Below are 57,369 nucleotides of genomic sequence, written 5' to 3' on the forward strand. Positions count from 1 at the left end.
TTCGGCTTGCGCGTCAGCTTCTCGAACATCAGGTGGTTCCCACCGCTCTCCAGCACCAGTTCGCCGTGGGCGGGCACCTCGGCGTCGGTCATCTCCCGCATCGACGAGCCGACGGTCTCGTGCAGGGTGACCTCGCCGAGGTCGCTGGTGACCGAGGTCAGCTCGGCCGCGGTGTCGCCGTCATTGGTGATGGTCAGGAACCCGGCCGCCATGGAGTCGGAGACCGGCTGGGGCATGTAGGCGCCGCTGACGGAGAGATCCGGGCCGCCCCCGTCCCCGGAGCCGGAGCCGCAGCCGGTGAGGGCGAGCGCCCCGGCCGCGAGGAGGGCGGCGACCGCCGCCGGCCGTCCGGCGGGAGCCGCGAGCCGCCGGGCGGGAGTGGCGAGCCGCCGGGCGGGATTGGCGAGCCGCCTCACGGCTTCTCCCCCTTGACCAGCTTGGGCAGGTCCTTGATGTAGTCGTCGACGGTGGCGTCCTCGCCGTAGAGGACATAGCCCGCGTCGGTCTTCGGGGAGAAGGCGATGACCTGGGTGCCGTGCATGGAGACGACCTTGCCCTTCTCCTTCTTCGGCGGCTCGATGGAGATGCCGAGGGTCCGGGCGCCGGCCTGGACGGTGGCGAAGTCGCCGGTCAGGCCGACGACCTGCGGGTCGATGCCCTTGAGCCACTTGCCGAGCGCTTCCGGGGTGTCCCGCTCGGGGTCGGTGGTGACGAAGACGACGCGCAGCTCGTCCTGCTGCGCCTTCGGCAGCCGCTTCTTGGCGACGGCGATGTTGTTCATCGTCAGCGGGCACACGTCGGGGCAGTTGGTGTAGCCGAAGTAGATCAGCGTCGGCTTGCCCGCGGTCTCCTCGCGGAGGTCGTACTTCTCGCCGTGGGTGTCCGTCAGCACCAGGTCCGGCTTCTCGAACGGCTGGTCGAGGACAGTGGCGGCCTTGTCGGAGCCGGGCTCCTCGGAGACCACGGAGACCGGCGAGCCGGAGGCGTCGTCCTCGCCGCCGCAGGCGGACAGGGTCAGGGTGGCGGCGGCGGCCAGGGCGACCGCCGCGAGCGTCTTCTTGCGCGCAGAGAGCATGGAGAGATGTCCCAGATGTGAGTTGCCCGGTGGGCGCCGGGGCCGGCCGCGGCCCGGCGCCCACGGGGAGAGCGGAATGAGCCTCAGGCGTCGGTACGCCGGCGGCCGGCCAGGACGCCGTACGCCACCCCGGCCGCGCCGACGACGATGCCGACGACGCCGAGGACGCGGGCGGTGGTGTCGGTGCCGTCCCCGGAGTCACCGGAGTCCTCGGAGCCGGTGGACTGCGCGGCCGCCTGGGCGTCGTCGGACGCCTCCTCGGCCTTTTCCTCGCCGGAGCCGGAGGACGCCCCGGCCGCACCGTGGCTGTGGCCGTCCTCGCCGTCCGACAGGGTCAGCACGGGCGCCGGGCTCTCCGGCTCCTCCTGACCCTCCTGCGGCACCTCGATCCAGCGCACGACCTCCTTGTTGGAGTACGTCTGGATCGCCTTGAAGACCAGCTCGTCGGCGTCCTCGGGCAGCTGCCCGATGGAGACGGGGAACTTCTGCAGGAAGCCGGGCTCGATGCCGTCGTCCTTCGCCGTCCAGGTGATCTTGGAGACGGCCTCGGTGATCTTCTCGCCGTGCGACTCGATCGGCTTGTCCAGCTTGGACTTGGTGACCTTGACGTCCCAGCCGTCGACCGGCACCGGCAGCGCCGAGGTCAGCGGGTGGTCGCTCGGGAAGCTGATCTCCAGCTTGGTGGTCGAGGCGTTGTCCCGCTCGTTCGGGACGCGGAAGTCCACGATCGCGTAGCCGCCCTTGGCGGCCGTCCCCTCCGGCTGCACGGTGACGTGCGCGAAGGCGGGCACGGACAGGGCGAGGACGGCCGAGGCGGCGAGGGCGCCGGCGGCGGCGATACGGGAAGCCTTCATGGCGATGAGCACTCCACTTCGAGTGAAAGACCGGTGATGGACCGCTGACGGTCCACTGCTGAGAAGAGGTACGTACGCGCGCGGAGCGGCACCCACGGCCGAGGACGACCGGCACCGCCGAAGACGGCCGGCACCGCCGGACGACGGCTCGTACCGTCGCCGAAACGGCCGCGCCGTGGAAGACGGCTGCGCACGCGCGCGTGCCGCGCGACGGCGGCCTCTCTCCACACGGTCCGTCCGGGCGGATCGAGGGTCGCGTCAGGCGGCGAGAACGAACCCCTCAACCGGCGGGCCGCGCCGGATCACCGTGTGCTGGAGTGCGAGCGTGCGGGGCCCGGGCACTTCCGGCCCCGCGGCGCACGGGACGCGCGGACCGGCGTGCGGAGCGACCGGGAGCCCGGCGTACAGAGCGCGCGCCAGCGCGAGCGCCCCGCGCAGAAAACCTGTGAGCGCCCCCTCGGCGACGGCCTCCGCCGACAGCCTGAGGATGCGCAGCAGCGCCAGATCCCCGCGCCGCAGCAGCCACCCGGCGGCGAGACCCGCCAGCAGATGGCAGAGCAGCATCGGCAGGGACGGCAGCAGCGACGCCCAGGACCCCGGCACGGTGGACAGGGCGTCCCCCGGCTGGTGCGCGAGATGCGTGCCCGGTTCGATGCGGGCGTCCGCGAGGATGCGCCGGGCCTGGGCAGGGCTGAGGGCCGCGGCGGTGGTGCCGCACACCAGCCGCGCGGCCTGCTGGACCAGCGAGGCGTCGGCCGCCGTCGCGGCGTTCGCGGTGCTCGCCGTGGAGTGCTGCCCCAGCCCGAACAGCATGTGCAGGAGCGTCTGCCCGCCCGTGAGCAGGGCCGCGATCCCCGGCAGCGAGCGCTCGCGTCCGGCGAGCGGCGCGACGACGAGGACGGCCCCGAGGAAGCCCACGCCCAGCGTCCACAGCGGCACCGCGGCGCAGGAAGCGAGCGCGTGACCGGCCGCGGCCAGCACGACGCAGACCGCGGCGAAGACCGCGGCCCGCAGAACCCGGAGATCTCCTCCGGAGCGCGCCGAGCGCTGGTGGGGGGCAGACATGGCGGGCTCATCATCCCACTGGCCTTACGGCCGCCCTACGCCAGGTCCGCGAAATCACCGACTGACGCATTCGGCCCCACATACACCGATTGGCGCTCCCAGCACATCCCCCGTATGGGCGGCATCACGTTGACCGAGTGCTTACACGCGGGTGCGCGCGGTAATACGTAACGGTATGTCGAGCCGCGGCCACGCGTACGGCGCCCAGGAGGCTGGAGCATGAGCATCTGGTGGTCACTCCATCTGCGGCGCGATGCCGCGAGCGTGCCGCTCGCCCGGCGTCTGCTGCTCGGCACGATGGAGACGGCGGGCGTCGACCCCGATGTCTCCTACGACCTCTCCGTCGCCCTCACCGAGGCCTGCGCCAACGCCGTCGAGCACGGCGGCGGCCGTTCCTCCGGGGCGTTCCGGGTCACCGCCTATCTCGACGGCGAGAAATGCCGGATCGAGGTCACCGACTCGGGCCCGGGCTTCGCCCACGCCCCCTCCCGTACGGCCCGTGTCGCCGCCGACGACGCCGAGCACGGCCGCGGCCTGTGCCTCATCCGGGAACTCGCCGACCACGTCCACTTCGCCAACAGGCCGGGCCGCGGCGGCGCCGTGGTCAGCTTCGACAAGATCCTCAAGTGGCGCGACAACGCGCCCTTGATGACGGCGTCCTAGGGAGACACCCCCTACCAGGGGGTGTCTCGCCGATCATGCCGGGCACCCGATGGCACCCGGCCCTCGCCCCGTCCGGCCTCAGCCGTTCAGCGAGGCCATCCACTCCTCGACCTCGTCGGACCGCCGCGGCAGCGCGGCGCTCAGGTTCCGGTTGCCGTCCTCGGTGACGAGGATGTCGTCCTCGATCCGCACCCCGATGCCCCGGTACTCCTCCGGCACGGTCAGGTCGTCGGCCTGGAAGTACAGCCCCGGCTCGACGGTCAGGCACATGCCCGGCTCCAGGGTGCCGTCGACGTACGTCTCGGTCCGCGCGGCGGCGCAGTCGTGGACGTCCATGCCGAGCATGTGCCCGGTGCCGTGCAGCGTCCAGCGCCGCTGGAGCCCCAGCTCCAGCACCCGCTCGACCGGCCCCTCGACGAGCCCCCACTCGACCAGCTTCTCGGCCAGCACGCGCTGGGCGGCGTCGTGGAAGTCCCGGTACTTCGCGCCCGGCTTCACCGCCGCGATCCCGGCCTCCTGGGCCTCGTACACGGCGTCGTAGATCTTCTTCTGGATCTCCGTGAAGCGGCCGTTCACCGGCAGCGTGCGCGTGACGTCGGCGGTGTAGTACGTGTGGGTCTCCACACCGGCGTCGAGCAGCAGCAGGTCACCGGAGCGCACGGGCCCGTCGTTGCGCACCCAGTGCAGGGTGCAGGCGTGCGGACCGGCGGCGGCGATGGTGCCGTAGCCGACGTCGTTGCCCTCCACGCGCGCGCGGAGGAAGAACGTGCCCTCGATGTACCGCTCGCTGGTGGCCTGCGCCTTGTCGAGGACCTTCACCACGTCCTCGAAGCCGCGCACGGTCGAGTCGACCGCCTTCTGGAGCTCGCCGATCTCGAAGTCGTCCTTGACCAGGCGCATCTCGGAGAGGAAGACCCGCAGCTCCTCGTCGCGCTCGGCGGTGACCTTGTCGGTCAGCGCGGCCTCGACACCGGCGTCGTAGCCGCGTACGACGCGCACCGGGCCGGTGGCCTCGCGCAGCTTGCCGGTCAGTTCGCGCACGTCGGAGGCGGGGATGCCGTACAGCTTCTCGGCCTCGGTGAGGGAGTGGCGGCGGCCGACCCACAGCTCGCCCTGGCCGTCCAGCCAGAACTCGCCGTTCTCGCGGTTGGAGCGGGGCAGCAGGTAGATCGTGGCCTCGTGGCCGTCGGCGGTCGGCTCCAGGACCAGGACGCCGTCCTCGGTCTGGTTGCCGGTGAGGTAGGCGTACTCGACCGACGCGCGGAAGGGGTACTCCGTGTCGTTCGAGCGGGTCTTCAGGTTGCCGGCGGGGATCACCAGGCGCTCGCCGGGGAAGCGGGCGGACAGCGCGGCGCGGCGGGCGGCGGTGCGGTCGGCCTGGGGGATCGGCTCCAGGTCACGCAGCTCGGTGTCGGCCCAGCCGGACCTCATGTTCTCGGCCAGCTCGTCGGACACGCCCGGGTACAGTCCGTTCTTCCGCTGCTTGATCGGCTCTTCGGTCTCTTCCGGGGTCTCCGGGGTGAGCTCGTCCGCCACGGTCATCCTCCTAGGTACGGCACTGGACCTCCCCCATCGTACGGTCGTACAGGGGGAGGCCCAGGGGGCGAAGGAGCCGTCGGCGCCCGCTCACTCGAAGCGCGCCGCGAGCAGGACGACGTCCTCCTCGTGGTCGGCCTCGTCCAGCCCGTCCGGCAGCATCGTGCGCAGCACGTGATCGACGATCGCCTCGGGGTCGCGCCGCTTGGTGCGGGGCAGGCCGGCGGCGGCCGCGTGCAGCCGGGCGAAGGCGCGGTCGACGGGGTCGCCGGTGCGGTGCAGCAGCCCGTCCGTGTACAGCAGAACCGTCTCTCCCGGTGCGGCGTGCAGCTCCACGCTGGGCGCCTCCCAGCAGGCGAGCATGCCGAGCGGGGCGGAGACGGAGGTCTCCACGAACTCGGTGCGGCGCTCGCCGATCAGCAGCGGCGGGGTGTGCCCGGCCCCGGCCAGCGTGATCTTCCGCAGCGCGGGCTCGCAGAACGCGAACAGCGCGGTCGCCGAGCGGGCCGGTTCGGTCAGCCGGAGCAGCAGCTCCAGGTCGGACAGGACGGCGACCGGGTCCTCGCCCTCCATCACGGCGTACGCCCTCAGCGACGCGCGCAGCCGGCCCATCGCGGCGATCGCGCTCGGCCCCGAACCGGTGACGGACCCGACGGCGAGCCCGAGGGCCGCGTCCGGCAGCGGCAGCGCGTCGTACCAGTCGCCGCCTCCGCGCGGACCGCTGCGGTGCCGCGCGGCGAGCTGCACCCCGGAGACCCGGGGCAGCCGCGAGGGGAGCAGTTCCTCGGCGATCGTCGTCATGGACGCGCGCGTGCGCTCGACCTCGATCAGCCGGGCGAGGTGCTCGGTGGCGTAGCGGACGTACAGACCGACGAGGTGGCGCCGGCGCTCCAGGGGCTCGGCGGGCTCGTCGTACAGCCAGACGGCGGCGCCGAGGCGGCCGGTGGTCTCGGTGGACAGGGGGACGGCGTAGCTGGCGGCGTAGCCGAGGCGGGCGGCCACCTCGCGGTGGCGGGGATCGAGCCCCTCCTCGGCGAACAGGTCGGGGTGGACGCTCTCCGTGACGCCGCCGGGCCGGCCGGGGGGCACGTCCAGCAGGTCGGCGTACGGCAGGGCACCGTGCGGGACGGTCTCCAGATGGCCGAGATCCGACGCGCCGAGGCCCAGGCCGACGGTGCTGCGGGGGTCATGGCCGTCGGCGGGTTCCAGGACGACGAGTCCGCGCCGGGCGCCCACGAGGACGGCTCCCGCACGCAGCACTTCCTGGAGCGCGTCCGCGAGGGAGCCGGTGCGGGCCAGGCGTTCGGTGAGTTCGTGGAGGGTGGTGAGATCCGAGACCCAGCCGGCGAGCCGGTCCTGGAGGAGGGCTCCCGGTCCGGTGGCGGCGGCGGGGACGCCCGTGGCCAGCGACGCGGACGCGACAGTGTGTGCGGGGGCGGGAACCGTTGAATCGATTCCGGCCACTTTCGGAGGGTGCGGGGCGTTCATGGCGTCCGGCTTTCCGACCGGTGCGTATTGCTCAAAAGCATCGCAAACCCCCATGTCAATCTGCGCCGCTGGCAATGTCTCCACATGTACACGCAGTCGCGAGGAGATGTCCAGCATTGTCCTGGTGGGATTCCTGGTGTCTGTGGGATTTGTGGGATCTGGAGCCAGATCCCTTGCGGAAAGGCAAAGTTGGCTTAAAACTGCCCCGTGTAAGCGCATATTGCGGTCGACTGGGCTTGCTCGACGGAGCGTCACAGCGGTCGTGATGGGTACGTACTCGGTGAAGGCCAGGGGTGGTTGGGAACCGCCCGGAACCTGGCGACGGACCCGGGCGTCCTATCCACCGACGACCGTGCCCCATCCTCCCGTGGCGGCGGCGGAGAGAAATACGCGAGACGGCGAAACGCCACACTTCGCCACCCCACGCCACGCCCATGCTTGTGAAAGACGCACCGGGCGGAGGCAGCCAACGCTCGGCCCTGAGGGGTTCCCCGCGCTTCGACGCAGGGGTGTGATGCGCCAGCAGGTACGCACAGTGAAGTGATCGACACATGATGTGATGTGGACCACGGTGTTGCCAGGCGTGCAACGGAAAGGAACGAGCGCTCATGCGCGAGATCCTCGGAAGGCGACGCAGGCTCCTGTCCAGGCGGAACGACGGGAGCCGTGAGGTGATCGACGCGGCCCTGACCTTCGCGACGGAATGGCAGTGGCCCGTACTCCCGGGCGTGGCGGCCGACCCGCAGGGGCGCGACCGCTGCGGTTGCCCGGACCCGGAGTGCTCGGTGCCCGGCGCCCACCCCTTCGACCCCGGCCTGCTCGCGGCCACCACCGACGCGCGCATGGTGCGCTGGTGGTGGAGCAACCGGCCGACGGCCCCGATCATCCTGGCCACCGGGGGCAAGGCCCCGTGCGCGGTGAGCCTGCCGGCGCCCGCCGCCGCCCGCGCCCTGGCCGCACTCGACCGGCAGGGCATGCGCCTCGGCCCCGTCGTCGCCTCGCAGACCCGCTGGGCCGTGCTCGTCCGCCCGTACTCCATGGAGCAGCTGGGCGAACTGCTGTACGCCAAGGACTTCGTCCCCGGCTCGCTGCGCTTCCACGGCGAGGGCGGCTATCTCGCGCTGCCCCCCTCCGAGACCGGCCAGGGGCGCATCCGCTGGGAACGCGCCCCGCTGCCCGGCTCGGCCGCGCCCTGGGTGCCGGACGTGGAGGCCGTCGTGGACGCCGTCGTCGACGCCCTCACTCGTACGGGTGTGAGCGCGCCCGAGTTCTAGGGTGTCGGGCGCGCGCGGAACCGGGCGCGCGGCCGGCGTCGTTATCGTCCCGACCATGCTGCGTCACTCTGCGGGCCACGGGTCCGGACCCCGAACGCCCGGACGCGACGGGTCCCGAACGCCCGGACGCCATGGATCGCGGAATTCCGGGCGTCGTGGGCCGCGGTTTCCCGGACGCCATGGATCGCGGTTTCCCGGGCGCCGCAGGTCCCGTGCGATGCGCCGCGGCGGGCCGCGGGCCCGCCGGATCCGGCTGCTCGCGCTGGCGGGTGCGGTGGTGTGCGCCCTTGGGGTGCCGCTGGCGGTCGCGTCCGCTGGGTCGGTGGGTTCCCGGGAGGCGGCGAGGGCCGGGGGCTCCTCGGTGATCGGTTCGCCTGATGACGCCGGGGACCGGGAGCGTGCCGCCGGCCGGGAGGGCACCGGTGATCGCGAGGGTGCCGGCGCGGAGGAATCCGCCGGCCGGGGCGACGAGAGCACCGGGGACGACGAGGCGCCCCCCGTCGGAGGTGATGCGGTGCTCGACGACCTGCGCTCCCCCTCCCCGCTCGGGCTCGGTCCGGCCACCGCCGCCCGCTGCGGCCCCGAACTCACCGCGCCCGAGGGCGTCGAGGCGCAGACCTGTGTGCTGACGCGGGACGAGGAGACCTGGGCGCGCACCTACTACCGCAATGCCACCGGCCACGCCCTGGACGCCGTACTGACCCTGATGGGCCCCGCCGACCGAACCGTGCAGATCCGCTGTGCGGTGGATGCCGGGGACGAGCCGGCGAGCTGTGAGACGCCGCGTGAGGCCGCGCGGGGCGAGGCGGCGCAGTACACGGCGGTCGCGGAGTTCGCGGAGCGGGGTGGCCGGGGGCCGCTGCTGCTGCGGGTCGGCAGCAACTCGGCACCGGTCACGGGCAGTTGACGTACGGCGGCGCGCCGTACCCGCGGATCGCGGATGAAAAGACCCGGTTGCTGGCGACGGGGGATGCACCAGCAACCGGGCTACTGGAACGGTAACAAGAGATCGGCAGTTCGCAAATTCGATCTCGCGTTTCCCTCGGCTATTCGGACACCGACTCGCCTTGCTCCAGCGGGAGTTGTGACCGGAGTCACCGGTGGGTACGGGCCCGGGTCCGGCTGACCGACCGGTCAGCCGGACCCGGGTGCCCGCGGTGTGCGTCAGCTGAGCGTGACCTGGCGGTTGGTCAGTCCGCCGCGCGCCCGGCGCTCCTCGGCGGTCAGCGGTTCCTCCGTGGCGAGGGCGGCGGCCAGGCGCTCGGCGAACTCGGCCGCCGGCTTCTCGATGTCCTCGGCGGAGATCCCGCTCGGCAGGTCCCAGACCGGGACCGTGAGCCCGTGAGCGCGGAAGGAACCCACCAGACGGGTGCCCTCGCCGAGGTTGGAGCGGCCCGCGGCGTGCAGTCGCGCGAGGGCGTCCAGAAGCCGCTCCTCCGGGTGCGGCATGACCCAGCGGAGGTGGTTCTTCTCCGGGGTCTCGCACCAGTACGCGGCGTCGACGCCGGTCAGCTTGACGGTCGGGATGGCCGCGGCGTTGGCGCGCTCCAGTGAGGCGGACACGTCCGGGGTGGCGTTCTGCGGGTCCGGGACCCAGAACTCGAAGCCGCTGTGCACCACCGGCTCGAAGGCGCCCTCGGGGTCGATCAGGTCCTGAAGGCGCGGGCCGTCGGCCGGCGCGCGGCGGCCCTGCACGGGGGTGCCGGGCTTGGCCTGAAGCGCGCGCTGGAGGGTGTCGGCGAGATCGCGGCTGATGTCGCCGGACGCCGTGTCGTTCTGCAGGCCCAGCAGCACCGAGCCGTCCTCGCGGCGCAGCGCGGGCCAGGCCATCGGCAGGACCGTGGCCAGGGTGACCGAGGGGACGCCCTCGGGCAGGCCGCCCTTCAGCGTCAGCTCGGCGGTGGCGGCGGGCACCAGCTCGCGCAGGGCCACCCAGTCGCACTCGCCGGGCAGTCCCTCGAACGGGCGGTGCACCAGCTCGGTCACGGCCTGGGCGGCGGCCCGGCCGTGACACGCCTTGTAGCGGCGGCCGCTGCCGCAGGGACAGGGCTCGCGGGCGCCGACGACCGGGATCTCACCGTCGGTGATCTGCGGCCGCTTGGCCTTCGTCTGGGGTCGCTTCTTCGCCATGGTGGGTGTCTCCCGGTGACGGCTCGTCTCGTCGTACGCGGGGAGCCTAGCCGTTTGCGCCATGGCCGACGGGACCCTGTGGACGAGTCGGTCCGCCGGTCGAAGCCGATCGGTCGAACCGGTCGGGCGGACCGCTCGTCCGAACTCTCCTCCGGACTGCTCGCTCGGACTGCTCGCGCGGCGTGCTCGCGCAGCGTGCTCGGTCGAACCGCTCGGTCAGTCCAGGTCGTCGAAGGCGTCCGCGAAGTCCAGCTCCGGCATGGCGGCCACCGCGGGAGCGGTGACGCGCGTAGCGAAATCGTCGCGGCGCCGCCCGGCATCCGGATCATGAACGTCCGCGTGGACCACGACCCATACGGTGACCTCGCCGTGGACCTCGTCCCGGACCCCCCAGTCGTCGGCCAGGGCGGTGATGATGTTCAGCCCGCGGCCCCCGTGGGCGGTGACCGACGGGGTGGCCGGGGCCGGGCGGGTCGGGCCGCCGCCGTCCGTCACCTCGACGACCAGCCGGCCGCTCGGGTCCACGCGCCAGGCGGCCCGTACGTCCCCGTCCCCGGCGAGCGCGTTGCCCAGCGGGCGGCCATGTTTGCACGCATTGCTCAGAAGTTCGGAAAGGATCAGTACGGCATCGTCGATGACTGATTCGGCCACACCGCTTCTGCGCAACTGATCACGCATCCGGTGCCGTGCTTCCCCCACGCCCGCAGGGCCATGGGGTACGGCCATGCTCGACGACGTGGGCACCTCCTGTGCCACCACCAACGCCACCCCCGAGACCTCCTTCGCCCCACGCCACGGTGTGGATGCCCCATTGGCCTGTACCGGAAACCGGCCGATTCCCGACCGGTGACGCACTCGCAACGATCGAATACATACCGAACGCGCCGGAGCACTCCCTGTGACGATCACCGGGGGTGGTCCTTCGCGAGATCGACAAGCACGAGCATTTCGGTCAACCGCGCGCCCCGCGCCTCCCTCAGCGACCGAGCCGTCGCAGCACCGCGCCGGGACGGTTGGTGATGATCGCGTCCACTCCCAGCTCGACGCAGAGGTCGATGTCGTCCGGCTCGTTCACGGTCCACACGTGCACCTGGTGCCCGGCCCGCCGCAGCCGTTCGACGTACGACGGATGGTTGCGGACGATCCGGATCGAGGGGCCGGCGATCCGGATCCCCTCGGGCAGCCGGCCGTCGCGCAGCCGGGGCGAGACGAACTGCATCAGATAGACGGTCGGGAGGGTCGGGGAGGCGGTCTGGACGCGGCGCAGCGAGCGCGCCGAGAAGCTCATGATCCGTACCGGGGATTCCTCCGGGGTGTCCGGGGAGTCCAGGCCGAACCGCTTCAGGAGCATCAGCAGCCGCTCCTCGACCTGGCCCGCCCACCGCGTGGGGTGCTTGGTCTCGATGGCCAGCTCCACGCGGCGCCCGGCGTCGGCGACCAGTTCCAGCAGCCGCTCCAGGGTCAGTACGGAGGTCTCGGCAGGGTCCTCGGGGCGGTGCTCCCAGTCCGGGTCCTCATCCCGCGCGCGGCCCGCGGGCGTCTTCTTCCAGGAGCCGAAATCCAGCGCGGCGAGGTCGGCGAGCTCCAGCGCGGAGACGGCTCCGCGGCCGTTCGACGTACGGTTGACCCGGCGGTCGTGCACACAGACCAGATGGCCGTCCGCGGTCAGCCGTACATCGCATTCGAGGGCGTCGGCCCCGTCCTCGATCGCTTTCCGGTACGCGGCCAGGGTGTGCTCGGGGGCCTCCTCGGAGGCCCCGCGGTGAGCGACGACTTGAATCCGGTGCTGTCGTGCAGGGGTCACCGCGTCATGGTGCCACCGGGACGGGGTAGCCGTCGGTCCGATGGGGCTTCCAGGGCGCCTGAGATGCGGCGCTTGCGGTGGAAAGATCCTATATAAAGAGTGACCGTGGACGCACAGGCACGGCTTATGGTGCCCTGACGGGCCGTGGGAAAAGCTGACGGCATACAAAACGGCATACGAGAACACCGGCACAGCTGCGTGACCGAGGATCGAGGAGAAGAGCTGTGAGCACCGAGAACGAGGGCACTGCGGTACCCCCGGCCCCGTCCGCACCTCCCGTGCCGGTGGACACCCCCGCAGCCTCCCCCCAGGCGGACACGACTACGCCCCCCGGCCCGCACGCGGCACCCGAACAGCCCCCGGCGCACGCCCCCGCCCCGCACGCGGCACCCGAACAGCCCCCGGCGCACGCCCCCGCCCCGTCCGCCCCGGAGGGCGGCGCCTCGCCCGCGGGCGGCTCCGCGTACGGCGCGCCCGCCGGTTCCGGATCGGCCCCCGACAGCAGCTGGCCGCCCCCGCAGCCGCCGAGCGGCCCCGCGCAGAACCCGGCGGCCCCGGTCTACGGCGCCGACGGTCCCGGCGGTGCCGGACCGGGCGCCCCCTGGGGAGCCGCGTACCAGCAGCCGTCGGCGCCCGGGCCCAAGCGGGGCCGCGGCGGCCTGGTCGCCGCCGTCCTCGTGGCCGCGCTGGTCGCGGGCGGCCTGGGCGGCGGCCTCGGCTACACGCTGGCGCGGAACGACGACAGCTCCAGCTCCACGACCGTCTCCGCCTCCGACAGCGGCGGCGACTTCAAGCGCGACCCGGGCACCATCGCGGCCGTGGCCGCCAAGGCGCTGCCCAGCACGGTCACCATCGAGGCGGAGAGCAGCAGCGGCGAGGGCGGCACCGGCACCGGGTTCGTCTTCGACACCGAGGGCCACATCGTCACCAACAACCACGTCGTCGCGGACGCGGTGGACGGCGGCAGGCTGACCGCGACCTTCCCGAGCGGCAAGAAGTACGACGCCGAGGTCGTCGGCAACGCGCAGGGCTACGACGTGGCGGTGATCAAGCTCAAGAACGCCCCCTCGGGTCTCAAGCCGCTCACCCTGGGCGACTCCGACAAGGTGGCCGTCGGCGACTCCACGATCGCCATCGGCGCCCCCTTCGGCCTGTCCAACACGGTGACCACCGGCATCATCAGCGCCAAGAACCGCCCGGTCGCCTCCAGCGACGGCACCGGAAGCCAGGCGTCCTACATGAGCGCCCTCCAGACGGACGCATCGATCAACCCCGGCAACTCCGGGGGCCCGCTGCTGGACGCCAAGGGCAACGTCATCGGCATCAACTCCGCGATCCAGTCCGCCGGCAACGGCCTGGGCGGCACCAGTCAGTCCGGCTCGATCGGCCTCGGCTTCGCCATCCCGATCAACCAGGCGAAGTACGTCGCGCAGGAGCTGATCCGCACCGGCAAGCCGGTCTACGCCAAGATCGGCGCCTCCGTCTCGCTGGAGGACACCACCGACGGCGCCAAGATCACCGACACCGGCGCCGGCGGCTCCGACCCGGTCGAGGCGGGCGGCCCCGCGGACGAGGCGGGCCTGAAGCCCGGCGACGTGATCACCAAGCTCGACGACACGGTGATCGACAGCGGCCCCACCCTGATCGGCGAGATCTGGACCCACAAGCCCGGCGACAGGGTCACGATCACCTACGAACGCGACGGCAAGACCCGCACCGTGGAGCTGACGCTGGGCTCGCGCGTGGGCGACAGCTGACACACCGAGCCCTCCCGCGCCGGGACCGCTCGCCCGCTTCGCGCGGGCGGCGGCGGTGCGGCGCACCACACCCCGATGAGCCGATGCCCCGGAGCGAGAGTCCGGCGCATCGGCTCGTCCCGTCTCCGACCGCCGCGATCCGCCGCGACCGCCGCATCCGACTCTCCGACTCATCCGACTCTCCGACTCATCCGCCGTATCCGCCGCGATCCGCCCTCGCACCGGGTGCGCGAATCGGATTCCCCATCCCAAGCCCGGCCCGAGCCCGATCCAGGCCCGTCCCACCGCCCCGTGAGCAGTTGCAACCGCGATAGCCTCTGACGCGCGCACTCCAAGAACAACCGGCACGACCCTTTGACTGACGGCAACGGGGGGAGCGGACCCATGGCATGGGACGAGTGGGAGCAGCTGAAACAGCAGACTGCCGAACGTCACTCGACGCACATGCAACTGAACCAGGCGCCCGCGGCAGGAGGGGGCCCCGGCGGCGCCCCCGATCTGGTCGTGCAGCAGGACGACCTCGGAGCCGTGGGGCACGCGGCGTTCGTCCTGCACAGCGATCTGGAGAAGAAGGTCGACATCGCTGGCGCCGGCATGAACTCAGACAACGCCGGCTCCACGCACCAGGCGGCGTCGGAGCTGTCCAGGTCGAACTTCACCATGGGCGGTGAACTCATGACGACCCTGACGGTCTGGGAGAGCCAGGTGAAAGCGGTCCGTCAGGCCTGCGCCCACATCTCCAACCACCTGGACTACAGCAAGAAGCTGCACGCCAACGACGACGCCAAGATCGCCGCTGTGATCAAGAGCCGCGACGGCTCCGCGCTGCCCGCTTCCGAGCTCGACAAGTACTTCAAGTAGCACGGGGAGGCTCGGGAATGTCCCTCACCTACCACGACCTCATGCAGGTCGACCTCGGCAAGCTGGGTACGGCCGTCTCCGACTGGAAGAAGGCCGTCGACAACCTGAAGCAGCTGGAGACCGACGCACGCGACAACCTCCAGAAGAAGGCCGACCAGGCGCGCTGGGAAGGCGTGAACGCGGGCGTCACCCGCCAGTTCGTGAGCAAGACCGCCAAGGAACTCGCGGACCTCCACGTGGAGGCCAACGGCATCTACAAGGTCCTCGACGACGCGCACCGCGAACTCGAGGCACTGCAGAAGAGCGTGCGCACCCTCACCGCGGAGGCCAAGGAGAAGGGCTACACGGTCCGGGACAACGGCGACGGAACGGTCAGCGTCGACGCCCACGTCATGCCGGGCACCAGCGCGAAGGACGACAAGAACCTCGAGGAACGGCAGCGGTACGCCGACTCGATCACCACCAAGGTCTCCCACGCCAACGACATCGACGTATCCACCAAGCTGGCCCTGTCGCGCACCCACGGAAACGACCCGTACAACGCCGGCCACGCGAAGTACGACTCGCTCAACGACGCCCAGGTCGAACGCGCCCTGGAACTCGCCAAGAAGCGCGAGAACATGAGCGACCAGGAACTCGCCGAGCTCAACCGGCTGCTGCGCCACAACGGGCGCGAGGTGGACGGCGAGTTCGCCACCGAGTTCTTCCAGGGGCTGGGCGGGCCCCGGCAGACGCTCGAGTTCTACGGCGCCATGTCGATCGACGGCACCAGCGAGGACGCGAGCAAGACGCGGCTGGCCGGAGTGCAGGACCTCCAGAAGTACATGGGCCACGCCCTGGCCAACGCGACCGACCCGTACACCCCGCAGAGCATCAAGGGCGACCGGCAGCATCTGCCGACGTGGTGGGGCGCGGAGTTCCGCAAGCTGGGCACCCAGGAGATCGAGTGGGAGCGCGGCATGTTCAGCCGACCCTACGGCTACCAGGTGCTGGGTGGCCTGCTCCGCTACGGCAACTACGACCCTGCGTTCCTGACGCCCATCGCGGAGCACGTCACGCAGCTGCACCAGGACAATCCGCACCGCTTCATGGCGAACAAGCCAGAGGGCAGCGACGACGGTTACGGATTCAACCCCTCCGGGAAGCTTGGCACTGGCAACGACCCGCTGAACAGCGTGCTGGAGGCCCTTGGACACAGTCCTGAGGCAGCCGAGCAATTCTTCACGCAGCCGCCCACGGCGTACAACGAGGACGGCACGATCAAGTCCGGGGAGAAGACGGACTTCAAGTCCTACCTCGACCTCTTCACGAACAAGGACTTCGAGTGGACGATCGACACGAACGCCGCCAATGTCCTGGCGGATGAGGAGGCGACGAAGAAGGCTCTCAACTTCGGGCCTGACGCCCTCGGCCACGCGCTGGAGGCGGCGACGACAGGTCGTCCGTACGACAGCGACACTGCCGACCCGTCGATTAAGCACAGCGAAGCGCAGGCCAAGCTGGTCCACGACATCGTGGAGAAGTTCGCGGCGCATCCGGACTTGCTGACGCACAACATGAACGGAGAGCTGGAGGAGGAAGAGACCGGGCCGCTTTATGCGCTGCGGGACAGCCTGGGGCATATCTCGGCGGATTACATGGGGGACTTCCAGCGGATGGTGTACCAGGAGCCAGGTGACAGCAGACTTTTCCCAGTCAATGGCGCAGCTGCCAACCTGGATCCCGGAAATGCTCAGAAGTTCCTCGGTCTGGTCGGGCAGGATCCGGACGCGTACAGCGCCATCACTGCCGCGCAGCAGGCATACACCGCGAACGTGGTTCACGCTTTTCTGGAAGCGGAGGGGAAGGGACTCAGCCCAGAAGACAGCGCCCGCGTCGGCCATCTGGTTGCGCCGGGTGCTGCCATTGCCGGAGTTATGAGCAACGCGCGGGCTGACGCGATCTACGACTACCATACTGCCGATGACAAGGCTTTCAACGATGCGGCGGCCGACAACGCTAAGTGGGTGAACCGGATTGTAGGCCTGGGGACGGGAGCCATTCCCGCACCCTTCTCCGTCGTGGGAGAACCCATCAACTGGGTTGCGGAGGATGTATCCGAAAGCATCGTGGAGAGCGTGAAGCAGGACACCACCACTGAAGCTGAACACGCTGCCGGTGCGGATTACTCGAAGGGGCGGACCGCTGTGGTGGATGCATCAGCGGCAGCCGTTGCCAGCTACTTCGACCGCCATGGGGGCATCGACCCGAAAACGAGAGAGAGCATCGATCTAGGGGTTCGCACTCAAGCGGGTGTGAGCCATAGCGAGGGTGCTCAGTGGAACTCCTCGGGAGACGGAACGTGAGACACCTCCAACGCTCGGCCCGCCTGCTCACCGCAGCTTTTCTCGCGGCGGCTCTTGCCGCGTGCGGCTCGTCGGATGATGAGGGGCTCTCGTATCCCGTCCCGGACAATATGTGTGGCATTCCCGTCGACAAAGACGTGTTGGAATCTCTGCTCGACGACGGTGACAAGCTGGAGCAGGACACTGGTGGCGATACACTTGCGGAAGGCCAGTTCTGCCACATGTATGTGGACGGGAACGACTCCGTGGTGAGTGACGCCGACTGGCGTGAGAGTGGATACGAGCTGCGCGACCTCTTCGAGTTCTACGATGTGAAGGGTCTGCGCTACTTCAAGGGCGATAGATACGCATCCTGGAACTTTGGGGTGGCAACCGTCATTCCGTGCCCTGGAGTCAGCGAGGAAGGTGACGTGCTGTCCGTCGAGGTCAACGACATTAGATGGAACCGTAAGTCGCAAGCCCAGCTGGAGAAGCTCGTCCCGGCCTACTTCGACGCCTACAAGAAGAAGCTCGGCTGTCAGGCCTGACACCCGCGCCAAACGGGACCTGGTGCGGCCCTCGCCCCCGCGAGACCCACGGGGCCGGTACGCTGTAACCCGCTCCGTCCCTGGTGGACGGGGCGGAGGTGGGTTGCCCGAGCGGCCTAAGGGAACGGTCTTGAAAACCGTCGTGGCGCGAGTCACCGTGGGTTCAAATCCCACACCCACCGCCAGATGTCCGAAGGGGCGCTCCGTACCGGGGCGCCTCTTCGGCGTGGGCGGGGGTCCATCACCCACGCCCCCGCGTCAACCGCGCCGCCGAAGCGATCGTCGCCCGGGCCTCCCGTTCGGTGAGGCCGGTGGTGCAGGCCGCGTCGACCAGGGGGGCGACCAGGTCGGGGCCGATGCCGTTCTCGTAGGCGCGGCAGGCGGCCCAGAAGAGGCGGGTGTTGCGCTGGCCGCGGTGTGCGGAGAGGACGAAGTGGATCAGGCCCTGGCCGTGGTCGCCGGAGGAGGGGGAGGGCCGTGTGGGGGTGTGCGGGGGTGGCAGGAGGAGGCGTAGCAGGGCCGGGGGGCACGTCGCCGGAGGCAGGTGCGCGGTGCCGGGGGCCGTGCCGTACGCGCCGTGCTCGGTGCGGGAGCCGGGGCCGACGAGGTAGCCGCCGGCGCCCCGGACGTCGATGCCGGGGGCGAGGCGGCCGGCGGAGTTCGGGACGACGACGTCCGGGGGGCCGGTCAGCCAGAGGTGACGGCCGCCGCTCGGGGTGGTGACGACGACCGTGGGCGGGATCGTGAACAGGTGCCGCAGGGCGAGTTCCCGCAGGGCCGCGGAGGCGTCCGTGCCGGACTTGGTGTCCAGGTCGATGCCGATCAGGTGGTGCGGGGGCAGTCCGCAGGCGATGCCGTAGCCGGTGGCCCAGGGCGCGGCGGCGAAGAGCGCGCGGACCCGGTCGGGGTCGGTCGAGGCGTCGTACACGCCGTGTCCGAAGCGGCCGCATTCGCCGTGGCAGGGCAGCGGCACGGGGTCGAGGCGGTGGGGGGAGCGCAGGGCCGGGAGTTTCGTCCGGGAGAGGGGGATGACGGCCAGTCCGCGCTCGGCGGCGGACAGGGCGTGGGCGAGGGCCAGGGTCGTGGCCTGCCGGTCGATGGTGGCCATGGATTTATGTTCGTACGTGCGTTCGAAAAAGGGAAGGGGTGGCAGGCGCGGCACGCCCGGGGTGGGCGGATCGGCCGGGAAGCCGCCGGAACGGTTCACCTCTTACGGCGCTTGGGGTGCAGTCGCCCCCACCTGGCCGGACCCGCCCCGCTGATCAAGGAAAGGTGGCGAAAGGGGTTTATCGACATGTCCTCACGCTTGAGGGCGAATCACGGCTTCCGGGGTGGTTCGCCGGGGATTCGGTGGGCACCTCTGATCACGCGACGTCGTACACAGCACCGAGGCGATCGGCCAACTGCCTTGGTGGAAGCCGTACTTACGCACACCACGGCCTCCGGGCCGGTGCGACATTTGCTTCTGAGAGGAACCAACATGGCGAGTATCCGTACCGCCCGCGTCATCGCCGCCGTCTCCGCTGTCCCGCTCGCGGCCGCCCTCTACAGCGGGGTGGCGACGGCCGACAACGGCGCGTTCGCGGACAACGGATCGAGCGCGGCGGTCACCAACGCCATCCAGGGCAGCCTCGGCAGCGGCGTCGGGGGCGACAACAACGGCAACTCCGCCACCACAGAGCAGCAGGCGATCGGCTCGGGTGCCTCGAACCAGAGCAACACCGCCCAGGTGGACGGCTCCGCCTTCACCGCCGTCAACCAGGGCAACGACAACGTCGCCGTCGCCTTCACCCCGCTGTGGTGGTGAACTGACGGGCCGGTGTTCCGGCACCGGCCCGGGAAACTCCGTATGGGGTGCTCTGCGGGGTGAGCAAGGTCCGTCTGCGCGGCGGTGCTTCGGCACCGCCGCTCAGTCGTTTCCGGGGCCGGGCGAGCCATGGTCTCGGCCGCCCTTTCCTCGTCCTCCGCAGTCGGCGGCGGTCCCGCGCCTCGTCCTCCTCCCAGACGACCCCCAGGGGTAAACCCCCAGGCGTTCTCACCCCCTCGTCCCCCTCCAGGAGGTCCACCCGGCGCCGCCTCTACAACCTGAGGGGGAGTCGTCTTCGGGACCTGCGGGCGATGAGGACCACAGGCTCGCGAACCTAGCGTTGAGCCATGACCACACCCGTCTGCACCAGCGCTTCGGACGCGGCCTCGCCGGCCGCGCGGCCACTGCCGTACGCCGCCGCGTATCCGTCGTTCTCGTCGTACGTGCGGGCTCGTCAGCCGGTCCTGCTGCGCACCGCCCGGTCGCTGACCGCGAACCCGAGCGACGCGGAGGACCTGCTGCAGACCGCGCTGACCAAGACGTACGTCGCCTGGGACCGCATCGAGGACCACCGCGCCCTCGACGGCTATGTGCGCCGCGCCCTGCTGAACACCCGCACCTCGCAGTGGCGCAAGCGCAAGGTCGACGAGTTCAGCTGCGAGGAGCTGCCCGAGCCGGAGCCGGTGCCCGGCGGGAACGACCCGGCGGAGCGGCAGGCGCTGCACGACGCGATGTGGCGGGCGATCATGCGGCTGCCCGCCCGGCAGCGCGCCATGGTCGTCCTGCGGTACTACGAGGACCTGAGCGAGGCGCAGACCGCCGAGGTGCTGGGCGTCTCGGTCGGCACGGTGAAGTCGGCGGTCTCCCGCGCGCTCGGCAAGCTCCGGGAGGACCCGGAGCTGGAGCCGATACGCCGGCCCTGCCGGTAAGCCGCCCCGTAAGGGCACCGCCTGTAGCGGCCCTGCTCGTAAGGGCCCCGCCGTAGCAGCGCCCCCGCGTTTACCGCAAGGTGACGTGATCGATCGCCCTCCCCTAGTGACATACCGAGCGGTATGCGGCCAGAATCAGCGCATCCCCTACCGCCGCGTAGGCAATGACGCCCTCGGGAGGACGCCGTGCTGAGCACCATGCAGGACGTACCGCTGCTGATCTCCAGGATCCTGACCCACGGGTCCACGATCCACGGATCGTCGCAGGTGACGACCTGGACCGGCGAAGCCGAGCCGCACCGCCGCTCGTACGCCGAGATCGGCGCCCGCGCCGCCCAGCTGGCCCACGCCCTGCGCGACGACCTGGGCATCGCCGACGACGACCGCGTGGCCACCCTGATGTGGAACAACGCCGAGCACGTCGAGGCGTACTTCGCGATCCCCTCCATGGGCGCGGTCCTGCACACCCTCAACCTCCGGCTGCCCCCGGAGCAGCTGGCCTGGATCGTCGACCACGCCGCCGACCGCGTGATCATCGCCAACGGCTCCCTGCTGCCGCTGCTCGCGCCGCTGCTGCCGCACCTGAAGACCGTCGAGCACGTCGTGGTCTCCGGGCCGGGCGACCGCTCCCTGCTCGCCGACGCGTCCGTGCGCGTCCACGAGTACGAGGAGCTGATCGCGGGCAAGCCGACCGCCTACGACTGGCCCGAGCTGGACGAGCGCCAGGCCGCCTCCATGTGCTACACTTCCGGCACCACGGGTGACCCCAAGGGCGTGGTCTACAGCCACCGCTCCGTCTATCTGCACTCCATGCAGGTCAACATGGCCCAGTCGATGGGCCTGACCGACCAGGACACCTCGCTCGTCGTGGTGCCCCAGTTCCACGTGAACGCCTGGGGTCTGCCGCACGCCACCTTCATGACCGGCGTCAACCTGCTGATGCCGGACCGCTTCCTCCAGCCCGCGCCGCTCGCCGAGATGATCGAGCGGGAGAAGCCGACGCACGCCGCCGCCGTCCCCACCATCTGGCAGGGCCTGCTCGCCGAGCTGACCGCCAAGCCGCGCGACGTCTCCTCGCTCGGCCAGGTCACCATCGGCGGCTCCGCCTGTCCGCCCTCCCTCATGGAGGCCTTCGACAAGCTCGGCATGCGGGTCTGCCACGCCTGGGGCATGACCGAGACCTCCCCGCTGGGCACGGTCGCCCGCCCGCCGGCCCACGCGGTCGGCACCGAGGAGGAGTTCGGCTACCGGCTCACCCAGGGCCGTTTCCCCGCGGGCGTCGAGGCCCGCCTCACCGGCCCCGGCGGCGAGCGCCTGCCCTGGGACGGCGAGTCCGCGGGCGAGCTGGAGGTCCGCGGCCCGTGGATCGCCGGCGCCTACTACAACGGCCCGGACGCCGAACCCCTGCGCCCCGCGGACAAGTTCAGTGAGGACGGCTGGCTGAAGACCGGTGACGTCGGCACCATCTCCCCCGACGGCTTCCTCACCCTCACCGACCGCGCCAAGGACGTCATCAAGTCCGGCGGCGAGTGGATCTCCTCGGTGGAGCTGGAGAACGCCCTGATGTCCCACCCGGACGTCGCCGAGGCCGCGGTCGTCGCCGTGCCCGACGACAAGTGGGGCGAGCGCCCCCTGGCCACGGTCGTCCTCAAGGAGGGCGCCACCGCGGACTTCGAGACCCTGCGCGCCTTCCTCGCCGACGAGGGCAAGATCGCCAAGTGGCAGCTGCCGGAGCGCTGGACGGTCATCCCGGCCGTGCCGAAGACCTCCGTCGGCAAGTTCGACAAGAAGGTCCTGCGCAAGCAGTACGCGGAGGGCGAGCTGGACGTCACCCGGCTCTGATCACCCGACGGCGCGCCGACCGCCGTACGGCGACGGCGCGCCGGCCTGTCGTACGGCAACGCCACGTCGGCCTGTCGTACGGCAACGGCGCGCCGACCGTCCTACGGCGACGGCGCGCCGACCGTCCTACGGCGACGGCGCGCCGACCGTCCTACGGCGACGGCGCGCGGACCGTCGTACGGCACCCTCATCGCCGTACGACGGTCGTCCCCCACCCCAGCAGCAGCCACACCCCCGCCACCGCGCACACCCCGCCCCAGCCGAAGTGGGTGTAGGCGGGGCCCGCGAGGGCGGAGGCGGCGGCGCCGCCCGCGAAACCGGCGACCACGTACGCGGTGTTGGCGGTGGCCGGCGCGGAGGTGGTGGTCAGGGCCAGGGTCTGGTTGGCGACGTGGGAGGCGACGAGCGCCGCGTGGATCAGGATCGCGGCGACGAACAGCGCCACCAGGACGTGTCCCCCGGCCCAGAACAGCGGCACGGACACGGCGGCCAGCAGATACGCGGCGCGGACCACCCGGCCGGCGCCGAAACGGTCCACCAGCCCGCCCGCCAGCGGCGCGACGACGCTCGCGGTGAGCCCGAAGAGGCCGAACAGCCCAGCGGTGGCGGTGGACAGGCCGTACTCCGGACCGGTCAGCAGCAGCGCCAGCGACGTCCACAGCGCGCTCCACGCGCCGAACATCCCCGCCTGCCGTGCGCAGGCCCGCCGCAGGTCGGGCGAGCGGCGGACCAGTCCGGGCAGCGCGGCGATGCCGCCGAACAGCGGCCCGGTGCGCGGCCGGTGCTCGGAGGGCAGGACCAGCGCGGTCGCCAGGCCCAGGGCCAGGGTGAGGACGCCCGCGCCCGCGAACACCCAGCGCCAGCCGAACGCCTGCCCGGCCAGCCCGCCGACCACCCGGGCGGCGACGATGCCGGTGAACAGCCCCGCGACCACGGCCGCGACATGGCGGGCCCGGCGCTCGGCGGGCGCGCGTTCGGCGACCAGCGGGACGAGTAGCTGGGGGATGACGGTCGCCGCGGAGGCGACGAGGACGGCCGCGGCGAGCGCGGCGGAGCCGGGGGCGACCGCGGCGGCGGCCAGCGCGACGGCCGTGACGACGGTGAGGCCCGAGACCAGCCGGCGCCGGTTCACGGTGTCGCCGAGCGGGGCGAAGAGCAGCAGCCCGAGGGCGTAGCCGAGCTGCGCCACCGAGGCGATCCAGGCGACGGCGGACGGCGCGGAGCCGTAGTCGCGGGCGATGAGGGTGAGCAGCGGGGCGGCCAGGTAGATGTTGGCGGCGGTGACCGCGCTGCACACGGCCAGGAGGGTGAGGAAGAGGCCGGGGGCGGGGGTGCGCGGAGCGTGTACGGGGGTCGCGCGGGACACCGTGGGGGGAGTGGAGCTCACTGATGTGGTGCCCACTGACGTGGTGCTCGCTGACGTGGTGCTCGCTGACGGCAGGCGCATGAGCGGGGAGACCCTTCGAGCCGACTCTAATAACTAACCAGTTGGTTGGACGATGGGGCAACAGTCTGCGCCGCCCCCGCATTCCCCGTCAACCAAACAGTTGGTTACCCACCGCGCTACCCTGTCCCCCATGGCAGCAAGGGACCCCGAGGCCACCAAGGCCCGGATCTTCGAGGCGGCGGTCGCCGAGTTCGCCCGGCACGGCATCGCGGGCGCCCGCATCGACCGCATCGCGAGCGAGGCCAAGGCCAACAAGCAGCTGATCTACGCCTACTTCGGAAACAAGGCCGAGCTGTTCGCGCACGTCCTCGAGAAGAAGATGCTCGACCTCGCCGCCTCCGTCCCCGTCGATGCGGACGACATCGAGTCCTGGATCGACCGCCTCCTCGACTACCACGCCGCCCACCCCGAGATCCTGCGCCTGCTCTATTGGGAAGGCATCGAGTACGGCTCGGCCGAACTCCCCGACGAGACGGACCGCCGCGAGCACTACGCCCGCAAGGTCGCCGCGGTCGAGGACGGTCAGCGCCGGGGCGTCGTCACCGACGCGATCCCGGCGCCCGACCTGCTGCTCCTGCTGACCGCGCTGGCCAACTGGGCGACCGTCGTCCCGCAGATGGCCCGCATCCTGGCGGGCACGGAGGACACCGACCGCGCCCGTCTCCGGGCATCGATCAAGGAAGCGGCCCGCAGGCTGGTGGCTCCTTAGTCACCGCTGTCGGCTCCGGTTCGTGACCGCTGTCGGCTTCGGTTCGTGACCGCTGTCGGCTTCGGTTCGCGACCGCTGTCGGCTCTAGTTCGTGCCGATACGGGCGAGCAGGTCCACGATCCGCGACTGCACCTCGGCGCTGGTCGACCGTTCCGCCAGGAACAGCACCGTCTCGCCCGAGGCGAGCCGCGGCAGGTCGGCCTGGTCGACGGCGGCCGTGTACACGACGAGCGGGGTGCGGTTGAGCTGACCGTTCGCGCGCAGCCAGTCCACGATCCCGGCCCGCCGCCGGTGCACCTGCATCAGGTCCATCACGACCAGGTTCGGCCGGAACTGCCCGGCCAGCGCCACCGCGTCCGCGTCGCTCGCCGCCCGCGCCACCTGCATACCGCGCCGCTCCAGCGTCGCCGTCAGCGCCAGCGCTATCTCCGCGTGCTCGTCGATCAGCAGTACGCGCGGCGGGTGCTGCTCGCTGTCCCGCGGCGCGAGCGCCTTGAGCAGTACGGCGGGGTCGGCGCCGTAGGCCGCGTCGCGCGACGCCTGCCCGAGCCCGGCCGTCACCATGACCGGCACCTCCGCCGCGACGGCGGCCTGCCGCAGCGACTGCAACGCCGTCCGGGTGATCGGCCCGGTCAGCGGATCCACGAACAGCGCCGCCGGGAACGCGGCGATCTGCGCGTCGACCTCCTCGCGCGAGTGCACGATCACCGGCCGGTAACCGCGGTCGCTGAGCGCCTGCTGGGTGCTGACGTCCGGCGCCGGCCACACCAGCAGCCGCCGCGGATTGTCCAGCGGCTCCGGCGGAAGCTCGTCGTCCATCGGCTGCGGAGGCGGCGTGTCGGCCACCTCCACGGCCCCGCCGGGACCGTCCAGCGGCTCAGGCCCCTCGGCGGCGTTCTCGTCCGGCGCGCCTATGGCGTATGACCGTCCGGCCCCCTCGCTCGCCTGCGCGGAAAGCCGCGGCGGCTGGGCGGGCGACGGCGGCGGGGCCGGTGAGGGCGAGGCCGGTGACGGAGGGGCCGTTGGCGGCTGGGGCTGCGCCGCCGGCGGGGCGACGGCCTGCTCGGCCGGGGGATGCGGCCGCGCGGCGGCCGGCTCCGGCGGGGTGCCCAGCTTGCGGCGCCGCCCGGAGCCGCCCGGCTGATGCGGGGGAGGCGTGGCGGCGCCCGGCGGCTGCTGCACCTGCGCGGCCTGCCGGTTGAACGGCACGCCCTGACCCAGGGTCCGCACGCTGATCGACCGGCCCTGCGTCGAGTTGGGGTCCACCGGCGCGGCGGCCTCGGCGGGCAGCGGCTGCCGCGCGGGCGAGGGGGCGGGCGGAGGGGTGGGCGTGGGCGCCGTGGCTTCCGGGGGCAGGGGGGTGCTGCCGGAAGCGTGCGGCTGGGGGCCGTTCGGCTGCGGAGCCGGGGCCGGAGCAGGCGCCGGGGTTGCCGTCGGCGCGGATTGTGGCGCTACGGCGGGGTCCGTGCCGTTCCCCGCTACGGGGCCGCTCGGGCCGTTGCCGCCCGGGAGGGGCGTACCCGCCCCGGAGGTGTCCCCCTCCGGGGCAGGCCACGGCTGAGGCGCCGGAGTGCCCGCGGCGGGCGTCGCGGCGGCGGGCGCGGTGGGACCGGCGATCGACTCGGCGGGCAGCGGCTGACCCGGCAGCGGGTGCGCGACCGGCTGGACGGCGGGCTGGGCGACCGAGTGCGCGACGGGCTGCCCGGCGGCGGCCTGCGCGGGCACCACGACCTGGCCGGTGTCGGCCGGGGCCTGCGCGGGGACGGCGGCCGACCCCGCCGGAACGGGCTGGGGCTGCGGAGCCGCGACCGCCTGGCCGGGGTGCGGGGTCGCCTGCGGCGCGTCGGCCGGAGCGGGCTGCGGCGCGCCGGCCTGGGCCGGAATGTTCTGCGCGGGCGCCTCGGCCGGCTCCGGCGGCACGGCCACAGGCCGCCGGCGACGCCCGGTCGGCGCACTCGTGGGGTGCGGCTGCGGCGGGGTGTGGTCGTCGGACTGGTCGTGCGGCACGGCGTCGTGGCGGCCGTGGTCGTCGGCGACCGGGGTGGCGGGCGGGGTGGCCTGCGGCGGGACCTGGGCCGGGCCAGGAGCGGGGACGGGAGCCGGCATCGGCATGGGCGCGGCGCCCGGGTGCCCGGCACCCGGCTGTACGGCGCCCGGCTGGGCGGCGGCGGGCGGCACGGGCTGGGGCGCGGTCTGCGGGACGGGACCGTCGGGGAGCTGGGCCTGCGGGCTCGGGGCCTGCGGGCTCTGGGGCTGGGGTGCCTGCGAGGCGTGCGGGGCCTGAGGGGCCTGAGGGGCATGAGGGGCCGCGGGGACCTGAGCGTTCTGCCCCGGGACCGGCGCCGGAACCGGAACCGGCATGGGCATGGGAGCGGGCATGGGCACGGCCCCCGCCTGCACCCCGCCGGGCGGCACCGGCCCACCGGGAACCTGCGCCTGCGGAAGCTGCGAAGACGGCGACGGCTGCGGGAGCTGCTGAGCAGGCTGTCCGGGCCGCCCCGGCTGCCCCGGCTGCCCGGGCTGCCCGGGCTGCCCCGGCTGCGGCAGGGCCTCCCCCTCAGCCCCCTCGACCCCCTCGGACGCCCGGTCCGCCTCCGCCGGCGGCAGCGCGAACACCGTGCGCGGCCCGGCCTCCTGCGCCGCGGCCCGCTCCTGGGCGGCGGCGAGCGCACGGCGCCGACGCCCCGTCGGCTGCGCGTTCTCCTCGCTCGCGGCGGGCAGCGCCGGAGGCAGGGCGTGCTGCTCCTCGGGTGCGCGGCGCGCACGGCGGCCACCGGAGGCGGGAACGCCCTGCGGCGGCACCGTCCCGCCCAGACCGGTCCCCGCGGCGGCCGTCCCCGCGGCGTGTTCATCGGCGGTGACGACGGCACCCTCGGCCACCGCGGCGGCGGCCCGCGCCGCGTCCTCGGCGGGCCGGCCGCGCCGACGGCCGGTGCCGCTCGCGACGGCCTCGGTCGTCTCGGCGGCCACCGGCTGCTGCGGCTCGGGTTCCGCGGCCACCGCGCGCCGGCGCCGCCGCCCGGTCGGCGCGGGCGCGGGCGCTTGATCTTGCTCCGCGCCACCGTCGGCCGTACCCGGTACGTCGGCTTCCAGGAAGGCGTCGGTGGCACCCCGCCGGGCCCGCCGCCGCCCGCCACCGGACGTCTGCTCGGCGGCCGGGGCCGCGTCCCCCTCGGGGTCGGCCACAGCCACGGCCGTGGAGGGCGTTGCGGACGCGGACACGGCCCCCGCTCCCCCGCCGAGCGGCACCTCGAGGACGTACGCGCTCCCGCTCATGCCCGGCACTTCGTGGGTCTGCAGCACACCGCCGTGCGCCCGCACGATCCCGCGCACGATCGGCTCGTGCACCGGATCGCCCCCGGCGTACGGCCCCCGCACCTCGATCCGTACGACCTCGCCCCGCTGCGCCGCCGCGACCACGACGGTGTTGTCCATATAACCGCCCGCGGACACCGGGGAGTTCCCGGTCGCGTCGACCCCGGCGACATCGGCGACGAGGTGCGCGAGCGCCGTGGCCAGCAGCCGGGCGTCGACCTCGGCCTCGATGGGCGGCGCGTGCACGGCGAACTGCACCCGGCCCGGGCCGATCAGCTCGACGGCGCCGTCGACACCGGAGGCGACCACGCGGTCGAGCATCACCTTGGTGCGGGTGATCTCGTCGGTGCCGGAGTCGAGACGCTGGTAGCCGAGGACGTTGTCGATGAGGGTGGTGATCCGCGAGTAGCCGGCCGACAGGTGGTGGAGCACCTGATTGGCCTCGGGCCACAGCTGCCCGGCGTCGTCCGCGGCCAGCGTGGACAGCTCGCGGCGCAGCTCGTCGAGGGGGCCGCGCAGGGAGGTGCCCAGCAGGGTGAGCAGCTGCTCGTAGCGTGCGGCGAGCGCCTCGTAACGATCCTTCTCCCGCTCGGCGAGGGAGGCGTACCGCTCCTCGCCCGCGGCCAGCTCCTCCTGGTGCCGCTCGCGCAGCTCCTCGATCTCGGTGACGTGCTGCTGGCGCAGCGCGGTGAGGTCGGAGGCGTGTTCCTCGGCGAGCCGCTCCAGCTCCTCGGCGTGCGCCCGCTCCTGCTGCTCCTTCTCCTCGACCAGCGCGTCGTAGGGCCGCCGGTCCAGGAAGGTCATGACGGCGCCGACGAGCTGGTCGCCGTCGCGCACCGGCGCGGTGGTCAGATCGACCGCGACCTTGTCGCCGCTCTTGGACCACAGCACCTGGCCGCGCACCCGGTGCTTGCGCCCGGAGCGCAGGGTGTCGGCGAGCGGGGACTCGTCGTACGGGAAGGGGGAGCCGTCGGCGCGGGAGTGCAGGACGAGGGTGTGCAGCTCCTTGCCGCCGAGGTCGGAGGCCCGGTAGCCCAGTATCTGCGCGGCGGCCGGGTTGACCAGGACGATCCGCCCGTCGGTGTCGGTGCCGACGACGCCCTCGGCCGCGGCCCGCAGGATCATCTCGGTCTGCCGCTGCGAGCGGGCCAGCTCGGCCTCGGTGTCGACGGTGCCCGAGAGGTCGCGTACGACGAGCATCAGCAGCTCGTCGCCGGTGTAGCCGTAGCTGTCGTAAGCCTGCTGGCTGTTCTCGAGGTTGGCGGAGGTGACCTCGACCGGGAACTCGGTGCCGTCGGTGCGGCGGGCCATCATCCGGGTCGGCTTGGTCCGGCCGCGCGGGTCCATGTGGTCGGGCCGCCGCATGGAGCCGGGGATGAGTTTGGAGTCGAAGTCGGGCAGCAGGTCGAGCAGCCCGCGCCCGACGAGCGCGGTGCCCGGGGTCTCGAAGGCCTCCAGGGCGATCGCGTTGGCGTTGACGACGGTTCCGTTGGCGTTGACCAGGACCAACGCGTCGGGGAGCGCGTCGAGTATGGCTGCGAGGCGAGCAGCGCCTCGGGGTGGCCTGCTGCTCACGAGACGCTTCCTCCCTGTTACCGCACCTTGCCGACCGCTCGGGCCATCTTGCCAACCGGCCCGCGGCGTGTCACGCGAGGGAGTCTAAGGGCTGGGGTTGCGCTCGCGACGCCGGATGGGAGAGAGGTCGCACAAGGCGGTGAAGCCCGGCCGGCACCCATGCGGCAAGGAGCGCATGGCCGGATACGTCCGCGTCCATGCGCCCCTCTCGTCACCTCCGCAGGACGTTTACAGCGGCCTGCGCTTTCTCCTCGGCTCCCTCTCCTTATTTGCTCAGGTCGGGCAGCAACGGCACGAGCCGGTTCCAGCGGTCGATCTCGCAGCCGTTGCTGCGGTCGAACGTGGCATCGACGGGGCGTCCGGCCCACGTCCCGGTGACTCTCGCAGTGGCGGAGCCGCCGTACTGCATGGTGCAGACGGCGCCCTCGGCGACCGGAGCGAAGGCGTTCTGCCCCCACCGGGTGTTCCGGTCGAGCGCACGGCAGGCGCCGGCCACGTCCGGGTGGTCGCCGCTCGCCGGATGGCAGTCGACCCGGAACGTCCCGTCCGCTCCACGGCCTGCGCCTCGGACGGTGACGGTGAGGTGGTGATCGCCACCGCGCCGCTCGCCGCCCCGGAGGGTCGGCGGCAGCACGGACGACGGGCCTGCGAGGCCCGCGAGGCCCGCGGCGGGACCAGCGGACGCGGCGGTGGCCGTGGCGGTGGCGGCAGTGGCGGCGGGCGCGGCGGCGAACGAGCCGAGCGCGGCGAGGGAGGCTCCGGCGGCGACGAGCAGCCGCCGGACCGTGTGGGGGGTGGTGTCCTGCAACATGACCTGACTAACGCCGAACGCGTCGGTACGTTGCGTTCGACAGCGCTCGCACAGCCGTCGGGGGGCCGACTCGGCGACCACCTGCGACTCCTCCGGGAAGCCCTTTGCCCTGCGGCCCGCCTGCCTAGTACCGTGGGGGGCGATTGGTGGCAGCACGCTCGACTGTGTCATCATCTGCACGCACCACTCGCGCTCGCGCGGGCGGCTGTGCTGGAGGCGTCGCCTAGTCCGGTCTATGGCGCCGCACTGCTAATGCGGTTTGGGCCTTAAAGCCCATCGAGGGTTCAAATCCCTCCGCCTCCGCGCAAGATCGCCGAAACCCCGGTCCCCACGGACCGGGGTTTCGCCGTTCCGGGCCCCCGCCCACCGCCTGCCCACTCCTCGCCCACTGCCGCCCCACCCTCCCCCATCCGACGTTTCCGCAGGTCAGGCGGGGTGAGCCAATCGGATTTCACATGGCGGCGGCAGTCATGTAATGTTCTTCCTGTCGCCGCGAGCGGGCCGAAAGGAACGGGAGCGGCGGAGAAAAAAGAACAAGCACTCGTAGCTTAACGGATAGAGCATCTGACTACGGATCAGAAGGTTGCAGGTTCGAATCCTGCCGAGTGCGCACAGAACAGAGGCCCCGGAGAAATCCGGGGCCTCTGGCGTTTGGTGGGCAAGTCGGCAGGGCCCCGCATTCTGGACATGATCAGCCGGTGGGTTTGTCCACAGGGTTGACCCATCTGCCTGTGGATAACTCGAGTTGCTGTGGATCAAACCTCCAGGCGTATATCGGATGCGTGATCCGCGTCTCGCCCGGCACCCTGGCGGGATGGATGAGAGACGCACCGTGAAGGTGTCGAAGTACCTCTCGAAGCATCTGCGGCACCAGCCGGAGCGGATAGGACTGGAGCTGGACGAGGGGGGATGGGTCGAGATCGACGCGTTGATCGCGGCCGCCGCCGCGCACGGGTTCCGCTTCAGCCGGGAGGAGCTGGACCACGTCGTCGCGACGAACGACAAGAAGCGGTTCGCGGTCGAGGGCACCCGGATCCGGGCCAGTCAGGGCCACACCGTGGAAGTGGATCTGGGGCTGCCGGCGGTCGCTCCGCCGCCGTACCTCTATCACGGGACCGTGGCCCGCAACCTGGACGAGATCCGGGCGGAGGGGCTGGGGGCGATGAGCCGGCACGATGTGCACCTCTCGGCCGACCGGGAGACCGCGACGCGGGTGGGCGCTCGCCGGGGCCGGCCGGTGGTGCTCGCGGTGGACGCGGGGGCCATGCACCGGGACGGTCATGAGTTCCGGGTCAGCGCGAACGGGGTGTGGCTGACGCGGGCCGTGCCGCCGCGGTACCTGCGGTTCCCGGAGGGGCGCTGAGCCGGTGGCAGGAGCAGTGCCGGGTGAGACCGGGCTCCGTTTCACGTGAAACCTGGTGGGCCGCTTAGGCTCGGTGGCATGAGTCTGCGCCTGAGCACTGTGATCCTCCCGTACCGCCGCTGGCACGAAGGGACCAAGGAGGCTTGGCAGCGCGCGGAGCAGCTCGGCTTCCACACCGCCTACACCTACGACCATCTGTCCTGGCGCAGCTTCCGCGACGGCCCCTGGTTCGGCGCCGTGCCGACGCTGACCGCCGCCGCGGCGGTGACCTCGCGGCTGCGGCTGGGCACCCTGGTGACCTCGCCGAACTTCCGGCACCCGGTGACCCTCGCCAAGGAGCTGATCTCCCTCGACGACATCTCGGGCGGCCGGATCACCCTCGGCATCGGCGCGGGCGGCACCGGCTTCGACGCCACCGCACTCGGCCAGGAGCCCTGGACGCCGCGTGAGCGTGCCGACCGGTTCGCCGAGTTCGTGCCCCTGCTGGACCGCCTCCTCACCCAGGACGCGGTGTCGTACGAGGGCGACTTCTACTCGGCGCACGAGGCCCGCAACATCCCCGGGTGCGTACAGCGCCCCCGGCTGCCCTTCGCCATCGCCGCCACCGGCCCGCGCGGACTGAGGCTCGCCGCCCGGCACGGGCAGGCCTGGGTGACGACCGGGGACCCGAAGTTGTACGAGAACGGCACGCCCGAGCAGTCGGTTCAGGCCATCCGCGGGCAGATCGACAAGCTGGCCGACGCCTGCGCGGCGATCGGGCGGGACATGACCACGCTCGACAAGGTGCTCCTCACCGGCTTCACCCCGGACCGCGGCCGGCCCCTGGAGTCCCTGGACGCCTTCGTCGACTTCGCGGGCCGCCACCGCGAGCTGGGCTTCACGGAGATCGTGATCCACTGGCCGATCCCCGACTCGGACTTCGCCGCCGAGCAGAAGGTCTTCGAGCGGATCGCCATGGAGGCACCGGCACAGCTGGCCTAGGCGACAGAGGGTGACGAGGCCACCGAGAGCGCGTGAGCACTCAGATGTGCGGACTCCCGCACGGTCGTGCGGGCATATGCGCGAGAATGGCCGGGTGACCTCAGCGACTCGACAGTCCGAGACCCCGGCCCCCGCGATACCGCCCCGGCTGATCGCCACCGACCTCGACGGCACGCTGCTGCGCGACGACAAGTCGGTGTCCCCGCGCACGGTCGCCGCCCTCGCCGCCGCCGAGGAGGCAGGCATCGAGGTCTTCTTCGTCACCGGCCGCCCGGCCCGCTGGATGGACGTCGTCAGCGACCACGTCCACGGCCACGGCCTGGCGATCTGCGGCAACGGCGCCGCCGTCGTAGACCTCCACGGCGGCCCCGGCACCCACCGGTTCGTGAAGGTGCGCGAGCTGGCCCGGGAGAACGCCAGGGAGGCCGTGCGGCTGCTGCGCGAGGCGGCGCCGGGCACGGTGTTCGCCGTGGAGCAGACGTACGGCTTCTACCAGGAGCCCGACTATCCCAAGCTGCACATGGAGATCCCCGACGCGCTCGCGCCCGCCGAGCAGCTGCTCGCGGCGGACGCCCCCGGGGCCGGTGAGCCGGTGCTGAAGATCCTCGCCTATCACCCCACGCTCGACCCGGACGCCTTCCTCACCCTGGGCCGCCTCGCCATCGGCGAGCGCGCCAACGTCACCCGCTCCAGCCCCAGCGCCCTGCTGGAGATCAGCGGGCCGGACGTCTCCAAGGCCAGCACGCTCGCCCTGTGCTGTGCCGAGCGCGGCATCTCCCATGAGGAGGTCGTCGCCTTCGGGGACATGCCGAACGACGTCGAGATGCTGACATGGGCCGGCCGGTCGTACGCCATGGGCAACGCCCACCCCGACGTGGTCGCGGCGGCGTCGGGCCGTACGGTCGCCAACAACGAGGACGGTGTGGCGGTCGTGATCGAGCAACTGCTGGCCGAACGCGTCCGCAGCGACGGGAACCTGTCCGGCGGCGGACCGGGCTCCGCCTAGCCGAGGCGTACTCCTCGCGCCGCAAGCCAGGGCACCGGGTCGACCCCCGAGCCCAGCTGCGGGGTGACCCGGACCTCGAAGTGCAGGTGCGGGCCGGTCGAGTTGCCGGTCGTGCCGGACTGGCCGATCCACTGGCCGGTCCGCACCTGCTCGCCCCGGTCGACGGCGATGGACGCCAGGTGGGCGTACTGCGTGTAGTAACCGCCCGGATGCTCCAGCACGATCTCCATGCCGAAGGCGCCACCGCAGGCGATCCTCACCACCTTGCCCGCGCCGACCGCCCGCACCGGTGTGCCGATCGGCACCGCGAAGTCCTGCCCGGTGTGCCGGTTGGCCCATCGGGCACCGCCGCTGCCGAACGCGGCCGAGAGGGTGTACGTCTCCACCGGCGCGACCCACTCGTTCATGAAGTTCATCTCCGGCTGGTCCAGCCGAACCGCGCCCCGGCAGCTGCCCGCCGCGGCGGAGGCGTTCGCCTCGCCCTGCAACCGCTGCCGCGCCTCCTCCAGTTTCTGTTCGATGGAACTCTTCATCGCCGCGAGTTCGGCGTTCCGCTTCTCCAGCGCCTGCCAGGCCTCCTGCGCCTTCGCCTCGTCGGTGGCGAGCCGTGCCTCCGCACGTCGGCTCTTGGCGATCGCGTTGTTCACCGCCGTGTCGGCCTGTGCGAAGACCCGCTGACCGCGCATCAGCTCCTCCGGGCTGCCCGCCAGGAGCATCTGCGCGGCGATCGGGAGCCCTCCGCCGTCGCGGTACTGGGCGCGCGCGATCCGCCCCAGGTCCTCGTGGAGTACGGCGATCTCCCGCCGCTCCTGCTCCAGCAGCCCTTCCAGCCGTTGGGCCTCCGCGCGCTGCGCCTCCGCCTCGAGCCGCCCCTGCTCGTACCGCTCCGTCGCCAGGGCCGCGTCCTGATACAGCCGCGCCACTTCCGTCCCGGTCCCCGCCGCGGAGCCACCGGCGCCGCCGGTGTCGCCGTCGGGGACGTCGGTGGGCCGGGCGGCGAGAACGGCGAGCGCGCACACGAGCACCGCGAAAGGCCGGGGGTGACGGCGAAGAGGGAGCATGTCAGCGATCGTGGCCCGCGCCGTCGCTCCCGGCCTGTTCGAGTCGTACGCATGGGGGAACCGAACGGCTCTTATGGAGTCTTATGGAGCAGTCGCAGGACAGGGTGATGGTCAGTCAGTCCCCCGGACGAGTACGGCGGTAAGGCCTCTGCCGGCACCACCTTCATGCCACCGTCAGCAGCTCCGCCGCCGCCTCACGCGCCGCCATCTCCCGGAGCGGCCCGTCCACCGCGGCCAGCTCCGCGTACGGCCCGCGCTGCACGACCCGTCCGGCGTCCAGCACGACGACCTCGTCCACGTCCTCGAGTCCGGCCAGCCGGTGGGTGATGAGGAGTGTCGTACGGCCCTCGGTGGCGGCCAGCAGGTCCGCGGTGAGGGCGTCGGCGGTGGGCAGGTCCAGATGCTCGGCCGGCTCGTCGAGGACGAGCACGGGGAAGTCGGCGAGCAGCGCCCGCGCGAGGGCGAGCCGCTGCCGCTGGCCGCCGGAGAGCCGTGCCCCGTGCTCGCCGACCAGGGTGTCCAGCCCGTCGGACAGGCTGTCGGCCCACTCCAGCAGCCGGGTCTGGGCGAGCGCGTCCCGCAGTTCGGTCTCCGTGGCGTCCCGCCGGGCGAGCAGCAGGTTCTCGCGCACGGTGCTGTCGAAGAGGTGCGCGTCCTGGGCGCACAGCCCGACGAGCCGTCGTACGTCGTCACCGTCGAGTGCGTACGCGTCCACGCCGGCCAGTGTGTACGAGCCCGCGCGAGCGTCGAGGAAGCGGAGCAGCACCTGCGCCAGCGTGGTCTTGCCGGAGCCCGAGGGGCCGACGACCGCGATCCGCCGCCCCTGCTCCAGCGTCAGGTCGAGCCCGGCGAGCGCGTCCCGGTCCTGGCCCGGGTGACGTGCGGTCAGGTCCCGCAGGACCAGCGGGAACGGGGTCGCGGGCGCCCGCCGGGGCCGCTGTGGCTCCCGTACCGGCTCGGGAGCGTCCAGGACCTCGTAGACGCGCTCCGCGCTGCGGCGCACCCGCTGCCGGTACTGCACGGCGAGCGGCAGCCCGAGGACGGCCTCGAAGGCGGCGAGCGGAGTGAGGACGACGACGGCCAACGCGACCCCGCTCAGCCGACCGTCCGCGACGGCCTGGACGCCCGTGAGCGCGGCGGCGGCCACGGTCAGGCCGGAGACGAGTGCGGTCAGTCCGTCGCCGAGGGCGGTGGCGGTGGCCGCGCGCGAGGCGATCCGGGTCAGCTCGCCGTCGGCCCGCCGGGCATCGGCGGTACGGGCGGGCAGGGCGCCGGCGACGGTCAGCTCGGCGGTGCCGGTCAGCAGGTCGGCCACGCGGGTCGCGAGCACGCCGCGCGCGGGGGCGAGCCGGCGCTCGGCGCGGCGGGCCACGGCGCCGGTGATCAGCGGGACCCCGGCGCCGGCCGCCAGCAGGCCGACGGCGAGGACGGCGCCGGCCTCGGGCAGCAGCCAGGCGGTGAAGCCGACGGAGGTCGTGGAGACCACGACGGCGGCACCGGCGGGGAGCAGCCAGCGCAGCCAGTAGTCCTGGAGCGCGTCGACGTCGGCGACGAGCCGGGAGAGCAGGTCGCCGCGGCGGGTGGCGTGCAGACCCGCGGGCGCCAGGCGCTCCAGCCGCCGGTAGACGGCGACACGGGTGTCGGCCAGCATCCGCAGCACCGCGTCGTGCGACACCAGCCGCTCGGCGTACCGGAACACCGCCCGGCCGATCCCGAAGGCCCGCGTGGCCGTCACCGCCACCATCAGATACAGCACGGGCGGTTGCTGCGAGGCCCGCGAGATGAGCCAGCCGGAGGTGGCCATCAGCCCGACGGCACTGCCGAGCGCGAGGCTGCCGAGGAGCAACGCGAGGACCAGGCGGCCCCGGCGGGCGCCGGACATCGCGCGGACGCGGGCGAGGACACCGCCCGGGTGGTTGGCGAGAACACCGGCAGGGCGGTCGGCAGGGTGGTCGGCAGGGGCGCCGGCGGGGTCGCCTGCAAGGTCATCGGCTGGGTCGCCGGCCGGGGCGTCAGAGGATGGGTCAGCCGACGGGTCAGCCGGTGCGTCAGCCGAGGGTTCCAGCGCCCGGTCGGACGCCGGACGGGGCCGAGGCCGGGGCACCGCCGAGCGCGAGGGCTCGACGCCCTCCGCGTCCCCGGCACCGCCGGCACGCCCAGCGTCCCCAGCGTCTCCGGCACCCCCGGCACGCCCGGCACCCCCCGCCTCCCCGGCTCCCAGCCGTACGACCCGATCCGCCACATCCAGCAACGCCGGCCGATGCACCACCAGCAGCACGGTGCGCCCCGCCGCCAGGCGCCGGACCGCCGCGACGATCTCCGCCTCGGTGGCGCCGTCCAGCGCGGCCGTCGGTTCGTCCAGCAGCAGCACGGGCCGGTCGGCGAGAAACGCGCGGGCGAGGGCGAGGCGCTGACGCTGGCCGGCGGACAGGCCGGCGCCGTCCTCCCCCAGCGCGGTGTCCACACCCTGGGGAAGGGCGTCGACGAACTCCAGCGCGCCCGCGTCCCGCAGCGCACGGCGCAGAGCGTCGTCGTCCGCGTCGGGGCGGGCCAGCCGGACGTTCTCGGCGATCGTCCCGGCGAACAGGTGGGGTCGCTGCGGCACCCAGGCGATCTTCGAGCGCCACTGCTCCAGGTCGACGTCGGCGAGATCGGCCTCCCCGATCCGTACGCGGCCCTCGGTGGGCCGTACGAAGCCCAGCGCGATGCTGAGCAGCGTCGACTTGCCGGCGCCGCTCGGGCCGACGAGCGCGACCGTCTCGCCGGGCTGAGCGGTGAGGGAGACGCCGGAGACGGCGTCCGTCGCGCGTCCGGGGTAGCGGACGGTCACGTCCTCGAAGGTCAGCGGGCCGGTCGGGACGGGGTCTGTGCCCGAGGCCGGTACGGGGGTCTCCAGCACCGAGAAGATCTCCTCGGCCGCCGCCAGGCCCTCCGCCGCCGCGTGGTACTGGGCGCCGACCTGCCGGAGCGGCAGGTAGGCCTCGGGTGCGAGGACGAGGATGACCAGGCCGATGTACAGGTCCATCTCGCCGTGCACGAGCCGCATGCCGATGGTCACCGCGACCAGGGCCACCGAGAGGGTGGCCAGCAGCTCCAGTGCGAAGGAGGACAGGAAGGCGATCCGCAGGGTGCGCAGGGTCGCCTTCCGGTACTCACCGGTGATGCGCTTGATCGACTCGGCCTGGGCCTTGGCCCGGCCGAACACCTTGAGGGTCGGCAGTCCGGCGACCACGTCCAGGAAGTGCCCCGAGAGCCGGGACAGCAGCCGCCACTGACGGTCCATCCGGGACTGGGTGGCCCAGCCGATCAGCACCATGAAGATCGGGATGAGCGGCAGGGTGCCGACGATGATCGTCGCCGACACCCAGTCCTCGGTGACGATCCGCGCCAGCACCGCCACCGGAACGACCACCGCGAGCCCCAGCTGGGGCAGATACCGCGAGAAGTAGTCGTCGAGGGCGTCGACTCCTCGCGTCGCCAGCGCCACCAGCGAACCGGTGCGCTGTCCGCTCAGCCATCCCGGGCCGAGCGCCGCCGATCGTTCCAGCAGCCGCCCCCGCAGCTCCGACTTCACCGCCGCGCTCGCCCGGTGCGCGGCCAGCTCGGTGAGCCAGCCGACCAGGGCACGGCCGCAGGCGACGGCCGCCAGCAGCAGAAGCGGGGTGCGGAGTTCGGTGACCGACATCCCGTGCTGGAAGGCGCCCACCACCGTCTCGGCGATGAGCATCGCCTGCGCGATGACCAGCCCGGCGCCGACGGCGCCCAGGGCGACGACCGCCACCAGGAAGAACCGGGTGGCACGGGCGTAGCGGAGCAGCCGTGGATCGATCGGTTTCACGTGAAACACACCTCAGTGGACGGCTTCGGGGGTGGGGTGCGCCGCGGGAGCGCTGTGCGCGTCGGGAGCGATGTGCTGGGTCCCGATCCGCTTGCGGAACACCCAGTACGTCCAGCCCTGGTACAGCACCACCACCGGCGTCGCGACAACCGCGAGCCAGGTCATGATCTTCAGGGTGTACGGGCTGGAGGAGGCGTTGGTGACCGTCAGGCTCCAGTCGGGGTTCAGCGTCGACGGCATGACGTTCGGGAAGAGCGTCAGGAAGAACATGGCCACGGTGGCCACGATCGTGAGCCCCGAGAGCGTGAAGGCCCAGCCCTCACGCCCCGCCTGGTTCGCCGCCAGGGCCACCACCAGCGCGGCGACCGCCACGACGAAGGCGATCAGGCTCTTACCGTTCCCGCTGTTCACCTGCGTCCACAGCAGGAAGACCAGCGCGAGCACGGCCGTGACGAAACCGACCTGAAGCGCCAGCTTCCGGGCGCGCTCCCGGATCTCCCCGACCGTCTTCAGCGCCGCGAAGACCGCCCCGTGGAAGGTGAACAGGGTCAGCGTCACCAGACCGCCGAGCAGGGCGTACGGGTTGAGCAGGTCCCCGACGGTGCCGACGTACTCCAGATCCCGGTCGATCTTCACGCCCCGCACGATGTTGCCGAAGGCCACACCCCACAGGAGCGCCGGGAGCAGCGAGGTCCAGAAGATCGCCGTCTCCCAGTTGCGCTGCCAGTGCTCCTCGGGCCGCTTGGCGCGGTACTCGAAGGCGACACCGCGGATGATCAGGCAGACGAGGATGAGCAGCAGTGGCAGATAGAAGCCGGAGAAGAGGGTGGCGTACCACTCGGGGAAGGCGGCGAAGGTGGCGCCGCCCGCGGTGAGCAGCCAGACCTCGTTGCCGTCCCAGACGGGGCCGATCGTGTTGATCAGCACCCGCTTCTCGGGCCGGTCGCGGGCCAGCAGCTTGGTGAGGACACCGATCCCGAAGTCGAAGCCCTCCAGGAAGAAGTAACCGGTCCACAGGACGGCGATCAGGACGAACCAGACGTCGTGCAGTTCCATGACTGTGTGGCTCCCTCGGCCTAGTAGGAGAAGGCCATCGGCTTGTCGGCGTCACGGAGGTCGCCGCCGATCTTCGTGGGCGGGTTGAGGTCGGCCTCGGTCAGCTCGGGCGGGCCGGCCTTGACGTACTTCACGAGCAGCTTGACCTCGATCACGGCGAGGACGGCGTAGAGCGCGGTGAAGGCGATCATCGAGGTGAGGACTTCAGCGGTGGAGACGCCGGGGGAGACCGCGTCCCTGGTCTGGAGCACGCCGTAGACGACCCACGGCTGGCGGCCCATCTCGGTGAAGATCCAGCCCCAGGAGTTGGCGATCAGCGGGAAGCCCATCGTCCACAGGGCGAGCAGCCAGTACAGCCGGGTGAGCCTGGCGCCGAGCGGCTTCTTCAGCAGGACCAGGTGCGGCACCTCGTCCTCACCGGTGCGGTAGGCGGCCGGCAGCATGAACTTCTTCCGCGTCAGCCACAGTCCCAGCAGGCCGAGCGAGAGGGACGCCATGCCGAAGCCGATCATCCAGCGGAAGCCCCAGTAGGCCACGGGGACGATGGGCTTGTAGTCGCCGGGCCCGAACTTCTCCTGGAGAGCTTCGTTGGTGTCGTTGATGCCCGGTACGTACGACTCGAAGTCGCTGTGGGCGAGGAAGGACAGCAGGCCGGGGATCTCCAGGGCGACCTTGTTGTGGCCCTTGTCGACGTCGCCGTAGGCGAACACGGAGAAGGGTGCCGGCTTCTCGCCGTCCCACAGCGCCTCGGCGGCGGCCATCTTCATCGGCTGCTGCTCGTACATGACCTTGCCGAGGGTGTCGCCGCTGATCGCGGTGAACAGACCGCCGACGGCAAGGGTGACCAGGCCGAGCCGGAGCGAGGTGCGCATCACGGGGATGTGCTTCTTGCGCATCAGGTGGAAGGCGGCGATGCCGACCATGAAGGCGCCACCGGTGAGGAAGGCGGCCGAGAAGCTGTGGAAGACCTGGTTGAGGGTGGTGTTCTGGGTGAGGACCAGCCAGAAGTCGGTCAGCTCGGCCCGGCCCTTCTCCTCGTTGATCCGGTAGCCGACCGGGTGCTGCATCCACGAGTTCGCCGCGAGGATGAAGTAGGCCGACAGCAGCGTGCCGATCGAGACCATCCATATGCAGGCCAGGTGGATCTTCTTCGGCAGCTTGTCCCAGCCGAAGATCCACAGGCCGATGAAGGTGGACTCGAAGAAGAAGGCTATGAGGGCCTCGAAGGCGAGCGGGGCGCCGAAGACGTCGCCGACGAAGCGGGAGTAGTCGGACCAGTTCATGCCGAACTGGAACTCCTGCACGATGCCGGTGACGACACCCATCGCGATGTTGATCAGGAAGAGCTTGCCCCAGAACTTCGTGGCCCGGAGGTACTTCTCCTTCTCCGTGCGCACCCACGCGGTCTGGAGACCGGCCGTGAGGGCGGCGAGCGAGATCGTCAGGGGGACGAACAGGAAGTGGTAGACGGTGGTGATGCCGAACTGCCAACGCGCCAGTGTCTCGGGCGCCAAAGCCAATTCCACGTCGTCAGTCTCCTTACATCGCCGTGGACACGGCAGTTTGCGGCCCTTTGTCACCCCAAGCAGGGAGCAACCAGGACGCGCTTGTGAACGCGTTCACATTCACAAGCAATTATGACGCACCGATTCTGGCCACAGGCAGGGGGGTCCCTCCTTGGCCGCAGCGGCACCCTCTTGGCATCGACTTCAACGTCTTGTTGAATTGCACGCCATGCACACACAGCACTCACAAGCGCACGCAGAGGCGCAACCACAGACCCGCATACGGATCTCCTGGCCGGCGGGACACCTCACCGCGACCCTCGACGACACCCCCACGACCCGGGCGCTCACCAAGGCCCTGCCGCTCGTCTCCACCGCGCACACCTGGGGCGAGGAGGTCTACTTCGACACCGGTGTCGCGGTTTCACGTGAAACCGACGCCCGCCAGGTCGTGGAGCCGGGAACGGTCGCCTTCTGGACCGACGGCGACGCCCTCGCCCTCCCCTACGGCCCCACGCCGATCTCCCGGGGCGACGAATGCCGCCTCGCCAGCCCCTGCAACATCCTCGGCCGCCTCGACGGCGACCCCCGACTGCTCGCGACCGTGCGCAACGGCGACCCTGTGCGCGTAGAGCTCGCGGAGCTGTAGGGGGCTACCGCCGCTCCACCTCCGCTCCACCGCTCCCGGCTCGCCCGAGGTGCCGCACCACCCGGACGGGCAGTTCACCGTTGCGACGGCCTGGTCCCCGAACCGGCCACCCTCGCCCGCCCCCCGAAAAAAACGACCTCGGCGCGCGGCGCGTCGCGGCACGAAAAAGCGCCGTGACCCGAGCCGGGCCACGGCGCCAGTCACGCCCCCAGAAGGGGCCGTACGCTCACAGCTCCTTGCGGAACGCCTCCGCCACCTTCAGGAAGATGTCGTTCCCCTCGGCCTCCCCGACGGTCACCCGCACGCCCTCACCGGGGAACGGCCGCACCACGACGCCCGCCTGCTCACACGCCTCGGCGAAGGCGGCCGTACGGTCCCCCAGCCGCAGCCAGACGAAGTTGGCCTGGGTCTCGGGCACCGTCCAGCCCTGCGAGCGCAGCCCGTCGACCACGCGGTTGCGCTCGCAGACCAGCGAGCCGACCCGGCCGAGCAGCTCGTCCTCGGCGCGCAGCGAGGCGATCGCCGCATCCTGGGCCAGCTGGCTGACCCCGAACGGCACCGCGGTCTTCCGCAGCGCCGCCGCCACCGGCTCGTGTGCGATCGCGAAACCGACCCGCAGTCCGGCGAGGCCGTACGCCTTGGAGAACGTCCGCAGCACGCAGACGTTCGGCCGGTTCCGGTACAGCTCGACACCGTCCGGCACCTCGGGGTCGCGGATGAACTCCCGGTAGGCCTCGTCGAGGACGACCAGCACATCGCCGGGCACCCGGTCCAGGAAGCGCTCCAGCTCGGCCCGGCGCACCACCGTGCCCGTGGGGTTGTTGGGGTTGCAGACGAAGATCAGCCGGGTGCGGTCGGTGATCGCCGCCGCCATCGCGTCCAGGTCGTGCACGTCGCCCGGCGTCAGCGGCACCCGTACCGAGGTGGCGCCGCTGATCTGCGTGATGATCGGGTACGCCTCGAAGGACCGCCAGGCGTAGATCACCTCGTCGCCGGGACCGGAGGTGGCCTGGAGCAGCTGCTGGGCGACGCCGACCGAACCGGTGCCCGTGGCCAGGTGGGAGACGGGCACCCCGAACCGCTCGGACAGCTCGTTCATCAGCCCCGTACAGGCCATGTCCGGGTAGCGGTTGAAGGAGGCGGCCGCGGCCGTGACGCGCTCCATCACGCCGGGCAGCGGCGGATAGGGATTCTCGTTGGAGGACAGCTTGTAGGCCACCGGACCGTCCGCGGCAGCGGGCTTGCCCGGCTTGTAGGTGGGGATACCCTCCAGCTCGGCGCGCAGCTTGGGGCTCGTCTCGCTCACCGCAGTCCTCCTCGCGACCACCGACGCCGCCTGGCCGCCGCCGGCTTCCAATGCTTCTTACCTTATGAGGATTCGGCCCGGCTGCGAACAGGTGAGCGCACACCGGATACGCGGGAAGGCCAACCTCCCACGTCCCAGTGGCATCAGGGGCATCATCGCTCGAAGGCGTACGAAGCGGGGGGCGCGCCGCACATATATCTACGCGCCCGTGGCTCACGCCGTGGCGCGCATCCCTCGTGAAGGTGAGTTGAGACCTCTTCGAGACCTGGCCCCGTTGGCAGGCCGGTGCACGCCGACAAGTCACGTACTATGCCGGACGGCTTCAACTACCTTTAAATCAAAGGCAATTAAGCCTCTTCCGCCATGCAGAAACGTGCCTGTCAATGGCTGCATATGCGTCCGCACTACCCCACCGCATGAGCCCTACTATCGGCTCGCCATGACAGCAGCAGGGAAGCACCAGGTGAGCCGCGCGGAAACCTCACGTCGAGGCAGCCGGCCGGGCCGGGCGGGCATCAGAGACGTGGCCGCCGCCGCCGGAGTCTCCATCACGACCGTCTCCGACGCCCTCAACGGCAAGGGCAGGCTCCCGGACGCCACCCGGCGCCATGTCCGAGAAGTCGCCGACCGGCTGGGCTATCGCCCCTCGGCCGCGGCCCGCACCCTCCGTACCGGCAAGTCGGGACTCATCGGCCTGACCGTGACCACATACGGGGATGAACCTTTCACCTTCACCGAGTTCGCGTACTTCGCGGAGATGGCGCGGGCCGCCACCTCGGCCGCGCTCGCCCGCGGCTACGCCCTGGTCATCCTGCCCGCGACCTCCCGGCACGACGTCTGGTCGAACGTCGCCCTGGACGGCACGGTCGTCATCGACCCCTCCGACCAGGACCCGGTCGTCAGCGAGCTGGTCCGGCAGGGTTTACCGGTCGTCTCCGACGGCCGCCCGGCCGGCTCGCTGCCGGTCACCGCGTGGGTCGACAACGACCACGAGGCCGCCGTCCTCGGCATCCTCGACCATCTGGCCGACGCCGGCGCCCGCCGCATCGGCCTGCTGACGGGCACCACCACGGACACGTACACCCACCTGTCGACCACCGCGTACCTGCGCTGGTGCGAGCGGGTCGGCCAGGACCCGGTGTACGAGGCCTACCCGGCGCACGACCCGTGCGCGGGCGCCGTCGCGGCCGACCGGCTGCTCGCGCGCCCCGACCGGCCCGACGCGGTCTACGGACTGTTCGACCCCAACGGCACCGACCTGCTCGCCGCCGCCCGGCGCTACGGGCTGCGCGTACCGGACGACCTGCTTCTGGTCTGCTGCAGCGAGTCCACCGTGTACGCCAACACCGAGCCGCCCATCACCACGCTCTCCCTGAAGCCGCGCCGGATCGGCACGGCCGTGGTGCAGCTCCTCATCGACGCCATCGAGGGCGTCGAGTCGGAGCACCCCGTCGAGCAGGTGATACCGACCGAGCTGATCGTGCGTACCTCGTCCCAGCGACGGCCGCCCCGGACGACGGTCAGCCCGCCCCGGGTCCCCGGAGAGGGCTAGATAGGGGCGGTCACCAGGTCGGGCGAAGCCCTGCCCAATCGGGGCGAAAGCCGCGGTGAACTGGAGTCTTGCTCTGATTCACCACCCCTGGGTCATCACACGGCGCGATCCGCATTCCTATGATGGGCCCACGACACCGCGGGCCGCTGCGACCAGGCAGTCCGAAGCGGTGCAGCTGCGGCGCAATGGTGGAGGGGTCGATGACTCAGGGGGCCGGTCAGGGACCCGAGGTGGAGCGGACGGCGACGTTGCGCGACTTCCGGGTACCCGCGTACGTCCACGAGACCGGTCCGTATGTCCACAGCTCTCACCCGGGCGAGGCTCCCGGCCCAGTCGCGGAGCCGGTGTCCTTCCCGCAGGAGTACACGCCGACCCAGCGCGACCTGCCGGTGATCAACCGGGGTGACACGGTCCAGGTGACCGTCGACCCGGCGCCCGCGCCCGTCGCCCCGCCCGCCACCGGTCCGGGCCCCCTGTTCGTCGTGGGTGACGTGCACGGTTACCTCGACGAGCTGGTGGCCGCCCTCCAGGAGAAGGGCCTGATCGACGCCGCCGGCCACTGGTGCGCGGGCACCGCGCGGCTGTGGTTTCTCGGCGACTTCACCGACCGCGGCCCGGACGGCATCGGCGTCATCGACCTGGTGATGCGGCTGTCCGCCGAGGCCGCCGCGGCGGGCGGCTACTGCAAGGCCCTGATGGGCAACCACGAGCTGCTGCTCATCGGCGCCAAGCGGTTCGGTGACACGCCGGTCAACTCCGGCGCGGGCACCGCCACCTTCCAGGCGGCCTGGCTGCTCAACGGCGGCCAGAAGACCGACATGGACCGCCTCCAGGACCACCACCTGCAGTGGATGGCCCGCCTCGACGCGCTCACCGAGATCGACGGCCATCTGCTCGTCCACTCCGACACCACCGCCTACCTGGACTACGGCGACTCCATCGAGGCCGTCAACGACAACGTCCGCGAGACCCTCACCCGCAACGACGCGGACGAGGTCTGGGACCTGTTCCGCAAGTTCACCAAGCGCTTCTCCTTCCGCGACGAGGGCGGCGCCGACGCCGTGCGCTCCCTGCTCGACACCTACGGCGGCACCCGCATCGTCCACGGCCACAGCCCCATCCCCTACCTGCTGGGCGAGGTCGGCTCCGAGGACGGCGAGGACAGCACCGGCCCCGTGGTCGAGGGACCCCACGTCTACGCCGACGGCCTCGCCATCGCGATGGACGGCGGAGTGACCATGGCCGGGAAGCTACTGGTCCAGCAACTCCCGCTGAGCGTCTGAGCGTTCACCGGCCAGTCGGCCCCCGGCTCCGGACCGGCGAGTAACAGCCCAGGCCACGGCCCAATTTCTGCAAACCCCCTGTCAACGCCTGCCGTCACCGCTCTACCATCGGCTTATCCGTAGCAGGCTCCCCTCCGTTTCTGCCCGACGGCTCGTCAGCGTGCGAGCCCCAAGCCCTACGGAGCATCGGGGGATGCACATGAACAGCGTTCCGCAGCACCTGCTGAGCGAGGACCGCCAGGAGTACGAGCGGCTCCTCGATGAGGCGCTGCGCTCCGCACCACACCGCCCGGAACTGGCCGCTGTCGGACAGCGGCTGAACACCGAACAGCTGCGCACCATGGCGCTCGGCGCCTCCGCCCTCATCACCGCGGCCGCGGCGACCGAGTACCAGCACTATGTGAAGGTCCGCGAGGAACTGCGCCACCCGACGCCGTCCACCCCGTCGTCCGTCCCCGCGTCCGACTCCTCGGAACCGGGGCCGAGCGCGATGGGGCTCGCCACCACCATGGGAGAGGCCGCCGAGACCGTCGGCGCGGGAGCCGTCGCCGTGATCGCCGTCCTCGCCCCCGTCCTGGCCGGAACCGCCGCGGCGATCTTCCTGCTCGTCGGCTACATCCTGAAGATGCTCGACCCCGACCAGGCGTTCGCCCGGACCATGCTCACCACCGGCTGGGTGTTCGGTGCCGTGACAGCGGTGGCGATCCTCGTCGCCGCGGTCGGTCTGCTGCTCACCGCGCTGCGCAACCGGCCCACGCCGGAGCCCGGCCCCTACGGCGAGGAGAACAGCGAACTGGTGCAGGCCAGAGAGGCCTGGCGCGAGGCCCTGCTCGAACGCGGCATCGTGCCGTTCCTCCGCGAAGCCCTCGCCGAACCCGGCACCGCCGCACTGCACCACACCGCCCGTCCGGCCCCGACCGGCCGCATGCCGCACCTCGGCTACGACCGCCCCGGCTTCACCAGCCCCGGCGACGGCCGGTCCGCCGGGCACCGGCCCCGCTTCTCCAGCCCGGACTACACGAGTCCGGACTTCGGCGGCCCGGATCACCATCCGGAGTGACCGCCGGCTTGCGCGCCCCCACGTGGACGGGGGAGCGCAAGCCGGAGACGGTGCCCTGCCCTGCCGGCGGACCATCCGTCCGGTCAGTCCGTGCCGCCGGGGCCGGGTCGGTCCGGTCGGTCCGGGCCGTCCGGTCGGCCCGGTCAGTCCGCGATCGGCAGATACACCCGGTTGCCCGCCGCGGCGAACTCCTTCGACTTCTGGGCCATGCCCTGCTCGATCTCCGCCTGGCTGCCGCCGTGTTCACGGCGGATGTCCTGGGAGATCTTCATCGAGCAGAACTTCGGCCCGCACATCGAGCAGAAGTGCGCCGTCTTGGCGGGCTCGGCCGGCAGGGTCTCGTCGTGGAACTCACGAGCCGTGTCGGGGTCGAGGGCCAGGTTGAACTGGTCCTCCCAGCGGAACTCGAAGCGCGCGTCGGACAGCGCGTCGTCCCACTCCTGCGCACCGGGGTGGCCCTTGGCGAGGTCGGCCGCGTGGGCAGCGATCTTGTAGGTGATGACGCCGGTCTTGACGTCGTCACGGTTGGGCAGCCCCAGGTGCTCCTTGGGCGTGACATAGCAGAGCATGGCCGTGCCCCACCAGGCGATCATCGCGGCACCGATGCCGGAGGTGATGTGGTCGTACGCCGGCGCGATGTCCGTCGTCAGCGGGCCGAGCGTATAGAACGGAGCTTCATCACAGATCTCCTGCTGAAGGTCGATGTTCTCCTTGATCTTGTGCATCGGGACGTGACCGGGGCCCTCGATCATCGTCTGCACGTTGAAACGCTTCGCGATCCGGTTGAGTTCCCCGAGCGTCTTCAACTCGGCGAACTGCGCCTCGTCGTTGGCGTCCGCGATCGACCCGGGCCGCAGGCCGTCACCGAGCGAGTAGGTGACGTCGTAGGCGGCGAGGATCTCGCAGAGCTCCTCGAAGTTCTCGTAGAGGAACGACTCCTTGTGGTGCGCCAGGCACCACGCCGCCATGATCGAGCCGCCGCGGGAGACGATGCCGGTCTTGCGGTTCGCGGTGAGCGGGACGTACGCCAGGCGCACGCCCGCGTGGACCGTCATGTAGTCCACGCCCTGCTCGGCCTGCTCGATGACCGTGTCCTTGTAGATCTCCCAGGTCAGTTCCTCGGCCTTGCCGTCGACCTTCTCCAGGGCCTGGTAGAGCGGCACGGTGCCGATGGGGACGGGGGAGTTGCGCAGCACCCACTCACGGGTGGTGTGGATGTTGCGGCCCGTGGACAGGTCCATGACCGTGTCGGCGCCCCAGCGGGTCGCCCAGGTCATCTTCTCGACCTCCTCCTCGATGGAGGACGTCACCGCGGAGTTGCCGATGTTGGCGTTGACCTTCACCAGGAACCGCTTGCCGATGATCATCGGCTCGATCTCCGGGTGGTTGACGTTGGCCGGCAGCACGGCTCGGCCCGCCGCGATCTCCTCGCGCACCACCTCGGGAGAAACGTTCTCCCGGATGGCCACGAACTCCATCTCCGGTGTGATCTCGCCGCGGCGCGCATACGCCAGCTGCGTCACCGCCTGACCGCCACGGCCCCGGCGCGGCTGGCGCGGTCGTCCGGGGAAGACCGCGTCGAGGTTGCGCAGGCCGCCACGCGGCGAGGTGTGCTTGATTCCGTCGTCCTCGGGACGGACGGGACGGCCCGCGTACTCCTCGGTGTCGCCGCGGGCGATGATCCAGTTTTCCCGCAGCGGTGGCAGCCCCCTGCGGACGTCGGTTTCGACGTGCGGATCGGTGTACGGGCCGGATGTGTCGTACAACGTGACCGACCGCCCGTTGGTGAGGTGCACCTGGCGGACCGGCACTCGCAGGTCGGGGCGGGTGCCCTCGACGTACGCCTTGTGCCAGCCGATGGACTTCCCGGCCTCCCCGTCGGTCGACGTCTCCGTCGCGACGGAGGCGTTCTGCGTGGAGGCAGGCGTGCGCGCGTCCTTGATGGTCATGAGACCTACTCCCTACGCCGGCATTACCCGGTAACAGGTTCGGCGGTCGACGCAGCGGTATCCGTCTGCCGACGTCTCGTGTGAAACATCACTCGTGGTCGGTGATGTTTCATGTGAAACATCGCTGGGACGGAGGTCAGCGCCCTCTCAGCCCGGTGCTCCGAGCTCCCGCGTGTACAAAGGTGGCTCCACGCTAGCGTCAATTCGGGCGCGGTGAACAGGGGGCCCCGTTCGTTCTTGCGATGATCGGTCGGTGACCACGACGCAGCATCCCCCGTTCCCACCGCCCGAGCCCCCGCGTGGCGCCGGTCCCGGAAGCGGCCCCGGAGGTGATTCCGGAGGCGGCTTCCGCGGCAGTTTCGGAGGCGGCTTCGGGGATGGATCCGGGGGTGGATACGGAGACGGTCCCGGAGCCGGTGATGGTGGCGGAGCCGGTAACGACGCTGGGCGCGGGCCGGGTTCGCGGCACGGACGGTCGCACGGGCGCGGGCACGGGCAAGGTGGTGAGCCCGGCCACGGGCACGGTGGCTCCGGTGGCGGCCACGGCCACGGGCATGGTGGCGGCGCCGGCTCCGGTGACGGCTCTGGCCCCAGTGGCGGGCATGGCGGCCACGGGCACTCGCACACTCACGGCCCCGCCGCGCCCGTCTCCCAGCATCTGCGCAAGCTGATCAGCGCGGTGCTCATCCCGTTCGCCGCGGCCGTGGTGGTGGGGCTGGCCGTGCTGTGGCCCGGCGGCGCCCCGCCGCACGAGCGGACCGGGGTCGGCTTCGACCGGCAGACCCAGCACGCCACGGTCACCAGGATCGAGAAGGTGGACTGCGGCTCGGTCAACGCCTCGGCCCCGCCCCCGACCGGCGACACGTCCACCGCCGAGGGCTCCTCCGCCCAGCAGCAGGCCGACGGCACCTGCAAGAAGGCGACCATCCGCGTCGACACCGGCAAGGACAAGGGCCGTACCTTCAACGAGATCGTCCAGCCGGACCAGTCACGGCAGCTGGAGCAGGGCCAGAAGGTGATCGTCGCCTACGAGCCCTCCGCCCCCAGGGACCTCCAGTACTCGGTCACCGACGTGAACCGCAGGCTGCCGATGGGCCTGCTCGCCGGCCTCTTCGCGCTCGCCGTCGTGGCTGTCGGGCGGATGCGGGGCGTCATGGCGCTGATCGCGCTGGCCATCAGCTTCCTCGTGCTGAACTTCTTCATCCTGCCGGCCATCCTGCAGGGCTCGAACCCGCTGCTCGTGGCGGTGATCGGGTCGAGCGCCATCATGCTGACCGCCCTCTACCTGTGTCACGGACTGTCGGCCCGGACATCGGTGGCGGTGCTCGGCACGCTGATCTCGCTGCTGCTGATCGGCGTCCTCGGCTCGCTGTTCATCGGCTGGGCCGCGCTCACCGGCGACACCGACGACAACACCGGTCTGATCCACGGGCTGTACCCGTCGATCGACATGAGCGGTCTGCTGCTCGCCGGCGTCATCATCGGTTCCCTGGGTGTCCTGGACGATGTGACGGTCACCCAGACCTCGGCGGTCTGGGAGCTGCACGACGCCAATCCGACGATGGGCTGGCGCGGCCTGTACCGCGCGGCCATCCGGATCGGCCGCGACCACATCGCCTCCGTCGTCAACACCCTCGTCCTCGCCTACGCGGGCGCCGCGCTGCCGCTCCTGCTGCTCTTCTCGATCGCGCAGAGCAGCGTGGGCACGGTCGCCAACAGCGAACTGGTCGCGGAGGAGATCGTGCGCACCCTGGTGGGCTCGATCGGCTTGGTGGCGTCGGTGCCGGTCACCACGGCCCTCGCCGCACTCGTGGTCTCGGCGGACCGCCCGGCGGCGGAACCGGCGCCGGCCGGCGCCGGGACACCGCTGCCGCCGCGGAGTGGTGGCCGGGGACGACGCCGCAAGCGCTGACGACGGCGCCGCCCGGCAGCGGAGCCATGCAGACCGGCAGCGGGGCGGTGAAAACGGCAGCGACCGACGATGGCGCCCCGTGGGCGGCAAGCTGCTCAGCCCGCCGCCCACGGCTCCCCGCCACTCAACGCCCCGCGGCTCCCCAACGCCCACCAGGCACCCGGCCACGCCAAGCCCGGTCATGCCAAGCCCGGGCTCACCGAGCCCGCCGAACCCACCGGGCCCGAGACCACACCGGACTTCCCGAGCCGCAGATACGTCGATACGCCGGTACGCCTAAAAGCAAAGAAGAAGCGTTACTCCACCCGAAGTACGCGCCGCCTCAACCCGCGCTCTGCTCCTCCGCGAGGATGCGGTCCAGCGCCTCGTCGAGGTGCGCGTCGAAGTCGGCGAGCGAGCCCTCCTGTCCCAGGGGCACCAGCTTGTCGGTGCGGTCCAGGAACGCGACGAGCGGCGCCGAAGAGGAGCGGAACAGGGCCTGATCAGCGCCCACCTGAAGCCGGATCAGCACCTCGCCCAGGGAGTCGGGCTCCACGGGGGAGACCCGCACATCACCCTCACCGCAGGGCCGGCCCACTCCGTCGATCAGCAACTCGCGTCCGAACGCCCAGGTGACCGGCGCGTCCCCGGGCAAATGGAAGGTCAGCCGGACGGCGTAAGGATCACAGGTCTCGTACCGCAGCTCCACCGGGATGCGGAAGGAGAGCTCCTCGGAGACGAGAAAGCTCATCATGACCTCTGCCTGTACGGACTCGCGCATCGCCTACCCCGTCTGTTGCCGTCGATTGGCCGGGAATCAACCGTTGAATACTGCTGGCATCTTGCTGAACGTGCACAGCAGATCACAAGGAGTGAGTTTTCAGATACTGATAGAGAGCGAGAGCGACCCCAGAAGGCGCCCGATCTCGTTCTGCAACTGCCGTGCCGCCGGCAGCAGCCGGTCGGCCTGATGGCACGGGAGGGAGATGGCCATCGTCGCGGCCGTGGTCCCCACTGTGATCGGGATCGCCGCGCAGACCGTGCCGAGCGCGTACTCCTGCCGCTCGATCACAGGTTCCATCCTGCCCACACGTTCCAGGCGCTGGAGCAGCGTTCGATTGTCACGCACCGTGTACGGGGTGAGGGACTGCACGGGATAGCGCTCCAGGTGATCGCGGCGGGCGGCCTCGTCCAGCTGGGACAGCAGACACTGGCCGATGGCGTGCGCATGGCCGGTCTCGCGGAAGTCCGCCCACTCCTCGACCGCCGGATTGCCCGGGGTGTCGGAGACGCACACAACCTCGATCTCGCCTTCCCGGTACATCGCGTAGTACACCGGCACGCCGATCGAATCCCGCCATCGTGCGAGCGCCTCGGTGACCGTGCTGCGACGTTTCTCCTGTGCTCCGCTGCTGCTCAGTCGCTCGGCCGCCGCCCCGAGGAAGAACAGCCCTTTCTCGCGGCGCAGATAGCCCTCGTGCACCAGGGTGCGCAGCAGGTGATAGGTCGTCGGGAGCGCGAGGCCCGTCTCGCGGGCGAGCTGCTTGGCCGGTGCGCCGTGCTCGTGGCCGGCGACGCACTCCAGCAGGCGCATCGCGCGCTGGACCGAACCGATGAGGGTCGCGGTCTGCTGCTGGGCGGGAGGAGTCGCCGGTCGCGCCCGGGGCACCGGCCGTACCGGGGGCGGGGGCGAGGGCGGAGCGGTCCGCCGGGGTGCCTGGGTGCTCCGCGCGGACGAGTCCGGGGGCGCGGGCTGTTCGGGGGGCCGTACACGGAGGGCCTGTGGGGCGAGGCCGGGGCGGGAGGGGACGGGGGGTGCGTGGGGTCCTGCGGGTGCGGTGTCAGCCGTGGCCATGGGTCACTCCCGAAGCGCGAGGGGGGAGCCCGTGCGGGGAACACGGGTGGGGTGTGCGGGGGGTGTACGCCTCTCGCGGGGTCGTCCCGCGGGGTTCCGGACTCTATTCGTCCGCCACGGCCCGCAGACGCCCTGTGACGGAAACTTCCCTCGCCCGAGGGAACCGGCCGTTCCCGTTACCGGCTCCCGTCACCCACACCTCCACCTGTCGCCCCCGTGACCCCCTTCGCCCCGGCGAGCACACCGGCCCCGGTCACTTCGCGGGGGGCGCCTACCAGTCGCTCTTCGAGGACGATCCGGCGGTGAACTTCCGTACGACGTAGACAAGTCCGCCGACCAGTGCCACGAACAGCAGCAGCTTGAACAGCAGTCCGATCACGAAGCCCAGAATGCTGACGATCAGACTGCCGAACACCACCAGGGCGATGACCGGCACCGCGACCCACTTCACCCACCACGGCAGCCCCGCGAAGATCTCTCGCATCGCCCTCGCCTTTCTCTCATCTTCGATGTCCTGCCCTCGATGCTAGGTGCGAGGGCAGGCCCGGCGGGGGCCTCGCATCCCTTGTCCTCCCCTGACCGGTCCCCTAGGGAATCCGGTGCCGCGGATCAGCTCTCCGGCGGAGAGAAGACCACGAGGACCCGCAGATCCTCGCTGATGTGGTGGAACTTGTGGGGTACACCGGCCGGGACGTACACCACGCTGCCGCGCGCCACCTGCGTGGTCTCCATCCCCACGGTCAGCGAGGCCCGGCCGCTGACCACGAAGTACACCTCGTCCTGGTTGTGCGGCTTCTGCGGGTCGTGCTCCCCCGCGTTCAGCGCGTACAGGCCGACCGACATGTTCCGCTCACGCAGGAACTGCAGGTACGCCCCCTCGTTGGCGGCGCGCTCCGCCTCCAGATCGTCCAGCCGGAATGCCTTCATCGTTGCGTCGCCCTCGCGCCCCTGCTCGTAGCCGTCCTGGTCTGCCACGATCAGACACATGATGAATTTCCTAGTCAAGACGATCGCCAACGCGGGTGCCCTCGCGGTCGCCGTGTGGCTGCTCGACAAGATCACCCTCACCGGTGACAGCACCGGCAAGAAGGTCGGCACCCTGCTCGTGGTGGCGCTGATCTTCGGGCTGGTGAACGTCCTGGTCAAGCCGGTCGTGAAGCTGCTCAGCCTGCCGCTGCTCATCCTCACGCTCGGCCTGTTCACCCTGGTGGTGAACGCCCTCATGCTGCTGCTGACCTCGTGGCTGGCCGACAAGCTGGACCTGAGCTTCCACGTCGAGGGCTTCTGGACCGCCGTCCTCGGCGGCCTGATCATCTCGATCGTGTCCTGGGCGCTCAACGTCGTCCTGCCCGACCGGGACTGAGCGCATGACGTACCGCGTCTGCTTCGTCTGCACCGGGAACATCTGCCGCTCCCCGATGGCCGAATCCGTCTTCCGAGCCCGTGTCGAGGAGGCCGGGCTCGACGGCCTCCTCGAGATCGACAGCGCCGGCACCGGCGGCTGGCACGAGGGCGACCCCGCCGACCCGCGCACCGTCGCCGTCCTGGAGGAGCACGGGTACGACAGCGAGCACACCGCTCGCCAGTTCCACCCCTCCTGGTTCGAGCGGCTCGACCTCGTCATCGCCCTCGACACCGGGCACGCCAAGGCGCTGCGCCGCCTCGCGCCGACCGAGGAGGACGCCCGCAAGGTGCGGCTGCTGCGCTCGTACGACCCCGCCGCGGGCGCCGACCTCGACGTACCGGACCCTTACTACGGGGGGAGGGACGGCTTCGAGGAGTGTCTTGAGATGGTGGAGGCGGCGAGCACCGGTCTGCTCGCCGCGGTACGTGAGCACGTGGAAGGGCAGGCGGCATGAACGATTCCGGACTTTTCAGGGGCGGTGACGGCACCCGCGCGGTGCGGGCGGGACTGCCCGAGCCGGTCAAGTACGAGCCGACCCTGCCGGGGCCGGTGTTCGCCGCGCACTTCCACCTGCCGGGCGAGCCCACCGGGCCGTACACCTACGGCCGCGACGAGAACCCGACCTGGACGCACCTCGAGGCGGCGATCGGCGAGCTGGAGGCGCCCGGGGAGGACGGCGTGGAGACGCTGGTCTTCGCGTCCGGCATGGCGGCCATCTCGTCGGTGCTCTTCTCCCAGCTGCGCGCCGGGGACGCGGTCGTGCTGCCCAGCGACGGCTACCAGGTGCTTCCCCTGGTGCGCGCGCAGCTGGAGGCGTACGGCATCGAGGTGCGCACCGCGCCCACGGGCGGTGACGCCCAGCTCGACGTCCTGGACGGCGCGAAGCTGCTGTGGATCGAGAGCCCGTCCAACCCCGGACTGGACGTCTGCGACATCCGCCGGCTCGTCGAGGCGGCCCACGCGCGCGGGGCCCTGGTCGCCGTCGACAACACCCTCGCCACGCCGCTCGGGCAGCGCCCGCTGGAGCTCGGCGCCGACTTCTCCGTCGCCAGCGGCACCAAGCAGCTCACCGGGCACGGCGACATCCTGCTGGGCTACGTCACCGGCCGCGCGGGCGAGCCGATGACCGCCGTACGCCGCTGGCGCAAGATCGTCGGTGCGATTCCCGGGCCGATGGAGGCCTGGCTGGCGCACCGCTCGATCGCCACGCTCCAGCTGCGCGTGGACCGGCAGAACGCCACCGCCCTGGCGGTCGCCGATGCGCTGCGGCAGCGCCCGGAGGTGTCCGGGCTGCGCTATCCCGGGCTGCCCGACGACCCGTCCCACAAGGTCGCCGCGCAGCAGATGCGCCGCTTCGGGTGCGTGGTGTCCTTCACGCTGCCCACCCGCGAGCGTGCGGAGCGCTTTCTCGAGGGCCTGCGGCTCGTGGACGACGCGACGAGCTTCGGCGGGGTGCGGTCCACGGCCGAGCGGCGCGGTCGCTGGGGCGGGGACGCGGTGCCGGAGGGCTTCATCCGGCTGTCGGTCGGCGCCGAGGACCCCGAGGACCTGGTGGCGGATCTGCTGCGCGCGCTGGACGAGTCGGCGAAATGACCCGTCGGCGCGCCGGTCATGCCGGCTGGCGGAACGGGACCACACGCACGGACGGTCGGCGGAACGGGACCGCACGCGGACGGTCGACGCAACGGGACGCACGCGCGGCCGGTCGGCGTGACCACGTCGAACGGACGGTCCGAACCTCCCCCCTCGTGGCTCGGACCGTCCTCGGTTCCGCGCGCCAAGAACCGCGCGAACAAGGCTAGTTGACTCTGTGTCAGTGTCCAATCACAGTAGCGACAGCGACCTATCGACTTATTTATAGTTGGGCCTTGCCCGGGGGCTGGGAGGACGGCAGCGGAAGGGGGCTTCGCCATGGACCTGGCCTTGTTGCGCACCTTCGTGACGGTGCACCGGGCCGGATCCTTCACCCGCGCCGCCGCGCTGCTCGGCCTCTCGCAGCCCGCCGTCACCTCGCAGATCCGCACCCTGGAACGGCAGCTCGGCCGTCCGCTGTTCCTCCGGCAGGCCCGGGGCGTGACCCCGACGACCATCGGCGACGAACTCGCCCACAAGGCCGCACCGCATCTCGACGCCCTGGTGGAGATCGCCGAGACCGGGCTCGACGACGAGTCCTCCTTACGTACCCTGCATCTCGCCGGCCCGCCGGAGTTCACCGCCGAACGCGCCCTGCCCGCCCTGGTCGAGCTGACCGGCGAGGCAGGCCAGGGATTCGACCTGCGGGCGTCCTTCGGGACCGCCGAGGAGACCCTGGAAGGGCTGGCCGCCGGGCACCACGATCTCGCCATCAGCACGGCCCGGCCGCGCGGCGCCCTGCTCACCGCCACCCCGCTCTGCGACGAGGAGCACGTCCTGGTCGCCGCCCCGCGCTGGGCCGAGCGCATCGGCCCCGGAATGCCGCGCCGCAAGGGTGCGTCCGCCCTGGAGAGCCTGCCCGTCGTCGAGGTCCACGAGTCGCTGCCCTTCGTATCCCGCTACTGGGCCTCCGTCTTCGACGCCCGACCGGACGCCTCCGGCACCGTCATCGTCCCGGACCTACGAGCGGTCCTCGCCTGCGCGACCGCCGGCGCCGGCATTGCCGTCCTGCCCCGCTATCTGTGCACGACCGCGCTGGAGCGCGGGGAGGTCGTCGCGCTGCACGAGCCGGCCGTGCCGCCGCTGCGCACCTATTTCCTGGTGGTCCGCACCGGGACCCTGGCGATGCCACATATCGCGCGGGCCCACGAATGGCTTCAGCGGGCGGCGGCCGACTGGGGCTGAGCTCGCCGCCGGGGAAGACTACGGACGACTTCCACCGAGCGCGCCCCCGGCGCGTAATCCGGCCATCACTCCATGAGCCCCATCGGTCACGTTTCGCGATGTTTCACGTGGAACCAGCCGGGCCACATTTCACCCATGACCGTCCGACCCGTGGTCAAGCGCACCGCCCGTGCCGTTCTGCTGGACGGTGACGACCTGATCCTGATCAAGCGCACCAAGCCGGGTGTGGATCCCTACTGGGTGACGCCCGGCGGCGGGGTCGAGCCCGGGGACCCGACCGTCGTCGACGCCCTGCACCGCGAGGTCTACGAGGAGCTGGGCGCCAAGATCACCGATGTCGTGCCGTGTTTCGTGGACACCGTCGAGCACATCGGCGAGGACGGCGGCGCGACCGGTGTGAAGGTCCAGCACTTCTTCGTCTGCCGGCTGGAGTCCATGGACCCGGCGCTGCGGCACGGCCCCGAGGTGGAGCACCCGGCGGGCGAGTACGAGATCGTGCGGGTGCCGTTCACCCGGGTCGGGATCGCCTCGGTCCACCTGGTGCCGTTGTCGCTGCGGCACTACCTCGACGGGAACATCGAGGGCGTACGCGCCATGCACGCCCCCGACCTGGGCTGACCTCCGGTCTCGCGCGCCCCCGCTTTCAGCTGCCCGCGGCGACGAGCTCCTCCACCGAGTCGTGCCGTATGCGGTTCGACGGGATGCCCACGTGCCGCAGCGCGTCCACACCGCTGCGGATCATCCCGGGCGGGCCCGAGAGATAGGCGTCGTACTCGTTCCATGGGCCGTACTCGCGTATGGCGTCGGGCAGCTGGAGGTGCGCCTGCTGGTCGATGATCGCGCGGACCGACAGCCAGGAGTGGCTCTGCTGGAGCCTGAGCATGGTGTCGATGTCGTACAGGTCCTGATCGGTGCGGGCGCCGTAGAACACCTCCACCGGCCGTCGCTCGCCGTGCTCGGCGACATCCTCGACGAGCG

Annotated in this window: 48 protein-coding genes, 3 tRNA genes and 1 riboswitch (2 of these 52 cut by a window edge); of the genes, 27 read left to right on the forward strand and 24 right to left on the reverse strand. The window is 71.6% G+C overall.

The genetic code is table 11. The features are described 5' to 3' along the window. The 4 genes from ACIG0D_RS17855 to ACIG0D_RS17870 form a co-directional block, all read right to left on the reverse strand. Positions 1-416: the 5' portion of a copper chaperone PCu(A)C gene (locus tag ACIG0D_RS17855; protein WP_399801477.1), read on the reverse strand. 106 nt of this gene lie to the left of the window's left edge; 416 of the gene's 522 nt are visible here — the first part of the coding sequence; it begins with the start codon at positions 414-416; its stop codon lies off the left edge, out of view. Then, positions 413-1,075, reverse strand: coding sequence for an SCO family protein (locus ACIG0D_RS17860; RefSeq protein WP_399801480.1), 663 nt, complete (start codon positions 1,073-1,075; stop codon positions 413-415). Before ACIG0D_RS17860 ends, ACIG0D_RS17855 begins: the two co-directional genes overlap by 4 nt. An 83-nt stretch (positions 1,076-1,158) precedes the next feature. Next, entirely contained in the window at positions 1,159-1,929 is a 771-nt protein-coding gene (locus ACIG0D_RS17865; protein WP_399801482.1) for a YcnI family protein, read from the reverse strand. Between the two features lie 258 nt (positions 1,930-2,187). Next, positions 2,188-2,994, reverse strand: a complete 807-nt coding sequence (locus tag ACIG0D_RS17870) for a hypothetical protein (RefSeq protein WP_399801484.1) — start codon at positions 2,992-2,994, stop codon at positions 2,188-2,190. 219 nt (positions 2,995-3,213) lie between these two features. Here ACIG0D_RS17870 and ACIG0D_RS17875 point away from each other — a divergent pair, with 219 nt between their 5' ends. Next, positions 3,214-3,657: an ATP-binding protein gene (locus ACIG0D_RS17875; RefSeq protein WP_399801487.1), complete on the forward strand. Its 444-nt coding sequence runs from the start codon at positions 3,214-3,216 to the stop codon at positions 3,655-3,657. A 78-nt stretch (positions 3,658-3,735) separates the two neighbouring features. Here ACIG0D_RS17875 and ACIG0D_RS17880 read toward each other — a convergent pair whose 3' ends face one another. Both ACIG0D_RS17880 and ACIG0D_RS17885 read right to left on the reverse strand, forming a co-directional pair. Then, the gene (locus tag ACIG0D_RS17880; protein WP_399801489.1) at positions 3,736-5,193 is read right to left on the reverse strand and encodes an aminopeptidase P family protein; all 1,458 of its coding nucleotides are present in this window, start codon (positions 5,191-5,193) and stop codon (positions 3,736-3,738) included. A 90-nt stretch (positions 5,194-5,283) separates the two neighbouring features. Next, positions 5,284-6,798, reverse strand: a complete 1,515-nt coding sequence (locus tag ACIG0D_RS17885; RefSeq protein ID WP_399801492.1) for a PP2C family protein-serine/threonine phosphatase — start codon at positions 6,796-6,798, stop codon at positions 5,284-5,286. Positions 6,799-7,289: 491 nt separating this feature from the next. On the opposite strand from ACIG0D_RS17885, the gene ACIG0D_RS17890 reads away from it, so the two are divergent. Both ACIG0D_RS17890 and ACIG0D_RS17895 read left to right on the forward strand, forming a co-directional pair. After that, positions 7,290-7,955, forward strand: coding sequence for a bifunctional DNA primase/polymerase (locus ACIG0D_RS17890; RefSeq protein WP_399801495.1), 666 nt, complete (start codon positions 7,290-7,292; stop codon positions 7,953-7,955). Between the two features lie 217 nt (positions 7,956-8,172). Beyond that, the gene (locus ACIG0D_RS17895) at positions 8,173-8,862 is read left to right on the forward strand and encodes a hypothetical protein (protein ID WP_399801497.1); all 690 of its coding nucleotides are present in this window, start codon (positions 8,173-8,175) and stop codon (positions 8,860-8,862) included. 257 nt (positions 8,863-9,119) lie between these two features. Here ACIG0D_RS17895 and ACIG0D_RS17900 read toward each other — a convergent pair whose 3' ends face one another. The 3 genes from ACIG0D_RS17900 to ACIG0D_RS17910 all read right to left on the reverse strand — a co-directional run bounded on the left by ACIG0D_RS17900 (position 9,120) and on the right by ACIG0D_RS17910 (position 11,889). After that, positions 9,120-10,085 carry a DUF5926 family protein gene (locus tag ACIG0D_RS17900; protein WP_399801500.1) on the reverse strand — a complete coding sequence of 322 codons (966 nt, stop codon included), beginning with the start codon at positions 10,083-10,085 and terminating at the stop codon, positions 9,120-9,122. A gap of 216 nt (positions 10,086-10,301) precedes the next feature. Next, the gene (locus ACIG0D_RS17905) at positions 10,302-10,940 is read right to left on the reverse strand and encodes an ATP-binding protein (protein ID WP_399801969.1); all 639 of its coding nucleotides are present in this window, start codon (positions 10,938-10,940) and stop codon (positions 10,302-10,304) included. Between the two features lie 121 nt (positions 10,941-11,061). Continuing rightward, positions 11,062-11,889: a glycerophosphodiester phosphodiesterase gene (locus ACIG0D_RS17910; RefSeq protein ID WP_399801503.1), complete on the reverse strand. Its 828-nt coding sequence runs from the start codon at positions 11,887-11,889 to the stop codon at positions 11,062-11,064. A gap of 224 nt (positions 11,890-12,113) precedes the next feature. Between ACIG0D_RS17910 and ACIG0D_RS17915 the strand changes: the two genes are divergently transcribed. The 5 genes from ACIG0D_RS17915 to ACIG0D_RS17935 all read left to right on the forward strand — a co-directional run bounded on the left by ACIG0D_RS17915 (position 12,114) and on the right by ACIG0D_RS17935 (position 17,564). Then, positions 12,114-13,646, forward strand: coding sequence for a S1C family serine protease (locus ACIG0D_RS17915; protein ID WP_399801505.1), 1,533 nt, complete (start codon positions 12,114-12,116; stop codon positions 13,644-13,646). A gap of 384 nt (positions 13,647-14,030) precedes the next feature. Beyond that, complete coding sequence (locus ACIG0D_RS17920; RefSeq protein WP_399801508.1) at positions 14,031-14,507, forward strand: hypothetical protein; 477 nt, start codon at positions 14,031-14,033, stop codon at positions 14,505-14,507. 17 nt (positions 14,508-14,524) lie between these two features. Further along, entirely contained in the window at positions 14,525-16,852 is a 2,328-nt protein-coding gene (locus ACIG0D_RS17925) for a hypothetical protein (RefSeq protein ID WP_399801510.1), read from the forward strand. Then, positions 16,849-17,379, forward strand: coding sequence for a hypothetical protein (locus ACIG0D_RS17930; RefSeq protein WP_399801512.1), 531 nt, complete (start codon positions 16,849-16,851; stop codon positions 17,377-17,379). The genes ACIG0D_RS17925 and ACIG0D_RS17930 overlap by 4 nt, the downstream gene beginning before the upstream one ends. A 97-nt stretch (positions 17,380-17,476) precedes the next feature. Next, positions 17,477-17,564 (forward strand) — tRNA-Ser (locus ACIG0D_RS17935). Between the two features lie 56 nt (positions 17,565-17,620). Here ACIG0D_RS17935 and ACIG0D_RS17940 read toward each other — a convergent pair. Then, entirely contained in the window at positions 17,621-18,487 is an 867-nt protein-coding gene (locus ACIG0D_RS17940; RefSeq protein WP_399801515.1) for a bifunctional DNA primase/polymerase, read from the reverse strand. 372 nt (positions 18,488-18,859) lie between these two features. Between ACIG0D_RS17940 and ACIG0D_RS17945 the strand changes: the two genes are divergently transcribed. From ACIG0D_RS17945 to ACIG0D_RS17955, 3 genes are all read left to right on the forward strand, one after another. Then, entirely contained in the window at positions 18,860-19,186 is a 327-nt protein-coding gene (locus ACIG0D_RS17945) for a hypothetical protein (RefSeq protein WP_399801518.1), read from the forward strand. A gap of 347 nt (positions 19,187-19,533) precedes the next feature. Beyond that, positions 19,534-20,115, forward strand: coding sequence for a SigE family RNA polymerase sigma factor (locus ACIG0D_RS17950; protein WP_365757148.1), 582 nt, complete (start codon positions 19,534-19,536; stop codon positions 20,113-20,115). A gap of 198 nt (positions 20,116-20,313) precedes the next feature. Next, complete coding sequence (locus ACIG0D_RS17955) at positions 20,314-21,957, forward strand: long-chain fatty acid--CoA ligase (RefSeq protein ID WP_399801971.1); 1,644 nt, start codon at positions 20,314-20,316, stop codon at positions 21,955-21,957. Positions 21,958-22,144: 187 nt separating this feature from the next. Here the strand turns inward: ACIG0D_RS17955 and ACIG0D_RS17960 are convergent, their stop codons facing one another. Beyond that, complete coding sequence (locus ACIG0D_RS17960) at positions 22,145-23,398, reverse strand: MFS transporter (protein WP_399801974.1); 1,254 nt, start codon at positions 23,396-23,398, stop codon at positions 22,145-22,147. 136 nt (positions 23,399-23,534) lie between these two features. On the opposite strand from ACIG0D_RS17960, the gene ACIG0D_RS17965 reads away from it, so the two are divergent. Continuing rightward, positions 23,535-24,113: a TetR family transcriptional regulator gene (locus tag ACIG0D_RS17965; RefSeq protein WP_399801521.1), complete on the forward strand. Its 579-nt coding sequence runs from the start codon at positions 23,535-23,537 to the stop codon at positions 24,111-24,113. An 84-nt stretch (positions 24,114-24,197) separates the two neighbouring features. On the opposite strand, the gene ACIG0D_RS17970 is transcribed toward ACIG0D_RS17965, so the two are convergent. Further along, entirely contained in the window at positions 24,198-29,003 is a 4,806-nt protein-coding gene (locus ACIG0D_RS17970) for a PAS domain-containing protein (RefSeq protein WP_399801523.1), read from the reverse strand. Between the two features lie 265 nt (positions 29,004-29,268). Beyond that, positions 29,269-29,814 (reverse strand): SSI family serine proteinase inhibitor, encoded by a 546-nt coding sequence (locus tag ACIG0D_RS17975; RefSeq protein WP_399801526.1) that lies wholly within the window; start codon positions 29,812-29,814, stop codon positions 29,269-29,271. A gap of 212 nt (positions 29,815-30,026) precedes the next feature. Here ACIG0D_RS17975 and ACIG0D_RS17980 point away from each other — a divergent pair. From ACIG0D_RS17980 to ACIG0D_RS18000, 5 genes are all read left to right on the forward strand, one after another. Further along, positions 30,027-30,117, forward strand: a tRNA-Ser gene (locus ACIG0D_RS17980). A 234-nt stretch (positions 30,118-30,351) separates the two neighbouring features. Then, positions 30,352-30,424: transfer RNA gene (locus ACIG0D_RS17985), tRNA-Arg, on the forward strand. A gap of 204 nt (positions 30,425-30,628) precedes the next feature. Continuing rightward, on the forward strand, positions 30,629-31,177 hold the full coding sequence (locus ACIG0D_RS17990) for an RNA 2'-phosphotransferase (RefSeq protein ID WP_399801529.1): 549 nt from the start codon (positions 30,629-30,631) through the stop codon (positions 31,175-31,177). 78 nt (positions 31,178-31,255) lie between these two features. After that, positions 31,256-32,158, forward strand: a complete 903-nt coding sequence (locus ACIG0D_RS17995; RefSeq protein WP_399801531.1) for an LLM class flavin-dependent oxidoreductase — start codon at positions 31,256-31,258, stop codon at positions 32,156-32,158. Between the two features lie 94 nt (positions 32,159-32,252). Next, on the forward strand, positions 32,253-33,164 hold the full coding sequence (locus tag ACIG0D_RS18000; protein ID WP_365757134.1) for an HAD-IIB family hydrolase: 912 nt from the start codon (positions 32,253-32,255) through the stop codon (positions 33,162-33,164). Here the strand turns inward: ACIG0D_RS18000 and ACIG0D_RS18005 are convergent. The 4 genes from ACIG0D_RS18005 to ACIG0D_RS18020 form a co-directional block, all read right to left on the reverse strand. Further along, positions 33,161-34,225 (reverse strand): peptidoglycan DD-metalloendopeptidase family protein, encoded by a 1,065-nt coding sequence (locus tag ACIG0D_RS18005; RefSeq protein WP_399801534.1) that lies wholly within the window; start codon positions 34,223-34,225, stop codon positions 33,161-33,163. The genes ACIG0D_RS18000 and ACIG0D_RS18005 overlap by 4 nt on opposite strands. Before the next feature lie 163 nt (positions 34,226-34,388). Continuing rightward, positions 34,389-38,063, reverse strand: coding sequence for a thiol reductant ABC exporter subunit CydD (gene cydD / locus ACIG0D_RS18010; RefSeq protein WP_399801537.1), 3,675 nt, complete (start codon positions 38,061-38,063; stop codon positions 34,389-34,391). Between the two features lie 12 nt (positions 38,064-38,075). Next, positions 38,076-39,119, reverse strand: a complete 1,044-nt coding sequence (gene cydB / locus ACIG0D_RS18015; RefSeq protein WP_399801539.1) for a cytochrome d ubiquinol oxidase subunit II — start codon at positions 39,117-39,119, stop codon at positions 38,076-38,078. Between the two features lie 20 nt (positions 39,120-39,139). Next, positions 39,140-40,645, reverse strand: coding sequence for a cytochrome ubiquinol oxidase subunit I (locus ACIG0D_RS18020; protein ID WP_399801542.1), 1,506 nt, complete (start codon positions 40,643-40,645; stop codon positions 39,140-39,142). Between the two features lie 208 nt (positions 40,646-40,853). Between ACIG0D_RS18020 and ACIG0D_RS18025 the strand changes: the two genes are divergently transcribed. After that, positions 40,854-41,273: a cyclophilin-like fold protein gene (locus ACIG0D_RS18025; protein WP_399801545.1), complete on the forward strand. Its 420-nt coding sequence runs from the start codon at positions 40,854-40,856 to the stop codon at positions 41,271-41,273. A 226-nt stretch (positions 41,274-41,499) separates the two neighbouring features. Here ACIG0D_RS18025 and hisC read toward each other — a convergent pair whose 3' ends face one another. Continuing rightward, positions 41,500-42,579 carry a histidinol-phosphate transaminase gene (hisC, locus tag ACIG0D_RS18030; RefSeq protein ID WP_399801548.1) on the reverse strand — a complete coding sequence of 360 codons (1,080 nt, stop codon included), beginning with the start codon at positions 42,577-42,579 and terminating at the stop codon, positions 41,500-41,502. A gap of 439 nt (positions 42,580-43,018) precedes the next feature. On the opposite strand from hisC, the gene ACIG0D_RS18035 reads away from it, so the two are divergent. From ACIG0D_RS18035 to ACIG0D_RS18045, 3 genes are all read left to right on the forward strand, one after another. Further along, complete coding sequence (locus ACIG0D_RS18035) at positions 43,019-44,131, forward strand: LacI family DNA-binding transcriptional regulator (protein WP_399801551.1); 1,113 nt, start codon at positions 43,019-43,021, stop codon at positions 44,129-44,131. A gap of 185 nt (positions 44,132-44,316) precedes the next feature. Then, entirely contained in the window at positions 44,317-45,414 is a 1,098-nt protein-coding gene (locus ACIG0D_RS18040) for a metallophosphoesterase (RefSeq protein ID WP_399801553.1), read from the forward strand. Between the two features lie 193 nt (positions 45,415-45,607). Then, positions 45,608-46,474, forward strand: a complete 867-nt coding sequence (locus ACIG0D_RS18045) for a hypothetical protein (RefSeq protein ID WP_399801556.1) — start codon at positions 45,608-45,610, stop codon at positions 46,472-46,474. A 143-nt stretch (positions 46,475-46,617) separates the two neighbouring features. Here ACIG0D_RS18045 and thiC read toward each other — a convergent pair whose 3' ends face one another. After that, positions 46,618-48,423 (reverse strand): phosphomethylpyrimidine synthase ThiC, encoded by a 1,806-nt coding sequence (thiC, locus tag ACIG0D_RS18050; RefSeq protein ID WP_365757114.1) that lies wholly within the window; start codon positions 48,421-48,423, stop codon positions 46,618-46,620. Continuing rightward, positions 48,416-48,605, reverse strand: a riboswitch (TPP riboswitch). (Overlaps the previous gene by 8 nt.) A 71-nt stretch (positions 48,606-48,676) precedes the next feature. On the opposite strand from thiC, the gene ACIG0D_RS18055 reads away from it, so the two are divergent. After that, positions 48,677-50,335, forward strand: coding sequence for a YibE/F family protein (locus ACIG0D_RS18055; protein WP_399801559.1), 1,659 nt, complete (start codon positions 48,677-48,679; stop codon positions 50,333-50,335). A 322-nt stretch (positions 50,336-50,657) separates the two neighbouring features. Here ACIG0D_RS18055 and ACIG0D_RS18060 read toward each other — a convergent pair whose 3' ends face one another. From ACIG0D_RS18060 to ACIG0D_RS18075, 4 genes are all read right to left on the reverse strand, one after another. After that, positions 50,658-51,095 carry an SsgA family sporulation/cell division regulator gene (locus ACIG0D_RS18060; RefSeq protein ID WP_351838451.1) on the reverse strand — a complete coding sequence of 146 codons (438 nt, stop codon included), beginning with the start codon at positions 51,093-51,095 and terminating at the stop codon, positions 50,658-50,660. Between the two features lie 99 nt (positions 51,096-51,194). Further along, positions 51,195-51,929, reverse strand: coding sequence for an IclR family transcriptional regulator (locus ACIG0D_RS18065; RefSeq protein ID WP_399801978.1), 735 nt, complete (start codon positions 51,927-51,929; stop codon positions 51,195-51,197). 511 nt (positions 51,930-52,440) lie between these two features. Then, complete coding sequence (locus tag ACIG0D_RS18070; protein WP_399801562.1) at positions 52,441-52,653, reverse strand: DUF5326 family protein; 213 nt, start codon at positions 52,651-52,653, stop codon at positions 52,441-52,443. A 125-nt stretch (positions 52,654-52,778) separates the two neighbouring features. Continuing rightward, positions 52,779-53,096, reverse strand: a complete 318-nt coding sequence (locus ACIG0D_RS18075; RefSeq protein ID WP_365757279.1) for a cupin domain-containing protein — start codon at positions 53,094-53,096, stop codon at positions 52,779-52,781. Positions 53,097-53,154: 58 nt separating this feature from the next. Here ACIG0D_RS18075 and ACIG0D_RS18080 point away from each other — a divergent pair, with 58 nt between their 5' ends. The 5 genes from ACIG0D_RS18080 to ACIG0D_RS18100 all read left to right on the forward strand — a co-directional run bounded on the left by ACIG0D_RS18080 (position 53,155) and on the right by ACIG0D_RS18100 (position 57,009). Further along, positions 53,155-53,532: a phage holin family protein gene (locus ACIG0D_RS18080; RefSeq protein ID WP_399801565.1), complete on the forward strand. Its 378-nt coding sequence runs from the start codon at positions 53,155-53,157 to the stop codon at positions 53,530-53,532. A gap of 4 nt (positions 53,533-53,536) precedes the next feature. Further along, positions 53,537-54,028 (forward strand): low molecular weight protein-tyrosine-phosphatase, encoded by a 492-nt coding sequence (locus ACIG0D_RS18085; protein WP_399801567.1) that lies wholly within the window; start codon positions 53,537-53,539, stop codon positions 54,026-54,028. After that, positions 54,025-55,167: a cystathionine gamma-lyase gene (locus ACIG0D_RS18090; protein ID WP_399801570.1), complete on the forward strand. Its 1,143-nt coding sequence runs from the start codon at positions 54,025-54,027 to the stop codon at positions 55,165-55,167. The genes ACIG0D_RS18085 and ACIG0D_RS18090 overlap by 4 nt, the downstream gene beginning before the upstream one ends. A 318-nt stretch (positions 55,168-55,485) precedes the next feature. Beyond that, a complete protein-coding gene (locus ACIG0D_RS18095; RefSeq protein ID WP_399801573.1) occupies positions 55,486-56,391 on the forward strand; it encodes a LysR family transcriptional regulator in 906 nt (301 codons plus the stop codon). 135 nt (positions 56,392-56,526) lie between these two features. Continuing rightward, positions 56,527-57,009, forward strand: coding sequence for an NUDIX hydrolase (locus ACIG0D_RS18100; RefSeq protein ID WP_365757098.1), 483 nt, complete (start codon positions 56,527-56,529; stop codon positions 57,007-57,009). Positions 57,010-57,034: 25 nt separating this feature from the next. Here the strand turns inward: ACIG0D_RS18100 and ACIG0D_RS18105 are convergent, their stop codons facing one another. Beyond that, positions 57,035-57,369, reverse strand: the 3' portion of a protein-coding gene (locus ACIG0D_RS18105; RefSeq protein ID WP_399801576.1) for a globin domain-containing protein. The gene runs 1,108 nt beyond the window's last position; the window shows 335 of its 1,443 coding nt (coding positions 1,109-1,443); its start codon lies beyond the right edge, outside the window; the stop codon is at positions 57,035-57,037.

The sequence above is a fragment of the Streptomyces sp. NPDC052773 genome (assembly GCF_044547145.1).
Classification (GTDB): domain Bacteria; phylum Actinomycetota; class Actinomycetes; order Streptomycetales; family Streptomycetaceae; genus Streptomyces.

Coding starts and splice junctions, on each gene's coding strand:
- ACIG0D_RS17865 (WP_399801482.1), bottom strand. CDS start 1,929: ATGAAGGCTTCCCGTATCGCCGCCGCCGGCGCCCTCGCCGCCTCGGCC.
- ACIG0D_RS17975 (WP_399801526.1), bottom strand. CDS start 29,814: ATGTTGCAGGACACCACCCCCCACACGGTCCGGCGGCTGCTCGTCGCC.
- ACIG0D_RS17940 (WP_399801515.1), bottom strand. CDS start 18,487: ATGGCCACCATCGACCGGCAGGCCACGACCCTGGCCCTCGCCCACGCC.
- ACIG0D_RS17870 (WP_399801484.1), bottom strand. CDS start 2,994: ATGTCTGCCCCCCACCAGCGCTCGGCGCGCTCCGGAGGAGATCTCCGG.
- ACIG0D_RS17900 (WP_399801500.1), bottom strand. CDS start 10,085: ATGGCGAAGAAGCGACCCCAGACGAAGGCCAAGCGGCCGCAGATCACC.
- ACIG0D_RS17890 (WP_399801495.1), top strand. CDS start 7,290: ATGCGCGAGATCCTCGGAAGGCGACGCAGGCTCCTGTCCAGGCGGAAC.
- ACIG0D_RS17995 (WP_399801531.1), top strand. CDS start 31,256: ATGAGTCTGCGCCTGAGCACTGTGATCCTCCCGTACCGCCGCTGGCAC.
- ACIG0D_RS18100 (WP_365757098.1), top strand. CDS start 56,527: ATGACCGTCCGACCCGTGGTCAAGCGCACCGCCCGTGCCGTTCTGCTG.
- ACIG0D_RS17945 (WP_399801518.1), top strand. CDS start 18,860: ATGGCGAGTATCCGTACCGCCCGCGTCATCGCCGCCGTCTCCGCTGTC.
- cydB (WP_399801539.1), bottom strand. CDS start 39,119: ATGGAACTGCACGACGTCTGGTTCGTCCTGATCGCCGTCCTGTGGACC.
- ACIG0D_RS17860 (WP_399801480.1), bottom strand. CDS start 1,075: ATGCTCTCTGCGCGCAAGAAGACGCTCGCGGCGGTCGCCCTGGCCGCC.
- ACIG0D_RS17920 (WP_399801508.1), top strand. CDS start 14,031: ATGGCATGGGACGAGTGGGAGCAGCTGAAACAGCAGACTGCCGAACGT.
- ACIG0D_RS17925 (WP_399801510.1), top strand. CDS start 14,525: ATGTCCCTCACCTACCACGACCTCATGCAGGTCGACCTCGGCAAGCTG.
- ACIG0D_RS18035 (WP_399801551.1), top strand. CDS start 43,019: ATGACAGCAGCAGGGAAGCACCAGGTGAGCCGCGCGGAAACCTCACGT.
- ACIG0D_RS18075 (WP_365757279.1), bottom strand. CDS start 53,096: ATGAAGGCATTCCGGCTGGACGATCTGGAGGCGGAGCGCGCCGCCAAC.
- ACIG0D_RS18095 (WP_399801573.1), top strand. CDS start 55,486: ATGGACCTGGCCTTGTTGCGCACCTTCGTGACGGTGCACCGGGCCGGA.
- thiC (WP_365757114.1), bottom strand. CDS start 48,423: ATGACCATCAAGGACGCGCGCACGCCTGCCTCCACGCAGAACGCCTCC.
- ACIG0D_RS18025 (WP_399801545.1), top strand. CDS start 40,854: ATGCACACACAGCACTCACAAGCGCACGCAGAGGCGCAACCACAGACC.
- ACIG0D_RS17885 (WP_399801492.1), bottom strand. CDS start 6,798: ATGCTGGACATCTCCTCGCGACTGCGTGTACATGTGGAGACATTGCCA.
- ACIG0D_RS18085 (WP_399801567.1), top strand. CDS start 53,537: ATGACGTACCGCGTCTGCTTCGTCTGCACCGGGAACATCTGCCGCTCC.
- ACIG0D_RS18080 (WP_399801565.1), top strand. CDS start 53,155: ATGATGAATTTCCTAGTCAAGACGATCGCCAACGCGGGTGCCCTCGCG.
- ACIG0D_RS17895 (WP_399801497.1), top strand. CDS start 8,173: ATGCGCCGCGGCGGGCCGCGGGCCCGCCGGATCCGGCTGCTCGCGCTG.
- ACIG0D_RS17950 (WP_365757148.1), top strand. CDS start 19,534: ATGACCACACCCGTCTGCACCAGCGCTTCGGACGCGGCCTCGCCGGCC.
- ACIG0D_RS18060 (WP_351838451.1), bottom strand. CDS start 51,095: ATGCGCGAGTCCGTACAGGCAGAGGTCATGATGAGCTTTCTCGTCTCC.
- ACIG0D_RS17965 (WP_399801521.1), top strand. CDS start 23,535: ATGGCAGCAAGGGACCCCGAGGCCACCAAGGCCCGGATCTTCGAGGCG.
- ACIG0D_RS17875 (WP_399801487.1), top strand. CDS start 3,214: ATGAGCATCTGGTGGTCACTCCATCTGCGGCGCGATGCCGCGAGCGTG.
- ACIG0D_RS18005 (WP_399801534.1), bottom strand. CDS start 34,225: ATGCTCCCTCTTCGCCGTCACCCCCGGCCTTTCGCGGTGCTCGTGTGC.
- ACIG0D_RS18090 (WP_399801570.1), top strand. CDS start 54,025: ATGAACGATTCCGGACTTTTCAGGGGCGGTGACGGCACCCGCGCGGTG.
- ACIG0D_RS18070 (WP_399801562.1), bottom strand. CDS start 52,653: ATGCGAGAGATCTTCGCGGGGCTGCCGTGGTGGGTGAAGTGGGTCGCG.
- ACIG0D_RS17955 (WP_399801971.1), top strand. CDS start 20,314: ATGCAGGACGTACCGCTGCTGATCTCCAGGATCCTGACCCACGGGTCC.
- ACIG0D_RS18045 (WP_399801556.1), top strand. CDS start 45,608: ATGCACATGAACAGCGTTCCGCAGCACCTGCTGAGCGAGGACCGCCAG.
- ACIG0D_RS18040 (WP_399801553.1), top strand. CDS start 44,317: ATGGTGGAGGGGTCGATGACTCAGGGGGCCGGTCAGGGACCCGAGGTG.
- ACIG0D_RS17990 (WP_399801529.1), top strand. CDS start 30,629: ATGGATGAGAGACGCACCGTGAAGGTGTCGAAGTACCTCTCGAAGCAT.